We start from the raw sequence: 57,671 nt of genomic DNA, 5'->3' as shown, positions 1-57,671 counted from the left end.
GTGGCGTGTTGGTCAACACTACATGGCCTGTAGGCTTCGTGTGAATAACATTTTTATCGCTAGTCACATGACGATCTAACCAAGCTTGTATCGCAGGAGGAGGCGAAAATTCTTCGTCGTCTCTGCGCATAACCACTAAGTGACAGTAATCGAGCAGGTCTTCCCACTCGTACCATTTATCCAGATTATACAGTGAATCTGCGCCAATGAAAAAACAGATTGTATCATTGCTTTTTTCTCTCAACGCTCGCAGTGTTTTTACCGTGTAAGAGGGTGACGGAAGCGTCAGTTCAATTAACTCTGGAATAAGTCTGTCATTGTTTTGGGCACAAAGTTCAATCATTCTTACCCGGTGGGTTTCTGAAACGCCTACCGACTTATGGGGGGCTAATTTGCACGGCATTAGATAAACGCGCTCAATACCCACTTCATCAGCGGCCTTCAATGCAGCACCAATATGACCTTTATGTGGTGGGTTAAAAGTACCGCCTAGGATAGCTTTTACGTGTTGGTTTGATTGAGAAGAGCGTGATTGACTCACTAGTTTATTTACCTTGTCCGAACCTTGTCTATACCTTGTTCATACTTTATATGGCTTTTACGCTTGTAACAGCGGGATTTCACGGAGATCTATGCCCATGAACATCATGCAAAGGTGACACATTTCAACATAGGGCCGGGCAATTACATTTTGTTTAAATGCATGGTCAGCTCGCGTAAGTGCTTTTTGTATGTCTTCGAGCTGTGCAAGGCTCAAACGATTTAATGCACTTTGATAAAAGCCTTGCCTATTGCGCCATATACCAAACTTTTGCCACTGTATAGGCGTGCCGCTTTGCTGAGCTAGTTTTAGCTTCCATAGCTGCTCCCATTCACGCACAAGCGCCCAGATAATAATGTTTGGCTCTAGACCCTCGCTTTCTAATCGATAGAGCATTTTGATACAGCGAGTACTGTCACCGCTAAGCATTACGTCAACCAGTTGGAACACGTTAAAGCGCGATTGGTCCACCATAGCCTGCTCAATTTGCTCATCTGATATAGATTGCTGCGGATAGAGCAGCGCGAGCTTGTCAATTTCCTGCTTGGCGGCCAGCATGTTGCCTTCACAAAAATCGGCAATCATTTTGGCGCCTGACGCGGTCACGGAAAGCTGATGGGCGTTGAGCTGTTGATTCAACCACGCGTTTAGCTGCTTACCTTCCAACGGGTAGCAAAGTACCGATACGCCCAGTTCATCAAGAACCTTAAACCATTTGCCGCGCTGTACGTCTTTACCTATTTTTGGGCCGTGAACGAGCAACAGAATATCGGGGCTAAAAGACGCCGCGACTTCTTGCAGCATTTTGCTGCCTTCAGTGCCTGGCTTTCCTGTGGGTAGCTCTAATTCGATAAACTGTTGGCTAGAAAAAAGCGACATGCTTTGCGTAGCTTCAATTAACTGGTTCCAGTTAAAGCCTGTCTCAGCAACAAGCACAGTGCGCTCTTCAAAACCATTAGCCTTTGCTTTAGCGCGAATTTGCTCAATAACATCAAATTTTTGCTGTGGCTCGTCTCCAAAAACCAAATAGCATGGACGCAATGCCTTTGAAATATCTTGGCTAAATTGGTTTGGATAAATTTGCATGAAAAATTCTGATGTTATTTGATTTATAATGACGATACGTTAGGCGCAGCAACTGCCTGACTAGAAAGGCGTCTAATCATAATATCTGCTGCCTCGTTGCGCATTTCGCTTAACATTAGTTCAAGTTCACGAGACTTTGCCAACACTTGGTCCGGATCGTCTTGATAGTCACGTACCACTTCAAATTGGGCCATCACCGCTTCTTTACCGGGAAATTGGACACGATAACGAACTACGTAAATAAGCTCGTACTCAGCAACTTGTCCCGACGGATAAACAGATAGCAGCTGACGCTCTAATTTCTCTGGTAGCAAGTATATGCTTACGTGTTGATTAGAGCGGGTTGCTTTATCCACGTTAACACTGGATAAACCATAAACGTTAAGGCGTTTATCGAGCGCACGCGCAAGGGGCGCGTGTGCTCGAGCACTTTCAATGGCAACCGTGTTAATGTCGTCAGGTAGGCTAGGGCTGCTTCGCAAATGAAAACCACAGCCTGTAACCCAAACGGTAGCCAACACAGCGACTACAAATTGTAAGTGCTTTTTCATCACCATCTGACCTAGTTAGCTACAATATTGACAAGCTTGCCAGGAACAACAATCACTTTGCGAATGGTTTTACCTTCGATAAATTGCTGAACGTTAGGCTGCTCTTTCGCAGACGCTTCAATTGTCTCTTTGCTTGCATCAGCTGCGATGGTCATTTTCGCGCGAACCTTACCGTTAACCTGAACAATAATAAGTTTCTCGTCTTCAACCAATGCCGCTTTATCTGCCTGTGGCCATGGCGCTGAATCGATATCTTCACTGTGACCTAGTACTTTCCAAAGCTCGTGAGCGATGTGCGGGGTAATAGGGTTAAGTAGCAACAAGATTGACTCACAAGCTTCGCGCATAATAGCGATGTCTTGAGCGTTTTCTTGTGGCGCTTTTTGAAGGTGATTCAGTAGCTCCATTACTGCAGCAACCGCAGTATTGAAGGTTTGGCGACGACCCAAGTCATCAGACACTTTCTCAATCGTTTTGTGTACTTCACGGCGAAGTGCCTGCTGGTCTTTCGACAGTGACTTAACGTCAATAGCTTCTGGCGTGCCTTTTTCCACGTGCTCGGTAACAAGCTTCCAGATACGACGTAAGAAACGGTTTGCACCCTCTACGCCAGAATCAACCCACTCTAGGGTCTGCTCTGGTGGCGCTGCAAACATAGTAAATAGACGGACTGTATCGGCACCGTACAGGTCGATAACTTCTTGCGGGTCGATACCGTTATTCTTCGACTTAGACATTTTGGTCATGCCGCCATGAATAACTTCTTCGCCATCTGCTGTCAGCCACGCTTTAACAATGCGGCCTTTGTCGTCTTTCTCTGTGCTTACTTCGGTAGGCGAGAACCAGGTTTTCTTACCAGAGGCGTCTTCACGGTAGTAAGAGTCGGCTAATACCATGCCTTGGCACAATAGGCGCTTAAATGGCTCGTCAGTATTCACCAAGCCTTCGTCGCGTAGCAATTTGTGGAAGAAACGCGAGTAAAGTAAGTGCAAGATGGCGTGCTCGATACCACCGATATATTGATCTACTGGTAGCCAGTAGTTGGCTGAAGTTGGGTCAAGCATGGCATCGTTGTTGGTAGCACTTGCATAACGTGCGTAATACCAAGATGACTCCATAAAGGTATCAAAGGTGTCAGTTTCACGTAACGCAGCTTCACCATTGTATGTGGTCTTAGCCCACTCGGGGTCAGCTTTAATTGGCGAGGTTACGCCATTCATTTCTACGTCTTCCGGTAACACAACCGGTAGTTGGTCAGCAGGAACCGGAACCGATTCACCGTTTTCCAAGTTTAACATTGGAATAGGCGCGCCCCAGTAGCGCTGTCGGCTTACGCCCCAATCACGTAAACGGTAGTTTACTTTACGCTTACCGCAGCCTTTGTTTTCAAGCTCATCAGCGATACCGTTAAATGCCGCATCGAACTCAAGCCCGTCAAATTTTTCCGAATTAATTAAGCTGCCTTTTTCAGTAAATGCAGAAGCTGAAAGGTCGCATTTATCTTCATCGCCTGCATTTGGCTTAATAACTTGCTTAATAGGCAAATCGTACTTTGTGGCAAACTCCCAGTCGCGTTGGTCGTGACCTGGTACAGCCATAACTGCGCCTGAACCGTAGTCCATCAACACGAAGTTAGCGACCCAAATTGGAAGCTTTTCACCAGTTAAAGGGTGGATAACTTCAAAGCCAGTGGCGAAGCCTTTCTTCTCCATGGTTGCTAATTCAGCTTCAGCAACTTTGGTGTTTTTACATTCGTCGATAAAGGCCGCTAAATCTGAGTTCGATTTTGCTGCGAATTCGGCAAGAGGGTGCTGCGCAGCCACTGCAACGTAAGTAACGCCGTAGAAGGTATCCGGACGAGTGGTGTATACCGTTAAATCGGCAATATCATTAACCGCTGATGCTAGGTCAAACGTGATTTCCACACCTTCAGAGCGGCCAATCCAGTTTGCTTGCATGGCACGTACTTGATCCGGCCATTCTTCAAGCTGTTCTAAATCTTGTAAAAGCTCTTCAGCGTAGTCAGTAATTTTAATAAACCACTGTGGAATTTCTTTTTGTTCAACTAAGGCCCCTGAACGCCATCCGCGACCGTCAATTACCTGCTCGTTAGCCAGAACAGTTTGATCTACAGGGTCCCAGTTCACAGTAGAGTTTTTCTTGTAAACAAGACCTTTTTCGTAAAGGCGTGTGAAGAACCACTGTTCCCAGCGGTAGTAATCAGATTTACATGTTGTTACTTCGCGGTCCCAGTCGTAACCAAAACCCAACGAGCGAAGCTGATTTTTCATGTAATCAATGTTGGAGTATGTCCATTTCGCCGGCGCAGTGTTGTTGTTAATCGCTGCATTTTCCGCCGGTAGGCCGAAAGCATCCCAACCCATAGGCTGCAATACATTTTTACCCTGCATACGCTGGAAACGGCTAATTACGTCACCAATGGTGTAGTTGCGCACGTGACCCATGTGAAGTCGGCCACTAGGATATGGAAACATCGACAGGCAGTAGAATTTTTCTTTATCTACATCGTCGTTTGCTTTAAAAGATTGGTTATCTTCCCAGTATTGCTGAACACGCTGTTCAATGTCTTTCGGATTGTACTGATTATCGGCCATGAAACTTAGGCTTCCGCATTAAAAGTTAAAACGTTTATGGGGCGGCATAAGGCGAACGATCTACAAGAGAATTTGTAATCTCTCCTGTATTCTTGCCATTTAACCGCACGTGGGATCTTCCCACTTTACATACATATAGCCCAATAGAATAACCCAGCGCTAAGCCATGCCTCAATAGCTTAACACTGAACTAGGCAATATTTATTTCTGCTTGCATGAAAAGTGAGCATTAATGCAGCTATTTAGGCGCGTTAACGAAGATGATTTGCTTAAACTCTCGCGTAAAATTCACATAGCGATCTATTTCTGGTCATTTCTATTATCGTTTAGCGCTGTCTTTTTCAACTTCGTTAAATTGTTTATCGCTAAAGGCGGTTAATGCATTTAGCTGCTGCGCCTGAACTTTATCGACAACTTTAACCAAATTGGCAGCGTCCTCGTCAGATGCTCGTTGTCCATTGAAGTGAATATTGCCAGAGGCGTGATAGGTAAGGGTAACCTTTGTTTTAGGTGAAGGTTCGCGCTTTATATCATCGTTCGATAAGGCGTTTTCTTCTACGGTGCTGAATTCCCAAGTGAGCGCACCTGATACGCCCATTTCTTGAAGAGGTCCTAATCCGCCGGTCATCACTACCTTTTTATTAGGCTCAACATAGCTTATTTGCATGTGTGCCGCGCTTGCTGTTTGTGTAACTTCGCAAAAACAACCGCCGGCTTGTTTATCAATACTTAGCGTGCCCTTCCACCAAGTGTGATCTTTCGGCCACCACTTATCTACGTTTTGAATAAAGTGAGAATACACGGCTTCGATAGGGGCCGCACTTTCACTTTCGTTAGTTATAGAAAAACCAGAGTTATCTGCATAGTTTACGTCAGCGTGACTAGGTGAAGTGAATGTTAGGCTCAGTAGACCTGAAAGGAGCAGGGCTTGGCTTGCTTTCGTTATTATTGTCATCGTTTTAACCTTGCTTTTTATTATTCATGCTGGCTGCTTGGCGCGTAAAATTTTACTATTTATTACGTCATTGCGTTTACTGCTCATTAAAAGCTACACCTTGCTCCCCGAAGTATCAATATGAATAGAGGAGTTAAAGCCTGAGCAATATGCCTCAACGTGCCCATAAAGACACTGAGCTGGTTGTTTGTTGTGCAATTAACAACGTAAAGCTGCCTTATTAGAGTTAACCGTTTGACAGTGCTGTTAATTAGGGTTTCACTTAAGTAAAGAAACGAAAATAGAACAGGCATGTCTGTAGACACTAATATATATGCGTTAAATGTAGACGCGCTATCACCTACCATAAATCGCCGAGCGGTAAACAGTGCCTTAAAAGACGATGAAGCGCTAAACGCGACTTTTATTGGGCAAGAGCGTGCACGGGAAGCGCTCACTTTTGGATTAGGTATTAACACCAAAGGTTACAACCTTTACGTAATGGGTGAGCCTGCCACAGGGCGTTTCACTTTAGTAAAAGACTACATTGAACGCCAAGTCGCACAGCTTCGTGCACCCGACGATTGGTGTTATATCAACAACTTTGACGACGAACGCCAGCCAGTAGCGCTAAAATTCCCGCCAGGTGGCGGTAAGGCGTTTCAAAAAGATATGGCTGCACTTATCGATGATGTATTAGATTCACTGCCTATTGCATTTGATAACCCTGGTTATCAGCGCCGCCGTGCATCTATTTCCAGAGAGTTTGAACAAAAGTACGATGCAGCTATTGATGCTGTAGAGCGTTACGCACAAGCTAACGACGTTGCGCTTTATGAAGAGGGTGGCTCAATTACGTTTTCACCTATCATTAATGGCAAGCCAATAAGAGATACTGATTTTGCATCGCTTACAGACGAGCAGCGAGAAGGCTTTTACACGCTCATAGATGATTTAGAAAATAGACTGAGTGAAAGTCTGTTGAGTTTACCTACGTGGAAGCGCGAAAATTCAGAAAGGCTGCGTGAGCTTGATAAAAAGACCGCAGAGCATGTGATTAAGCCCCTTATCAAAGTGTTTGAGCACAAATACGCCTCTGAGCTTGGGGTTATGAAGTATCTAAAACAGCTTAAAACCGCTTTGGTTAACGCTATCTTAGTTATTCATAATGAAGAGCAAAAAGAGGAAAAGAGTGACGATTTCGATAAGAAGATATTTTTAGAAGAGCAGTTTCTTCCTAATGTATTGGTATCAAATAAATTAGACGATGCGGCACCTGTTATTTACGAGCCGAACCCTACCTACCAAAACCTGTTCGGTAAAATTGAATATACCAACATTCATGGTAGCGTATTTACCAATTACAGAATGATACAGTCAGGAGCACTGCACCGCGCAAATGGCGGCTACCTTTTACTGGATGTCGACCAACTAATCGAGCAGCCTTTTGTGTGGGATACCCTGAAACTTGCCATTAAGTCCCAGCGTTTGCGCATGGATTTACCGCAGCAAGACGTGGGTATGGTGAATAACATCACACTAAACCCACAGCCTATCGACTTAAATGTGAAAATCGTTTTGCTAGGCTCCCGCGATTTGTACTACACCCTGCAAGATTATGATGATGAGTTTGACGAGCTATTCAGAGTGTTAGTGGATTTTGATTTAGAAATCCCCGTTACTCGACAGGCGCTTTTCGACTTTGTGGGCAAGGTGCGAGCGCATCTTAATACATTAGGGCTTGAAGGTATAACGGCTAACGCCATGTGCAGGTTGGTTGAGTATTCGCTTAGAATGGCCGAACACAAAGAAAAGCTCTCAGCGCATTTTGCTGAAGTTATCGAGCTAGTTAATGAAGCTTACTATTTCTGCAAGAAGTCGAATGCCGACACGCTAGAGCTCGATCATTTAAAAACAGCATTAAGTGCCAAAAAACGTCGCACAGGCCGTGTTAGTCAAACGCTTTTAAACGATATTAAAGAAGGTCACGTGCTTATTGCTACTGAGGGCAAAGCGGTAGGAAAAGTAAACGGATTAACCGTATTGGATATTGGTGACACCGCATTTGGTACGCCTGCACGCATCACATCTACTGTGTTTGCTGGGGCAAGTGGCGTAGTTGATATCGAGCGTGAAGTAGAGCTTGGACAGCCCATACACTCTAAAGGGGTTATGTTACTTAACGGCTATTTAGGTAATAAATACGCTCAGCATTTCCCGTTAACGTTATCTGCCAACATCGCATTAGAGCAGTCATACGGTCATATAGACGGCGACAGCGCATCCCTTGGAGAACTGGTTGCGCTTATATCTGCTCTTACTGAAATCCCGTGCCTACAAACCTTGGCTATTACAGGTTCAATAAACCAATACGGTGAAGTGCAAGCGGTGGGCGGTGTGAACGAAAAGATAGAAGGCTTTTTCGACTTGTGTCAGCACCGCGGCCTAACCGGTACGCAGGGCGTTATTATCCCTAAATCGAATGCAATAAATTTGGTATTAGATGCCACCGTTATCGATGCCGTGAAAAAAGGGCTGTTTCATATTTACACCGTTGAAACCGTTGATGACGCGCTAACTATTCTAATGGAACAGGAAGCAGGCAAAATTAGCAGTAAAGGGCGTTACCCTAAAAATTCTATTAACTACCATGCTGTGAATCGTTTATACAATATCGCCCTTATTGTGAACGGTGGAGATGGCGAATAGCTTTAAGCGAGAGTAGTGAGCACAAGTCACGACTCAAAAAAAACCGCCTTCATTCGGGCGGTTTTTTGACTAAAGTGTTAGCGTAGTTATTTACTACTTTGGTGGCATGCGCAGCCCGCCGTCTAAGCGGATTGTCTCACCATTCAAGTAACTGTTGTTTGCCATATGAATAACCAGTTTTGCAAACTCTTCAGGTAGGCCAAGGCGCTTTGGAAACTGAACGTTAGCAGAAAGGGCGTCTTGCACCTTTTCTGGCATAGCAAGCAGCATTGGCGTGCCCATTACACCCGGCGCTATCGTATTAACGCGGATGCCTAGCGGCGCTAAATCTCGTGCCATTGGTAGAGTTAGACCAATAATGCCGCCTTTACTTGCGGCATAGGCAGTTTGGCCTATTTGACCCTCATAGCCAGCAACTGAAGCAGTATTTACAATAAGACCACGCTCGCCTTCTGCGTTAATTGGCGATTGCTTTGCCATCGTTGCAGCTACTAAGCGAGAAACATTAAAGCTTCCTACTAAGTTGATATCGATAGTTTTCTGAAAATCGCCAAGCGGGGCAGAGTTGCCTTCTTTATCAAGTAAACGTTTTGCAGGGGCGATACCTGCGCAGTTAACCACTAAAGAAATGGCCCCAAATCTTTCGGTTGTCGCATCTATAGCCGCTTGAACAGAAGCCTCATCACGAACATCGGTTTTGGTGAAAAGCGTGTTGTCCTTACCTAATTCTTCAACGCGTTGCGCGCCAAGTTCGTCATTTAGATCGAAAAGGCTGACGTTAGCACCCGCATCGCGTAGCGCGATAGCAGTTGCGTGACCAAGTCCTGAACAACCGCCAGTGACAACGGCGGTAAGATTATTTAGCGTCATAGTTTTCCCTTAAACCCTGTTTGTTCACTATTATTAACGTGATGTTAACGGGAAGTAAGAAGAAAAACTATGGTGCCGAAAGGGAACGGCACCTTTTATTCAGTTACTTTGCAGCTATTTTGGCAACTGAATTTTACAGTCTTCGCTTTGACGGTAGATAATTAGCGTGTGACCAATTACCTGAAGCTTAACTGAGTTGGTTTCACGTACAATGGCATCCATGATAAGCGCTTTTTCTTCGCGATCATCGGTTGGCACCTTAACTTTAATTAATTCATGGTGACTAAGTGCGTTGTCAATCTCCGCAACTACACCTTCTGTCAGGCCGTTCCCACCTAGCTGCACAACAGGTTTTAACGGGTGTGCAAGACCTTTTAGGAATTGTTTCTGTTTATTTGAAAGTTTCATCTAGTAATATTTCTTACAATTAATCTGTTAGTTTATGCTTGAAATAACGTATTCTAACGCCATCTTCTCTACAATCCTAATGACATTGTACTGGAATGACAAAAAAGAAACACTCCGCCAGCAGTAAACGCTGGTTACAAGAACACGTCAACGACCATTATGTGCAGAAAGCAAATAAGGAAGGTTGGCGCTCGCGAGCTATTTATAAACTGGAAGAAATCCAGAAAAAAGATAAGCTTATAAAGCCAGGAATGACACTTGTAGACCTTGGTGCTGCACCAGGAGGCTGGTCACAGTTAGCTGCACAGCTTGTTGGCGACAATGGTCAAGTTATCGCGTGCGATATTTTGCCAATGGACCCGATAGTCGGCGTAGACTTTTTACAAGGTGATTTCAGAGAGGACGCGGTTCTCGATGCACTATTGAACAGAATTGGTGGGAACACCGTAGATATTGTGTTGTCTGATATGGCACCGAACCTTGCAGGTAACGCTTCGGTTGATCAATCTCGCTCTATGTACCTTTGCGAATTAGCGCTAGATATGTGTCACCAAGTTTTAAAGCCTGGAGGTTCTTTTGTTATTAAGGTGTTCCAAGGTGAAGGTTTTGTTGAGTTCATGAACGCGCTTAAACAATCTTTCACAACCATAAAGACGCGTAAGCCTGACTCGTCCAGATCACGTTCTCGTGAGGTGTATTTGGTGGCTTGTGGGTATAAAGTGTAGTACGCTTTGGGTTAAGCGGTTTTCGTTGCGAGTTGTGCCGTTTATTCAATAAACAACTTGTTGAATATACAAGCAATTCGGGTTTATAGAGGTTAGTAGCATTGAGCGATATGGCAAAAAATTTAATCTTATGGTTAGTCATCGCCGTTGTTTTAATGTCGGTTTTTCAGAGCTTTTCACCGAGTGAATCGTCTCGTTCGCAAACTGACTACACAACGTTTTTGAGAGAAGCAGAACAGGGAAATATTCGTGAAGTTCGCATCAACAATAGTGGCGAAATTCGCGGTACAAAGCGTTCAGGCGAAACTTTCCAAACATTCGTACCTTACTTTGATGACAAGTTGGTATCTGACTTAGTCAAAAACGATGTAAGAGTTTACGGTGAACCACCGGAAGAGCAGTCTCTTCTAACGTCAATTTTCATTTCATGGTTCCCCATGTTATTGCTTATCGGTGTATGGATATTCTTCATGCGTCAAATGCAAGGTGGTGGCGGCCGTGGCGCTATGTCTTTCGGTAAAAGCAAAGCTCGCTTACTTGGTGAAGACCAAATTAAGACGACATTTGCTGACGTAGCAGGCTGTGATGAAGCTAAAGAAGACGTATCTGAGTTAGTTGACTTCCTTCGCGACCCGTCTAAGTTCCAGAAGCTTGGCGGTAAAATTCCGAAGGGCGTACTTATGGTAGGTCCTCCTGGTACGGGTAAAACTTTGCTTGCGAAAGCTATCGCGGGTGAAGCAAAAGTACCTTTCTTTACTATCTCGGGTTCTGATTTTGTTGAGATGTTCGTGGGTGTTGGTGCATCGCGTGTTCGTGATATGTTCGAACAAGCTAAGAAAGCAGCGCCTTGCATTATCTTCATTGACGAAATTGATGCGGTAGGCCGTCAACGTGGTGCAGGTTTAGGTGGTGGTCACGACGAGCGTGAACAAACACTTAACCAAATGCTTGTTGAAATGGACGGCTTTGAAGGTCATGAAGGTATCATCGTTATTGCGGCAACTAACCGCCCTGACGTACTAGACCCTGCGCTTCTTCGTCCTGGTCGTTTTGACCGTCAAGTAGTGGTTGGTCTTCCTGATATCCGCGGCCGTGAACAAATTCTTAAGGTTCACATTCGCAAAGTGCCAGTGGCTGATAACGTAGAACCGTCAGTTATTGCTCGCGGTACACCAGGTTTCTCAGGTGCTGACCTTGCTAACCTAGTAAACGAAGCTGCATTGTTCGCTGCTCGCGGCAACAAGCGCCTTGTTTCAATGGAAGAGTTTGAAAAAGCGAAAGACAAAATCATGATGGGCTCTGAGCGTAAGTCTATGGTGATGTCTGAGCCTGAAAAAGAAATGACAGCGTATCACGAAGCAGGTCACGCCATTGTTGGTCGCTTAGTGCCAGAGCACGATCCGGTTTATAAAGTATCGATCATTCCTCGCGGTCGCGCGTTGGGTGTGACCATGTACTTGCCAGAGCAAGACCGTGTAAGTCATTCTAAACAACACTTAGAAAGCATGATTTCTAGCTTGTTTGGTGGGCGTATTGCTGAAGCCATCATTTACGGCGACGACAAAGTAACAACGGGTGCGTCTAACGACATCGAGCGCGCAACTGAAATTGCTCGTAAGATGGTGACTCAGTGGGGCTTGTCGAGCAAAATGGGTCCAATGCTCTATGCTGAAGACGAAGGTGAAGTGTTCCTAGGTAAGTCTATGTCTAAGGCAACGAATATGTCTGACGACACAGCACGTGCTATTGATGCCGAAATCAAGTCATTGATCGACAGCAACTACGAACGCGCTCAAAAAATCCTTGAAGACAACATTGATATCTTACACTCAATGAAAGACGCACTGATGAAGTACGAAACTATTGATGCTAAGCAGATTGATGACCTGATGAACCGCACTGACGTTCGTCCTCCTGCAGACTGGGATGACAGCAAGCCGTCTGGTGGCGATAAGCCAAGCGGTGGTGCACCAGTTCGCGAAGGTGAAATTAAAAACGATGGTGTTGATAAACCATCTGTAGGCAAGCCGGGCGATATCCCAAGCTAAGCCGCTACACTAATTAAAAAACGCCAGTTCAGCTGGCGTTTTTTGTTAGAGCAGTTTGATTTTAATCTAATGCTTATCGCTATCTCTGTGGGTTAAAATCAGTTTGCTCTATAGCTTCATCTTTAAAGAACAATAATGCGAGTAATTCATGCAGTTTGGAAAGCACTTCGTCGATCTATCACAGTCTCATGTGATGGGCATATTAAATGTAACCCCTGACTCTTTCTCTGACGGTGGCAAGCACGCCAATGTGACACAAGCAGTTGAACATGCGCATTGCATGCTTGATGATGGCGCAACCTTCATTGACATTGGTGGTGAATCTACACGACCTGGCGCCCCTGATGTATCTTTGCAAGAAGAACTAGACCGCACAATACCTGTTATTGAAGCAGTCGCAAAAAATAGCGATGCTGTGATATCTATTGATACCAGTAAAGCAGAAGTAATGCGTGAAGCAGTCAACGCGGGTGCAGGGTTAATTAATGATGTACGTGCTTTACAAGAACCCGGCGCGCTAGAAGCCGCCGCGATCGCTGCCGTACCCGTATGCTTAATGCATATGAAGGGGCAACCGCGAACTATGCAAAATAACCCCGAATATAGCAATGTAATTGAGGAAGTAAGTCAGTTTTTAATAGCTCGCACAAAAGTGTGTGAGCAAGCTGGCATTGCGAAAGAGTCGATATTGTTCGACCCAGGTTACGGATTTGGTAAAACGCTAGAGCATAACTATGCCCTGGTTAAACATCTGCCTGATATTATGTCGTTGGGCTTTCCCGTCTTAGTTGGAATGTCACGCAAATCAATGATAGGCAATTTGCTTAATAGAAAAGTAGATGAGCGCTTGGCTGGAAGCGTAAGCCTCGCTACAATTGTCGCCCAAATGGGCGCACAGATTATTCGCGTTCACGACGTTAAAGAAACAGCGGACGCTGTCAATATCGTGAAAATGCTGAATACGATTAAATAAGGAATAATAATGACTCAGCGCAAATATTTTGGCACCGATGGTATACGTGGAAAAGTGGGTGAGAGCAATATCAACCCAGAGTTTGTGACCAAATTAGGATGGGCAGCGGGTAAAGTTCTAGCTGGCCGCGGCACAAATAAAGTACTTATCGGTAAAGACACACGTATATCTGGCTATATGCTAGAGTCCTCGCTAGAAGCTGGTCTATCAGCTGCAGGCATTAATATCGGCTTGCTAGGACCTATGCCCACACCGGCTATTGCGTATCTAACGAAAACATTCCGTTCTGAAGCGGGTATCGTAATCAGTGCCTCCCATAACCCTTTTTACGATAACGGCATCAAATTCTTCTCTGCTCAAGGCTTTAAGCTAGATGACGATATTGAGCTAGCTATTGAAGACATGTTAGAGCGCCCAATGACATGCGTAGCGTCTGACAAGTTAGGTAAAGCCACTCGAATTAATGACGCAGCAGGCCGCTACATTGAATTTTGTAAGGGTACATTCCCTTCTGAGCTATCGTTAACGGGCCTCAAAATAGTAGTGGATTGCGCGCATGGCGCTACATATCACATAGCGCCAAACGTTCTTCGTGAACTAGGCGCAACAGTAGTTGAACTAGGAACAGCGCCTGATGGCCTAAACATCAACGACGGCGTTGGCGCAACTTCAATGAATGCGATTGTAGAAAAGGTTAAAGAGACAGGCGCTGACCTTGGCTTTGCGTTAGATGGCGACGGCGATCGCATTATGATGGTAGACCACCTAGGAAACGTTTTAGACGGAGACCAGATTGTTTACATTATTGCCCGTGATGCGCTTAAAAATGGCAAGATGCAGGGCGGTGTAGTGGGCACTTTGATGAGTAACCTTGGTCTTGAAAACGCGCTTTCGAAGCTGGGTGTTCCATTTGTAAGAAGTAACGTAGGCGACAGATACGTGATGGAATTGCTGCAGCAGAAAGGCTGGTCTATTGGTGGTGAAAATTCAGGTCATGTTCTCAATCTAAATATGAGCTCTACGGGTGATGGTATTGTTGCCGGGCTTCAAGTGCTTGCTGCAATGTTGCGTTCTCATATGGATCTACACGACTTAGCGAGCGGTTTTGACATGTACCCGCAAACATTGGTTAACGTGCGTTACGCAAACCAAGAAGTGGATTACCTGTCACATCAAGATGTACAAAACGCTAAGAAAGAAGCGGAATCTGCATTAGGTAAGACGGGCAGGGTGTTACTGCGTAAAAGTGGTACTGAACCACTAATTCGAGTGATGGTAGAGTCGAACGACGATGCACAATCTCATAAATGGGCTGAGCATATTGCAGAAACTGTTCGTAATCTCGCCAATTAGTTGGCGTAGCAGGAAATTTTGCTTTTTGTGCTTGTATCTTTTCAATTAAATAGTTAATATCACGCCCGCTTTAAAGACAGGGCTAAGGTCTGCGTTGTGAGTGAAAATGTAAGAAAGCCATTCGTGGCTGGCAATTGGAAAATGAATGGAAATTTGGCATTAGTTGCTGAATTTAATCAGAAACTTGCTGATGTAAAAGCTGAATCGGAAATAGTGATTTGTGCTCCTTCTCTACTTTTACACGCATTTGAAACTCGTTCATTTGCTATCGGTACTCAAAACGTAAGTCATTTAGAAAATGGCGCACATACTGGTGAGTTATCAGTCCAAATGCTTAAAGAAGCAGGTTGTGAATACGCAATCGTTGGGCACTCTGAAAGACGCGAAGACCAAGGTGAGTCAAGCGAACTTGTAGCGCTGAAAGCTAAGCAGTGTGTCGCATCTGGCATAGTTCCTATCATTTGTGTGGGTGAACCCCTTGAAGTGAGAGAGGCTGACAACGTAGAGTCGTTTGTCGGTGAACAGCTAAACGCTCTTGTTAATGCAATGTCTGTTGATGAACTAAGCAAAACAGTTATAGCTTACGAGCCAATTTGGGCAATAGGTACAGGTAAAACTGCCAGCCCAGAACAAGCACAAGACGTTCACGAATTTATTCGTGGCTACTTTAATAAAGTAGACACAGAGCTGGCACAGGGCCTACGTATTTTATACGGCGGAAGTGTTAAGCCAGATAATGCCAACACCTTATTTGCGCAAAAAGACGTAGATGGCGGTTTGATTGGCGGGGCCAGTTTAAAGGCTGAAGATTTTATTTCAATTTGCCAAGCGGCAAACTGACGAGGTATTTATGATTTACGAAGTGCTATTAGTAGCATACCTAATTGTTGCACTTTTACTTATTGGATTTGTTTTAATTCAACAGGGTAAAGGCGCAGATATGGGCGCTTCATTTGGCTCAGGTGGTTCAAACACAGTATTTGGTTCGTCTGGTTCGGGCAACTTTATGACGCGTACCACTGGCATATTGGCAGGTTTGTTTTTCTTCATTAGCCTTACTTTAGGTGCGTTGACCGCCAACCGCGAAAGTGCTGAAGATGAATGGAACAACTTAGAAGTTCCAGCGGCTGTTGAAGAGCCGGTGCAGCTTCCGGCTGACCAGGATGTACCGGTTATTGATGATGCGGCGCAAAGCGACGTGCCAGCCGGTGAAGCAGACGCATCTGATGTGCCTGTAGCTGATGGTACTGATGTTCCTGTAGCTGATGGCTCTGAAGGTTCAAACTAAGCATATAAAAAGTTTCGCGGAAGTGGTGGAATTGGTAGACACGCCATCTTGAGGGGGTGGTGAGCATAGCTCGTGCGGGTTCAAGTCCCGCTTTCCGCACCAAATAGTAATAAAAGCCAGCGCTAAGCTGGCTTTTTGCTTTTCCTCGCTTTTTTCTTTAGTAGCCTAGCTTTAGCAAATATCGGTTAAGAGCGAAACATTTGTAACAAAGCGTTAAAATCTAAAATTTACAGGATGTTATACCTGTCCCTATTATTGTTATTCAGCTATTCTTAACGTCGATACCTATTTCGACTGCTTCAAAATTACAACAATCTTCACGGGGCATTATAGTGCAAAAGACACTAAGCCAGACTTTATTCCAAACCTTATTAATAGGGATTGTAATAGCATCACTTCTGATTATTGGCGCTGTTTGGCGCTCTGCAAACACACTTGTTGTTCAAAATATTGATCACGATATTCTATTAGCCGAAAAAGTTTTCGATAAAGTAGTCGCCGACAGGCAAGCCGTTATCAAAAGTGTATCGAAAGTCCTGGCGCGTTCCTTTGATTTCAGGCGCGCCGTTGGGACCGAGAATATTCCCTCTATTGAAGCTGCATTTACGAGTTATGCAGACCGCCTTAATACCAAAATCATTGCGTTAGTGAGCCTTGATCACAAGGTTGTTGCAACCCACACAGACTTATTCAAGGTTGGTCAGGACGTAGAGAGTAGTTTATCGCTTGTTGCAAAAGGTCGAGACAGCGGCTTCTTTGTTGTAAACGATAATTTAGTTGAGCTGAATCTTATTCGGGTAGAGATCCCGACACTCAGATACTACATGTTAATTGGTGTTGAATTTGACGATGATTTACTTGAACAGCTAAAGCAACTTGTTGATGCCGAAATTATCATTTCTAAGGCAGATTCCAACGAGATCATCAAGGCAACATTAGATAACGATGAAGCACAACGAATAATTGCATCACAACAAGATCCGTCTTGGGTGGATGTAACCTTTAAAGACGAATTAACTTACTTGGCGCGGCAGGTAAGTATAGGCTCTGAGCAAAATTTACCGGTTGCTATTACATTAGCTGTCGATACAACGTCTTATTTTAACGCGTTTACGCGTATTCAATTAACTATACTGGCATTCTGTCTACTAGCTGTTTTAGTAGCGCTCGGACTTTCCCTGTTTCTGGCTAGAAATGTGAGCGACTCTGTCTCTAAACTAGTTAAAGCCGTAAATAAAGTAGCATCGGGTAGTTATGGTTCAACCCTAGAATCACCGTCGAAACTAAAAGAAATTACAGAGCTTGCAGTTGCCGTAGACAGTATGCAAGAGAGTATTAAAAGTCGTGAAAAGCACATTCGCTACCAGGCTGAACACGATGTATTAACCGGCCTTTTTAATCGTAACTATGTTGAAGGCTATTTTGAGTCTGAACTTAAAGAGGGGCGAGCGGTTCAGGTTGTAGCTATTACCGTTATTGGGTTTAGAACCATAAATGACTTATATGGCTACTCGAATGGTGATAACACGCTTAAAGCACTTGCAATGCGCTTGCAGCGCTGGCCTGGCACGTCTGCACGGCTTGCTGGCGGCGAAATACTGTATATATCACACGAATCGTTAAACGACGATCAGCTAGAAACGCTTAAACATATTTTGGAACAGCCGGTTGAAAGTAACTTAATTGCCATCCCTGTTAAAGTTGCTATGGCAGTAATCGAGTGTCCTCAAGACGCCTCTTCTTCTGAAGAGCTATTTAGAAAGATGAATATAGTGACCGATGAGGCTATTCATAGTGATAGCTGGTGTGTACGGTATCGGACCGATTTAGAAGATAGGTATAATCGCAGGCTTGCTATAACAACGGAATTGAAGCGTTCGCTTGTGAGCCAGCAAGACGAACTGTCTATGGTTTACCAGCCCAAGGTTGATTTGCAAACGATGAAAGTTTGCAGCATGGAGGCGTTGATCCGCTGGAACAATAGCGCGCTTGGTTTTGTGCCGCCAGATGAATTCATCACTATTGCCGAGCAAGCAGGGTTGATAGAGCAAGTAACAACTTGGGTGATGCAGCAAACCATTACTGACTTATCTTACTTTAGGTCGAAGGGTTATCGGTTTACCGTTGCCATGAACCTGTCGACGCAAGACATTCAAAACAAAGTGCTACTCAGCAAGCTTGTGGCTCTGCTTACGAAAGAGGGGCTATCACCAGAATCGTTAGAGCTTGAAATAACCGAAAGTGATTTAGTTGCTGATGCATCACTTGCGATTGAAAACCTTAACGAATTAACTGCTAGAGGCTTTCACTTCGCGATTGACGATTTTGGTACTGGCTATTCGTCACTGGCCTATTTAAAGAACTTACCTGTTAAAACGATTAAAATAGACAAAAGCTTTATTCTTTCTCTGGCTAGCGATGAGAACGATCAACAAATTGTTCATACTGTGCTTAGTTTGGCGAATGTCTTTAATTTGAAAGTGGTTGCTGAGGGTGTAGAAGATTTAGCTTCCCTTGAAATTTTGAAGGAATGGGGCTGCGATATTGCGCAAGGTTATTACATTAGCCGCCCGCTAAATCGTTCAGATCTTGATGATTGGCTTCAAAATACGCCTTTCGGTGAATAGCTTTTTTATAAGGAAAAGTTTATTTTTTTAAGTATACGCAATGCAGTTTGCTCGGTATTTATATACACCAAGGTAACGTATGTACGTTCCAGTTACTCGGCATTGTTCATGCGACTTGGCATTGTTAATGCAAAAAATAACAACGAGACGTGTAAAAACGCTCTATAGGCCTAATTATATCGCTACGTGTGAGTATTTTGCCTACTGAGTTGTGAAATTACTTCAAAAACAAGGAATTTATTATGGACATCATTCGTATACTTTTATCAATTTTACTTCCACCGCTAGGCGTATTTTTACAAGTTGGCTTGGGTGCGCATTTTTGGATTAACATCCTACTGACCATCCTTGGTTATTTTCCCGGTGTTATCCACGCAATTTATATCATTGCCAAGAAGTAGGTGATGTCACTCGCTTTACTGCGCGAGTAACAATGTAATAAGTGTTGTAAAGCAGTAACGAAACAAACAAAAGCCAGCGTTTTAAGCTGGCTTTTTCATGTAACATTAACAAAAAAGAGAAGCGCCTAATGGCGCTTCAGTTATTTTAACTAAGCTGTCAGTTTTTCTTCATCGAGCTCTTGTTTCATTTCTTTTTTATATTCATCGGCTAGCTGAGTTTTCTGACGTTCATTTAGAACACTGCCCGCAACCTGAAAAAACTCCTGCTCTTCGTCGGCAAGGTGATGCTCTACTTTTTCTTGTAGATTCTTTAAATGACGTAGCCAGGCCGGTGAACTCATGTCAGTTTCGTCTAGTTTTTCAAGTAGCTCGTCAATTTCATGGTGTTCCGCGATACCGTGACGCGTTAAATCTACCGTCGAATCTTTCTCTAACAGGTGCGTATAAAAATGGCGCTCCTCTGCAATAGCATGACTTTCAAGCTGTGTTTTTAACTCTTCAAAGTATTCGCGACGTGCCGCAGTATTACCGCTGGTCTCAGCTAGGATCTTAAGCAGTAAACGTTGCTTTTCGTGATCTTGACGAAGTGCTTCAAAAATTTTCATGGGAAGTTCCTTTTGCAAATTTAAAAGTGAATGACACTTCTAGTAATGCGATTTTTATTCCATGAATCTTATGTATATAACTTTATGAATTTATTTATTTTATTAGTCTTGCTGATAAAAAGAAGGCCAGTTTTGTTAAAGGAAGAGAGCAAAATTTACACTGAGGTTGCCGATAAATTCACAGAGGCTTTACCCGTAAACTTATCGACAACTTTATTAAGAGGATGAGGTTATACGCCTTGCGCAACCATGGCATCAGCAAGTCGCCTGAACGCTGCAATGTTAGCGCCCTTCATGTAATTTACGTATTTGGAATCACCACTGTTTGCCTTTCCTTCATCTAGACAGCGTTGATGTATACTCTCCATAATAGAATAAAGTTGGTCATCTAGCGTACTAGCATCCCGTTGATTAAACATAGCGTTTTGGCTCATTTCTAAACCAGACAAAGCAACACCGCCCGCGTTTGATGCTTTGCCCGGAACATAAACGATTTTAGCGTCTAAAAAACGTGATTGTGCTTCGTTCGTACACGGCATATTCGCTCCTTCTAAAACCATTTGGCAACCATTATCCAGTAATGCTTTCGCGTCATCTTCAAGTAGCTCATTTTGAGTTGCACAAGGCAGGGCAACATCACACTTTAAATGCCATGGCTTTTTATCAGGTACCCACTTACCCATGCTTTCGTCAGCCATATCTGCAAGAATATTATTACGGTTAGCGTGATTCTCTATTGCCCATTTAAGTGCAGTATCAGTTAACCCATCTTCGTTATGTAAAAGCCCTCGGCTATTAGAAAGAGAAATGACCTTTCCGCCTTTTTCTACTGCTTTAAGCGCGCCATGGAGTGCTACATTGCCCGCGCCAGAGACTGCTATGGTCTGGCCTTCTATTTTTGAACCTTGGTGCTGGCAGACGGCTTCTAAAAAGTAGATTAAGCCAAAGCCTGTCGCTTCTGTGCGTACATAACTGCCGCCAAATTCAAGCCCTTTACCTGTTAATACACCTTCAAACTTATTGTTTAACCTGCGGTATTCGCCATAGAGATAACCTATTTCACGGCCCCCAACATTAATATCACCGGCTGGAACGTCCGTATTGGCGCCTATGTGGCGCTGTAGTTCACGCATAAATGCCTGGCAAAACAACATGATGTCTCGGTTTGAGCGACCTTTAGGGTTAAAGTCTGAACCGCCTTTACCGCCACCCATTGGAAGGCCGGTAAGTGCATTTTTGAAACATTGCTCGAATGCTAAAAACTTCAGCACCGATAAGTTAACGGTAGGGTGAAAACGCAGCCCGCCTTTATAAGGGCCCATTGCCGAATTGTGCTGCACACGCCACCCTTGATTAACTTCAATGTTTCCCTCGCTATTCATCCAAGAGACTGTGAAGTAAATAACTCGCTCTGGCATGCTGATACGTCTGACTATATCGAATGCTTTGTATTGTTCATTTGCATTGTATACAGGAACAATGTCTTCAAGTACTTCGTGTACCGCTTGAAGGTACTCTGTTTCATTAGAAAACTTGTCATTAAGGAAGCTAAAAATTTCTTCAAAATTACTTTTCTGAGCCATGTAACAATTAATCCTTATCTTCAAAGTTGGCAAGCACGGTGAGGCTTCTAGGGACGGTTTTTATAATAATTTTATCGCCTTCATAGATTTCACCATCAACTGCATAGGCAGTAGGCTTATCGAATGACAATGTTATTTGTGATGCGCGTTCATGGCGTATGGAGTCTGATTGCTTTTTAGATTCGGCTGGGCTTAAAACGAGTTCCGCTAGCGATGCAAACTGCCTGTCAGAGCTTGGCTGCGGTAATAACCAAGTGAGATCTAGCTTTCCGTCCGTTATATCCGGCTGCTCTGCGCCTTGTGCCAATGCTGTTGTCATAGGTGCAGCGTTGGCGATCACAAAGCTTGGCGTTTCCAATGTCTCTGCGGGTTTGTTATCTTTTGCTACTTCAAATGTCATATTTTCATTATTAGAAATAGCATTCCACAGCCCTTTTAAATAGGCGAACTGACCTCCCACGTTTTTTTCTTCTCTGTCAGCGGCCGAAATCATTTGTTCTTCAAAACCGACGGCTGCTACTAACAACATGACTTTATCGTTACAAGTTGCGGTATCAATCTTTAACGTGTCACCCTTTATAATGATGTCGCAGGCAGTGCTTATAGGCATAACTTTACTGATATACCCGTGCAGCACTTGGCTAAGCGCGTTAGCCGTTCCAAAAGGGATAATACCCATGGTGATGTCAGTATTAATTAGCGCTGACGCAACTTCGGTTAATGTACCGTCTCCGCCACAGGCAATGACAATATCCGCTTTTTCATCTTTGGCCTGTTGCGCTAATGCTTTTCCGTCTACTTCCGGTGTGGTTTCTTTTACCGTCACTTTAAACTTTTCATTAAGCCTAGAAAGTACTTCGCCTCGATACTGTTTCCACTTACCGCCGCCCGCTACTGGGTTAACAATTAACGTTAGTTCTTTTCGTAAAGATAAGAGCCCGCCATCTCTCACTTTTTGTAACGACGCTAATTGGCGTTTATTGAGCCTTGCTGTTTGGCGTATTTGATTAATCTGACGTAAGGCATCATCTACACTCAAACTAGGATTCTTTGCCAGAAGATAAGCCGCCACTACTAGCACCGAACGGCCTCGGCCAAGTGCGCAGTGAACAACCACATTTTTGTTATCAGATATCTGCTGATTGAGCCAGTTGATTGCAAGGACAAGTTGCTCAGCGGTGGGGCTTGTATGGTCTAAGACAGGAACGTTTAGGTACTTATAATCTTCCTGATACGCTGTCCAATCTAGACCGTCAAACTCTGCTGTAACATCAAGGATGGCATCGACATTATTTTCGTTAAGTAGGTCTACGTGTTGACTAGACATGCGGCATGCGAGAAAAAGATGGGGTTCGATTTTTTGCAGCGGAGGAACCTTGTCTGTTCTGCGTGCATATTCGTTATACAGCCCTGAGCCCAAAAGAAATGGAACAAAGATCCAACGAATATAGAAGGGGATTGAGCCATCTTCGCGTTTACGAAATAAACTTGGGTAGTTAAGCAAATAGGCACTGCTTACTGCAATAAGCGAAAAGGCTACCCATCCGAATGCAATTTTAAGCAATAGCACGGGTACAGTTACCGTTAGCACTAACGCCAACAATGCTCCGAGAATGTAGTACTTCACCATTTTCACGACTAACACATCCTTTGTAATTGGAAAAAGCAAATAGCTTAAGCGTTTATACTTACACTTATTTGATTTCGTTTACTTTTGAGATTTTTGATTTGAACTATCACAAGGCGGAAAGCGTATATTTTTGTATAGAACATATGAGCGTTCACAATGAATAAAACGGTAGTACTCAAGGTTGTCAATTTCGCGTGGTTTCAATCGATATGGTGGTTAGTAATCCTGTTTCAAAATAGCGCTGTACTTCCCGTACTGGGGCTACTTTTGATTTGGATTGTATTTTCCCCAAAACGAATCGAAGACATAAAGCTTATGAGTGCCGTTTTTCTGCTTGGTACTCTAGTTGACGCCTTACTGACGTTAAGTGGTCTATTTATTTTTAATCAGACAGAAGTGTTAGTGAGCTTTTGGCCAATTCCCATATGGCTTAGCCTTCTATGGGCCGCATTTGCGGGGACTGTCTACCACAGTTTAACCGCTTTTAATGGTCGAATGATTATCGCTGCAATTGCGGGGGCTGTCTTTGCGCCTCTTAGTTATATCGCAGGCGCTAAGTTTGGTGCCGTAGAGCTAGGTGCCAGCATGGTGCTCTCTTATATTTTCATCGCTTTGGTGTGGAGCGTAATTTTCCCGCTGTGTTTTTATTTATCCAATCGTTTTGAGGCAAAACAAGCCCAAGCGTAAATGCAAGGAGTGTATTGGCATGACGAAAAACGTATTAGTAACTGGTGGCAATAGAGGTATCGGCCTGGAAATAGTGAAGGGAATGCTGTCTAAAGGCTACAAAGTATTGATGGGATGTCGAGATGAAGAGTCAGGTCTTGAAGCCAAAAAGGAAATAGTAGGTGGGGATATACATGTTATTGAACTGCCTCTTGATAATGAAACAGCCATTGTAGACGCGTTTGTGCGTGCTGAAGCCGTGTATGGCCCCATCGATATTCTGATAAATAACGCGGGGATATTAGACGACACCGATTGGAAAGAAGTAAATTCTGAAAGTTTGGCGAAATCTATGCAGGTTAATGTAAGTGCGCCCCTAACGCTTATGCAGCAAACCTTACCGCAAATGATTGAACGAGGATTTGGTCGCATTATTAACGTAAGTTCCAGTTACGGTAGCTTTGCCGAAGGTTTAAAAGGGCCTTTATGCTACGCAGTAACGAAAGCCGCTATTAATGCCCTTACCGTAAAAATGGCTGCAGAGGTCGATAAAGCTGCTGATGGCAAAAAGATTGATGTCACGGTAAACAGCATGACCCCTGGCTGGGTACATACCCGAATGGGCGGCAGCGACGCGCCCAAGACACCGGAAGAAGGTGCAGATACCGCGATTTGGCTTGCAACTCAGGAAGAGGGCGGCCCTCACGGTCAATTCTTAAAAGACAGAGAGCCTATCGAATGGTAGCCCATGAACACGTGAACATAGTCTGGGCCACCATCAATACAATTCGACAATGGGCCCTTATTAAGCTGGGCCAATATAAAGTCTGGCTACATACAGGTGGGCTACGTTTTCACCTTATTCTGTAGCCTAAGCGCCAATAACGGCTAAAGTGAGAATCGCTCTCTTAAAAAGCGAGCGATTCCATCTTCATCGTGATGCCCAATAACAGAAGTGGCGGCATCTTTGATATAAGGTTTTGCGTTTGATGGCGCATAAGCTTCGTCAGCAAGTTTAAACATACTCAAGTCGTTGTCACTATCACCAAAAACAATAACATTGCTTGCATCTAATTGACCGCGTAATAACTCTACTGCGCTGCCTTTGTTGGCAAGATTGTGGTGAACGTCCATCCAACGATATTCATCGCCTTCAATGGCAGGGCCGGAATAGGCAATCAACTCGTCATGCATGTTTAGTTGTTTGTACATATCATAAACCAGCGCTGCATCGCCAATCATACTGATATTCGTAATGTGAGCATCCGCCGGTAAGGTTTCGATGGAGTCAAGCCGCGCTTTCGTTCGCGAAAAGTATTTGTCGATTAAATCGAATTCCACTTGATGTTTTGGCGCTGAATGATAAATCACGTGCTCGTGGTTAGGGCTATCCATATTAACCGTGTTAATGAAAGGCGTAATATTGTTTTTAACCGCATGTTCAATAATAAGGTTAACTTCACTAGGGGCGAGCAGGTTTTCCAGGGTTAAGGCATTTCCGCTTGGATCCCATATGGCTACGCCATTATTATAGATATGAGGTAGTACAAAAGATTGACCCTGCAGTACGAATTGTGCTGAGTGCATGGTGCGCCCTGTGGCTACCGTAAAGGCAATATCCTTTTCACTTAGTAAGCCCAATGTTTCTCTTGTGAAAGAAGAAATTTCTGAAGACTTATTTAACAAAGTCCCATCTAAATCAAAAAATATCAAATCCATACAATCGGTGCCTAGTCTTTCTTTCAAATTGCTACAAACCAAACGTTAAAGGGCAATATACGCGAAATTCGGTATATTGCCCTGTGGTATCTTTTGAGAAGCGAGTTTTAAGTAGCAAGCTCAATCAACAGTTTAACAATTTAACACTTTAACACATTCTGACGTTTAGCATGTTTTCATGTCATTAATTTCACTACCGAATAGATTCAACTACATTATCGCTATGCTGCTTCAACACCTGCGACACTTTTGATGATGATTGAGACTTTCTAAGATTGATGACTAACGCCACTTTGCCATAGCGAACTGCATGCCTTACTGTCTGTATTACTTCATTTCTGTCCGGACGCAAACCGATTAGCCCAGCTACGAATAGCCCAATGAAGAGGCCAGGGCTTATTAATGCAATATAAGTAAACAACGGGTTTTGCTGCGTAAGTGCAGGCCCAAATTGAGTTAATAGAAAAGCGGCAATTAATCCGGCTACAAGTCCGAGTGAACCAAGAAGAAGGTGAGAAGACCACATACTCTTTCCAATTGATTCGCTATTTCGCTCTAGCTTTTCACTTAACTTAGCATCACCTGCTTCAATAATCTCTATCTGTGATGATTCTACTGATGTTTTGTTTTGCACTATCTCAAGTACCTCACGAACTTTCTGCTTTGAACTAAATACGGCAGCTACTTGTAGTTCGTCGTTAGAGACGACATTAGCCCTTAAGTTTTCGTGCTCGCTACTTTTAGCGCTTTCTGAATCAACCTTGTTCGAATTTTGAATACTCATATTTAAATCCTCGACTTCTTTCTTGGACTCTCTAATTAAATCCACTTAATTAGTTCAAGAGTTACTCGCCGGTTATAGGTCTCACATAAACCTCGCAAGCAACTGTTTGCAGATGTCTCTTTTAAATGTCTGCAGCTAATTACTAGTTATAACTAACTATTCAATTTGTATTCCGCTGGAGTATGAGTAGAGCTAATACTTTAGTTTAAATTGTAGGGCGGTATGCTCTAACTGACTGTAAAGTAGTGATATTTCCTGTTCGTTACATATGGTTTAGTTAATAAAAGAGCGGGATGTCGATGACAAATATTGAAAATGAGGATGCCTCTATCAGCGTTAAGGGTGAAGATAAGAGTTGATACTGCGATTATTTTACACGGGATGTGAAAAATTGTTACAGCGTAGGTGAAAAGCCCCTGTTGGTAGATAAAGCTCTGGGTAGATAAATAAACTCGGCAAAAGGTTTAAAGGCAAGTGATCAATTACCTTATTTCAGCTGTAAATTCTTTTTATAGATAAGCGCTGTAGTTCGAGGGGAACTGACCTTTGCCCCAAAAATAACGCAACGGCATGTCAGTATTGAAGCAAAGCCGCCCTTAACGCGTGCTCTTACAGCTATTCAGTTATTATTGTTTTGGGGCAAGCAGGGGAAAGGAGTAACTAAAAATGAAAAGGACTAAAGGCTATTGCAATGTGTATTCAGACGATAGCCACCTGACGATAAAGCGTATTCCTTGCGGAAGTAAACGGTTTTACTATCGCTATAGCAGTGGCAAGAAAGTAACGGGCGAACGTGTGATTAAACGTATCAAGAAGCTTGTTATTCCCCCAAATTGGCAAAACACTTTTATCAGCCGTGATAGTAAGGCAAGTATTCAGGCTGTTGGCTTTGATGAGAAAGGACGCAAACAATACATTTACCATGACAAATGGCACGAACAGCAGCAAGTCGAAAAGTTCGAGCGTCTGCTTGCTTTCGGCAACGCCCTTTCTGAATTTCGAGAACACTGCCTTTCTTTGATTTCGCAACCAACGTGGACGCAAGAACGAGCATGTGCGCTGGTGTGCCTTCTGCTTGATTACACAGGTGCGAGGGTAGGCAATGCTCAATATAGCAAAGAAAATGAAACGTACGGGCTAACTACCCTGCGGCGTAAACACGTGCAGTTACAATGTGAGGATAGCGTTGAACTTGCTTACACAGGAAAGCATGGTAAACCAAGAACTTTAAAGGTTACTGATCCTGAACTTGCCTCGCTGATTTGCGATTGCGCTCAGCAGCAAGGTTATTGCCTTTTCCGCTATCAGGATAAGAGTAAACACTGGCACGATGTAACTAGTGAAGACGTGAATGCGTTTATTCACAAAGAGTTAAGCGAGCAGTTTAGTTGCAAAGACTTTAGAACTTGGGCCTCTAGTCGGTTCGCGTTAACCAACCTTCCTCGCGTCTATGACCAAGTAAATAATTCCAGAACCAAAAAATGGGAAAGTACCTTAAGCAAGGTTGTGGCCGCAGAACTTGGAAATACGCCCACAGTATGCCGAAAATATTATATTCATCCGAAGCTATTTACCGTTAAAAACGACAAGAAAGCGTGTGAGGTGCTTATAGAAAAGGTGCGTTCACTAAATAACGAAGATTGTACGCAACTAACCCAATTATTGCCTGTAGAAAAGCTTCTTTTGGATGTTATTTCAGCTGAGTGCGCGTAACAAAGCATTTTTAATGAAAATGTTTTAGCTGATAGTAAAGTTGTGCTTTTTCTATGCTTTAAGCGCTAAGTTAAATTGTTCCATGAAAGGCTGGTGTTTTTTTAAGGTGTTGAAAAGTATGGATTAATATTAATTGCGTTTCATTAAAGTGTCGTGAAACATGTTTGGTGGTAAATTAAACATCAATGCTGTTTAAACCAAGTTGTTTAAAAATTAAACTTGAAATTTTTTGTCAAATCCTTATATTGTTAGAGCTCTAATGATTATTGTTCGATTTAATTATTTGCATCGACGTGTGTTGTAGCAAGTGTTCAGAACGGTTAATCATTTACGAGTTTTCGAAGAGCAATAGAGGAAATAACTAACGTTATGCCAATGGAAAGTTACCTATCACTAGCCGTTTATTTTATAGCGATGTTGGGGATAGGGTTGTTTGCTTACCGACAATCTACCAGTGATATTTCTGGTTATATATTAGGAGGGCGACAAGTAAGCCCTCAAGTTACCGCACTGTCCGCGGGTGCATCCGACATGTCAGGTTGGATGTTAATGGGTCTTCCCGGCGCTATGTACTTAACCGGCTTTGACGCGGTATACATCGCGATAGGCTTGGTTGCAGGTGCGTTAGCTAACTATTTATTAGTAGCGCCTAAACTTCGTGTATATACCGAAGTGGCAAACGACTCACTTACTGTGCCTGAATTCTTTGCCAAGCGCTTCAATAAGCCAAATTCAAGCTTGCGAATCGTTTCGGCGGTAATCATTGTGCTGTTCTTTACACTTTATACATCTGCAGGGTTAGTAGCAGGCGGTAAGCTGTTTGAAAGTGCATTTTCGGTCGATTACCAACTAGGCTTGTTTATCACCCTAGGTGTTGTGGTGTCTTACACACTGTTGGGCGGGTTCTTAGCAGTCAGCCTTACAGACTTTGTGCAAGGTTGCATTATGTTTGTGGCTTTGGTCTTAGTTCCAATTGTTGCATTTACCGAGTTTGATAGCGTTTCGCAAATGACGAGCGCCGCTTATCAATCTGTTCCGAATTTTTCAGAATCGTTAGAGACACTAACGATAGTCGGTTTGCTTTCAAGTTTGGGTTGGGGCTTAGGTTATTTCGGTCAGCCGCACATTATTGTGCGATTTATGGCAATTCGCTCTGTTAAGGCTATTGGAACAGCACGAAATATTGGTATGTCTTGGATGACAGTGACAATTATTGGTGCATTAGCTACAGGCTTTGTAGGCATTGCTTATGCTAACCAGTTTGGCCTTGCAGTCGACGACCCAGAGACTATATTTATTATCTTCTCGCAATTGCTTTTCCATCCACTAATTAGTGGATTTTTGATGGCAGCAATTTTAGCGGCCATCATGAGTACAATTTCGTCGCAGTTATTAGTTAGCGCAAGTTCGTTAACAGAAGATATTTACCGTGTACTGGTAAATAAAAAGTCGCCAGAAAAATCGTTAAGTGAAAAGCAAACGGTAACAATTGGGCGATATGGTGTAGCAGGTGTGGCTGTAGTTGCATTACTGTTAGCCATGGATGCGTCGAATACAATTTTGTCTTTAGTAAGTAACGCTTGGGCTGGTTTTGGCGCCGCATTTGGTCCGTTAGTACTGTTTTGTCTGTATAAAAAGGACCTGACAGCGAAAGCGGCAATGGCGGGCATGATAAGTGGTGCGGTAACCGTACTGTTTTGGATTTATGCGCCCGTTTTAGCTGACGGTAAAACGTTAAGCAGCGTTATTTATGAAATTATTCCAGGGTTTGCGGTAAGTACGTTAACGCTATACATGGTAAGTCGCCTTAGCGAAAACCCATCGTCGAACGTACAAGAAACGTTCGTGCAAGCCAGTGAAGAATTAGCGAATCAACAATCTTAAGGTTAAAAAGTTTATTATGAGTCATCCTAATTGGAAACGCGTAGTCATCAAAGTAGGTAGTGCACTAATATCACCCAACCAGCAAGGTTGTAGCAGCCACTACTTACTGAGCATTGCGCAATTTATCGTACGTTGTAGAGCTAACGGTACACAGGTGGTGCTTGTGTCTTCGGGTTCTGTCGCGGCGGGTGCGCACCTGTTTCCAGAGCAAGAAAAATCAGATATAGCGGTAAAGAAAGCCATGGCAGCAGCGGGTCAAACCGAAATGATTGCCACATGGGACAGACTTTTTGATTTTCCGTCTGCCCAGATGCTTCTTACCCATGCTGACTTAAGAGACAGAGAGCGTTACGTAAGTATTCGTGAAACCATATTCAGTTTGTTAGACAACAACATTCTGCCTATCGTGAACGAAAACGATACGGTAACTACCGACAAATTGAAGGTTGGCGATAACGATAATTTATCGGCCATGGTGGCGTCGGCGGCTGAAGCTGATGCACTGATCATCTGTTCAGACATTGACGGGTTGTACGACAAAAACCCACATGAACATGACGACGCAAAACTGCTCAAATCGGTTGATACCATCGATCAGAGCGTTTACGACATGGCTGGTGGTGCGGTTAAAGGCGGTGTTGGCACCGGCGGTATGCGCACAAAAATTGAAGCGGCCGAGAAAGCTGTTTCGCATGGTATAGATACATATATTATTAACGGCTTTACTGAGCTGTCGTTTAATATGCTGCTAGCAGGTGAAAACCCGGGCACGCATTTCAAACCTCACGCTAAGCCAATGCAAGAGAATGTGCATTGGATGCGCCATACGTCAAATGCGCAAGGTGAGGTGATAGTAGAAGGGGACTTCGACGACTCTTTACATACTGATGCAGAGCAACTAACAAGTAGCGAAATTATAGATGTGAAAGGTGAGTTCTCGGTAGGCGATACCATATTGGTACGTAAAGAAGACGGCACTAAATTGGTGAAAGCCAAGTCGAACTACAGTAGCTGTTTATTGAATTTTATTGCGAATCAGGAAAGTGACGAATTTGCCCACGAGTTTGAAGAAAAAACAGGGCCAATTATTTCTGATCAGCACATAGCAAATCTGGAGAAAGAATGAGTATTATTACAGAGTTAGCACAACAGGCGAAAAAAGCTGCACGTACACTGGCAATTTTAAGTGAGAGCCAGAAAAACGCGGTGTTAACTGATATGGCCGCGGCAATTCGTGCCAATAAAAGCAAAATTATTGAAGTGAACGAAAAGGAAGTTGCGCGCGCTAAAGAAAATAATCTAGATGCAGCCATGATAGACCGCTTAATCCTTAACGATGAGCGCATCGAGTCAATGGCTGAAGGCATCGAGGTTATTGTTGAGCTTGACGATCCGGTAGGCAAAGAGCGTGTTATTGGTACGCGTCCTAACGGAATTGAAATTAAGAAAATGCGTATACCGCTTGGCGTTGTGTGCATGATTTATGAAGCACGACCTAATGTTACTGCCGACGCGGGCGCGCTGTGTTTTAAATCGGGCAATGCCGTAATTTTACGTGGTGGTAAAGAAGCCCTTGATACAAGTTTAGCGATTGCTGAACTTATGCAAGACGTGCTTGAGAAGCATGACTTGCCTAAAGCGCTAGTTACCGTTGTGCCAAACCCAGATCGCGCATTGATGCAAGAGCTGATGGAACAACGCGACTACATTGACGTTATTATTCCACGTGGTGGTGAAGGGCTTATCAACTACGTAACCGATAACGCTAAAGTACCGGTTATTCAGCACTTTAAAGGTGTGTGTCACCTTTATGTAGATAAAGATGCTGATTTAGATAAAGCCATGGCTATACTTCTAAACGGTAAAACCCAGCGTACTGGCGTGTGTAATGCGCTTGAAGGTTTGGTTGTACACCAAGCCGTGGCGGGTGACTTTCTACCTAAAGTGGCCGATGCCTTTAAAGAAAAAGGTGTAACGGTTCACGTAAACGAAAAAGGTAGCCAATATTTTGATGGCGCAGACGTAATTGCAGAAGACGCATACGGCGAAGAGTACCTTGGTTTAGAAATCGCAGTTCGCGTAGTTGATGACTTCGAAGGTGCAGTAGACCATATTGCTCAGTTCGGTAGTAACCACACAGAAGTTATTGTGACCGAAGATGCTGATAAAGGTAAGCTTTTCCAACGCGCAGTAGATGCAAGTGTGGTAATGGTTAATGCCTCTTCACGCTTCTCTGACGGCAGTCAGCTAGGTCTTGGCGCAGAAATTGGTATTGCTACAACTAAGCTACATGCTTACGGTCCAATGGGATTAGAGTCGTTGACTTCAGAGAAATACCTGGTGAACGGTGAAGGCCAAATTCGCGACTAAATAATAGTTGTTGCAACTGGTCGGCATTGTGCCGCAGGTTTACATGCTTCATAATGAAAAGCGCTGACATTCGTCGGCGCTTTTTTATTTTTATTCAAAGATTTACCCTCGCCAGTACAGACGGAGCATACATGGAGATTGTGATAGACCCCACGCAGTTATGGAATCAGCTTATTGCGTTTGCCAATGAGTATAAACTGCTGACATCACTACTACTTTTAATTGTATTGCACTTCTCTAAAAAAGGTGTGCTGTTGCTGATAAGGCGCATTAGTTCTCAGCGGGGGGAAGATAGAAGAAACCAGATTAATATTTTAGAGCAGTTAGGTAACGCTTTTATCATCATTGTGTTGATGATGGTGTGGAGCTCTGAAATACAAACACTCGCTATATCTATTGCCGCATTTATGGTTGCCATAGTGCTAGCCACCCGAGAATTTATTCAATGCTTTATGGGCTTCATTTACTACCTAGGCGCAAGGCCATTTAGGGTAGGGGATTGGATCCAAATGAATAATATTATTGGTGAAGTAGTGGAAATGGACTGGGCAAAAACTGCGCTTTTAGAAGTTGACCCAGAAAGCTTTAACTACACGGGTAAACACGTTTACGTACCTAACAGTCAGCTAGTTACCCAAACCGTACGTAACCTTAACTTTATGCGCCGCTACCGTTTGCACTCGTTTGAAATTGTTAACGAGCCTACGGTAAATGCCTATAGCTTGTTACCCGCTTTTCACGCCCGCGCTCAAGCCCATTGCGAATACTTTCGAGACGTTGCAGAACGCTATAAAGGTTTAATCGAACGTCATTTAGAGCAAGAGTTTATTCGTATAGACCCAGAAGTTGAGATTAAAACAAATGAACTTGCAAAGGTCGTAGTTAAGGTAAGTCTATTCTGCCCAACCATTGAGGCCCATGAGCTAGAACACAAAATGTGCTCTGACTGGTTAAGCCTATGGTTTAGAGCGCAAAAAGAAGAGCAAGCTATGCTAATGCAACAGCAAAGCGAGAATAACAACGCCAACCTTCAAGCGTCGGCTTCAACAGAACAGCAAACAACAACTAGCACTGGGCTGTAAAATTCTATCAACGGGCGACCTGATTTTTAACTTACTGGTCGCTCACTGCTTTTTGTTGCCATTTATTCGTTACACGTCCATTCCCGCTGGTGGGAAAAATGCCCTTCTAAAAATGCCATCTGATCTGCCAGTATGCGTCTGTTCATTAAATAAAAGCGCTCGTAAACATTGGGCCTAAACGGCACAGCGAGTAAAGGCATATTCGCTTCTTCAGGTGTTTTAGCGGCTTTAGCATGATTACATCGCTGACAAGCGGTGGCTACATTCGTCCAAATATCTTTTCCGCCGCGAGAACGGGGAATGATGTGGTCTCGGGTAAGTTGTTTAGGCGTAAACTTATTGCCGCAATACATGCACAAATAGCTGTCGCGCCTAAATAGATAGCGGTTGGTAAGGGCTACTTTGCCAGACAAATCTGTTACCTTGCCGTCGCAAGCGATGATACTTGATAGGGTAAGTTCGCTTTGCAGCCCTTCGTGATTCCAGCCACCTTTAAGGGTTATAGCATCACTGCCTAGCTCGTATAGTACCTTGTCCTGACTGTAAAGCTTTGCGGCTTGTTCAACATCTATCCACTCTTGTGGCATGCCTGCTTTATTAAGTCGAAGTACCAACATGGTTATCTCCTTAGCACACTAATATTAGACGTTCTTGTTATGAATAAACTTTATTGTCCGTATCTTTATTGCCAGTATATGGCTCATACCATTACCTACGGGTTGTTACTTTGTTCGCTTTTTGTTCTAGCATACGCTGTTTTGTGTCAGTATGATGAAAATATAGTCAATAATTGAAATTTCACAGATATTTCATATAGTCATGGTGCTATAGGTGATAGCGGGTAATGACCGAGTTGATAACAAAATAGTACGACAAATTCCGCGCGGGGCTGCATTTGACCATGGTATTAACGCCACTTCAAAGCTATACTATGCGCCGCGTTTAAAAGCGATAAAATAAAGATTGATATTAAAGGACAAATAGTGACTCCTATTACTAAATCATTTCAGTATGGACAGCATACTGTAACTCTAGAGACGGGTGTAATTGCTCGTCAGGCGACAGCTGCGGTTCTTGCGAGCATGGACGACACGTCTGTACTGGTAACAGTAGTTGGTAAAAAAGAAGCTAAGCCAGATCAAGACTTCTTCCCTCTAACAGTAAACTACCAAGAAAAAGCATATGCTGCGGGTAAAATCCCAGGTGGTTTCTTCAAGCGTGAAGGTCGTCCATCTGAAGGCGAAACATTGACTGCGCGTCTTATCGACCGCCCAATTCGCCCATTATTCCCAGAAGGCTTCAAGAACGAAGTACAAGTTGTTGTTACTGTAATGTCTGCTAACCCAGATATCCCTACAGACATCATCTCTATGATTGGTACTTCTGCAGCGCTTGCTATCTCAGGTATTCCTTTCAACGGCCCAATTGGTGCGGCTCGTGTTGGTTATAGCAACGGCGAATACATTCTAAATACACGCACAGAAGAGCAAGCTGACAGCCAGCTTGACCTTGTTGTTGCGGGTACTGAAGGTGCAGTACTTATGGTTGAATCAGAAGCTGACGTGCTTTCTGAAGATACTATGCTAGGTGCGGTAATGTTCGGTCACGAGCAACTACAAACTGTAGTTAACGCGGTTAACGAATTTGCTGCTGAAGTTGGCACTGAGAAGTGGAACTGGGCACCAGAAGCAGAAAACACTGCACTTAAAGACAAAGTTAAAGCACTAGCTGAAGCTGAAATGACAGCTGCTTACCAGATTTCTGACAAGTTAGAGCGTAAAGACGCAGTAACTGCAGCAACTGAAAAAGCACTAGAAGCTATCCTTGCTGAAGACGAAGAACAAGACAAGAAAGAAGTACTAGACCTTCTTCACGATCTTGAGTCTGACGTAGTACGTTCACGCATCCTTTCTGGCGCGCCACGTATCGACGGTCGTGAGCCTGCAATGATTCGTGCTCTAGACGTAGCAACAGGCATTCTTCCTCGTACTCACGGTTCTGCACTATTTACCCGTGGTGAAACGCAGGCAATTGTTGCTGCTACTTTAGGTACAGAGCGTGACGCACAGATGATTGACGAGCTTCAAGGTAAGCGCGACAGCCGTTTCATGCTTCACTACAACTTCCCTCCATACTGTGTTGGTGAAACCGGTATGATTGGTTCGCCTAAGCGTCGTGAAATTGGTCACGGTCGTCTAGCGAAGCGTGGTATTCAAGCAGTAATGCCAAGTGAAGAAGAATTCCCGTACGTAGTACGTGTGGTTTCTGAAATCACAGAATCAAACGGTTCATCTTCAATGGCGTCTGTATGTGGTACTTCACTAGCGCTTATGGATGCAGGTGTTCCAATTAAAGCGTCTGTTGCGGGTATCGCAATGGGCCTAGTTAAGAGTGACGACAACTTTGTTGTACTTTCAGATATCCTTGGTGACGAAGACCACCTTGGCGACATGGACTTTAAAGTAGCGGGTACTACCGACGGTATTACTGCACTTCAAATGGACATTAAGATTGAAGGTATTACTAAAGAAATCATGCAAATTGCGCTTAAACAAGCAAAAGAAGCACGTTTGCACATTCTTAACGTAATGGACGAAGCGATTGGCGGTCACCGTGAAGAGCTAAGTGAATTTGCTCCACGCATTTACACAATGAAGATTGACCAAGACAAGATTCGTGACGTTATCGGTAAAGGCGGCGCAATGATCCGTCAAATTACTGAAGAGTCTGATACTAACATCGAGATTGAAGACGACGGTACTATCAAAATCTTCGCGACAGAGCGTGCGAAAGCAGACATCGCTATTGGCAAGATTGAGCAAGTAACGGCTGAAATTGAAGTTGGTAAGACTTACAACGGTAAGATTACACGTATTGTAGACTTCGGTGCGTTCGTAGAAGTACTTCCAGGTAAAGAAGGTCTTGTTCACATTTCACAAATCGCTCACGAGCGTGTGAACAAAGTTACTGACTACCTTAAAGAAGGTGAAATGGTTGACGTTAAGGTTATGGAAATCGACCGCCAGAACCGTGTACGTTTAAGCATTAAAGAGCTTCTAGAAAAGCCTGCGCCTAAGTCTGACGACGCAGAGTAATGCCGATTAGGTTTTAAACCTAGTTAGCTGTATATAAGTAAGAAGGGAGCTTGGCTCCCTTTTTTCGTTTTAGGTTTTAAAAGTAACAATGGGTTGGGTTTTGTTCGTTAACCCACACGTTTAAGCCATACATTTAGGCCATAACGAAAAACGCTTTTTTAGAGGTATTAGATAATGGATAAGCAAACGCAAACCGAAGTAGAAGCAGCGGTATTCCGCCGCTTAGTAGAACACCTAGACGCGAACAAAGACGTTCAGAACATCGACCTGATGATTTTGGCGGATTTCTGCCGTAACTGCTTAGCAAAATGGTATTCAGCTGCTGCAAGCGAGCAGGGCGCTGATATCGACTACGAAGCCGCACGCGAAGTGGTATACAAAATGCCGTATTCAGAGTGGAAAAAGAAGTACCAGCTTCCTGCTACTGACGAGCAGTTGGAGAAGTTGGCTGCTAGGCAGGGGAAGTAGTTTTTAGTTCGAGTGACGTTGAATTATTTGTTTTAGAAGCCAGCGGAGGCTGGCTTTTTTGTGCTTGGCTTGCGTGAAATACACCAAAAGCACCTACATGCCGATTTGGTGTTTTTAATAAATGAGCGAAAAACGACATTACGGTTTTTTCTTTATTTCTCTTGTGGTTATGGTTTAGAGTAGAGAGAAGAAAAAAGGAGAAGTGCCCTAAAGTGGTGTGGAATAGCATGACGGTTTGGGGGCGAGTAAACTGTTAGAGTTTCAATGGAGTATGAAGATACAATGAAGTTTCTTTATGAATGGATTGGTGACACTAAAAAGACAATAGATATTCTTGGGGTTTCCACCTTTTTAGTTTATATATCCCTGTTACTAATCTCTTATTTTAAAGTCAATTTAAGCAATATTTCATGGACATTTTTAATGTCACTGTTGATTATTCTTCCATTTGGGATACTGGTTTCAATTATTACAAATAACAAGATTTTTAAAAAGGTAACCTCTACGCTGTGGTCAAAATCTTTAATTTCAATTGGCCTTGTAGTTTATACTGCAATGTCCAACGTTTGGGCTTCTACCTTAATTAATGAAATTTACGGTGTTGCTGCAAATCATTTTGGGATAACTCAAATATTTTTAACACTAGCTTACTTCGTTATTACAATAATGAAGTTAATATTTAGTGGACTCTTTATTTCAATAATAGCTTTGGGAGTATTACCTTTATGGTATGTGGTTGCTTTTAAAGACTCAATTAAATCAAAAGCTTACGGGGCTTTATATTTTTGTGTAATATTTATTTTAGTTGCCGTTACATATACAATTATTGGGCTTTTTGATAGAGACATCAAAATTTTCGCAGAAAGAGCTGCATTATGGGGGGATTTTTATCCCAATAACAAATGCACTAAAGATCTCGGAAAAAATAAAGGTGTTATTTTTTTATCTCCTAACAAAGTTTTAACTGCAACCCCTGTTGTTCAAAACAACAATAAAGTGCACTGGAATTACCCTATAAAACAGTGCCTGTAAAAACTCTAACAAGTTACTCAAAAGGACGCAAAACGCTTGGCTTGTGCTCCTTCGTCGCCAATTTTAGCCAAGCATTTGTGCGCCCATTAGTAAGGCGTTAAGTGCTATTACGTACAGGAAGCAAAAATGAGTAAATACTATCCACCTACATTCAAGGAAGAGCAGTTTCACTGTATTAAATGTGGTGTTTTTGCTAAGCAAAACTGGGGAAGTTTAATAACCCGTGGTCAAGGCAGCTTTACCAGCTTTACGTACTCTCGTTGTAACCACTGTTGGGAGGATTGTTATTGGTATGAAGGACGAATGATAGTCCCATCAGAAGCTCCAGTGCCTCCGCCACACCAAGATTTACCCGAACCCTGTATAGCTGATTATGAAGAGGCAAGGGATATAGTCGCTCGTTCACCTAAAGCGGGCGCAGCTCTTTTGAGGTTGGTTCTTCAAAAATTAATGGTGGAGCTTGGCGAAAAAGGGAAAAACATTAACGACGATATTGCTTCTTTGGTTAAAAAGGGGTTGCCCATCGAAGTCCAGCAAGCACTCGATTATTGTCGTGTAGTAGGGAATAACTCAGTTCACCCGGGGGAGATTATTATTGATGATGATCCCGCCATTGCCCACAGCTTATTTGAAATGATTAACTTCATAGTTGAAGTTAGAATTTCTCAACCTAAAAAAGTTGCAGAGCTTTATAGCATACTTCCAGAAGGTGCTCTCAAAGCGGTAGAGAAAAGAGATGCCCCTAAAGAAAGCACTTAACAAGCGCATGTTGTCGGACTGGCTTTCCGCTGCGCTCCAAACCAGCCGCAAATGCGAGCGTTATGCAGACTAAACAAGACAGGCATATTATTTAAAAAATTTATTGATTTTTGTTTGTTTTAGTCTTTATGGAATAAGTTTTAAACGCCAGCGAAAGCTAGCTTTTGTCGTCCGAGATGCGTGAAGTACCCTCAAAGTACCTACACGGCTTTAACACATGAGGGATTTGACATCACGGATTTCTCTCTATTCTTCTATCGTTTGTGGGTTAAGGTATTTAAAAATACTAGGATCAATTATCCCGAAGTGATGTGAAAAAGGATGACTGTGTGGGGACGAGTAAAATGTTTATAATTTAATCAGACTTCGGAGTGGTTTCATGAGAAAAATATTGGACTATAGTGACTTCATACGTTCGACTGGTCATCAAGATCGATTCAAAGCACCTGTCGGGGCAACACAACTATTTTTTGATGAAGTAAGCGATGATATTTGCCCATTTTGTAGCATTAAAACAAATGAAACACACTTCGATAGTTCATTCACTTATCCTGACTGGCTAGGTGGTGGATATTACGATGCTAAAGAGACTGTTAAAAAATGCCCTAAATGTGGTTGGTGGAGATTAAGGTGCAATAAAGTGACTACTGGAGATATTGACGCAAGATCAGTTGAGGTGACTAGCGGCATTTTGAAACAATATCAGATCGATGATAAAAATATCCCAATACGAAGCCTTCAAGAACATTTGGATAAACACAACAATGATGTTATTCATATTCATGATAAATCTATGGAAAAGTTAGTCCAATCTGTATTTAGAGAGCACTTTTCATGTGATGTTGAGTTGGTGGGCAAGTCTCATGATGGTGGTATTGATTTAATGTTTGTTGATTCTGATAGTCCTATCGTTGTTCAAGTCAAAAGGCGTAAGAAACTTGAACACATCGAGTCTGTTAGTTGCATTCGAGAGTTTTTGGGTGCAACTCTTTTGGCTGCTCCTGAAACAGTTTTAGGTGATGGAACATCTAGTAATGTGAAAAACTGTATTTACGTGTCAACGTGTTCAAAGTTTTCAAAACCAGCTAAAAAAGCGGCACAAACCGCCATAGAAAAAGGTCATGTAGAAAGTTACGAGCTGTACGATTTTCAAAGGTTTTGTGATGTTCTTAAGCTATATTCTGGCAATAACGAGCCGTGGAAAAGTTGCTTGAGAAATGGATGGTAAATACTAGGACTAAACAAAATACTTAACAAGACAGGTACTTAACAAGACAGGCATGTTTGTGTACTCCTGTACTAAACAAGACGGGCATGTTTATATAATGTCGTCAGACCACGGCAATTCCGATGGTGATGGTACGGGAGATATCGGGAGCGACGAGTACTTGCACTATTACTACATAACAAGACAGGCATGTTTACGCACGCTCCGGGTACATAACAAGACAGGCATGTTTACGCACGCTCCGAACCAGCCACAAATGTGGGCGTTACGTCTTTCAATAGAATACTAAAAAGTTAACCGAGTAATCGCATCGCACTGTGTCGTCCTTGAACCCGTTGCTGATGTTGATTCTGTGCGTATTCTAGGTGGGTTACTTTGCCGGCGGCGTGCTTAAAGCAGGTTTGATACTAAACAAGACAGGCATGTTTGTGTACCTCTAAGGCTTGCTAAAATAAGGCATTCTAGAGTAAAACTTCATCATGCAGGTATTTAGAATAATTAAACAAGACAGGCACCTTTACGTACCGCAGAAGTTATTGAAGCCAATGATGTGCATAAAACCAAACAGGGCACTAATATCGCTATACGAAAGCCCAAAAAGATTCACAGCGGGAACTATTTAGCTCAAAGGTTCTAATAGCGGGAACAGGCACATGTAGGCTTCTCTCGCGCTGCTCGATAATTAACTCTACGCATATTGTCCGTAAAGCGGGCCATTAGAGAAAAAGAAAATTATGACTGAAAATGAAAAAAAAGACGAACTTGAATTAAAGTTAGATGCTCTCCTCCGGAAATATCTTTCAGTTTGGCTTTAATACTAAACAAGACAGGCATCTTTCGTAGTTAAGTATAAAATTTTGTGCCTGTTTTCTTTCTTTAAACCAAACACAATGTATAACCTAAATTGGACTTTAAATCTCACGGAGGAACCAAATGAAGTTTTTTTATAGTATATTTTTTTTATTAATCGTAAGTAGTCCCTCATGTGCCAGCGAAGAGTTCTCCGATTTGCGCGCTGAGTTACTTGAAATGATGAAGCTGGACCAAGATACATTGCATGGTAAAACACAGTTTAGCTTTGAAGAGCTCAACGCAGAGCAATCGAAAAGACTCCAAAAGATAGTTGAGAAATTTGGTTGGCCAACTATAGAGATGGTAGGTAAAGATGCTTCTCAAGCGGCGTGGATTATTGTGCAACATGCAGATCACGATACTCAGTTTCAAAATAATATGCTGTCGATGATGCGTCCTTTGGCAATAAGCAAAGAGATTGACCCGGGTAACTACGTATACCTATATGACAGAACCCACACGCCTCAACTCTATGGGACACAAGGTAAATGTGAGGGAAGTACCTTTAAACCTTTTCCAATTAAAGACATAGAGCAAATAAATGCGCGAAGGGGCGAGATGGGGATGTCATCGGCGCAAGAGTACTGGGAAATGGCCTCAGAAAGAATGTGTGGCACAAGTAAGCGTTAAAAGTGCAAATCACGACATCAAAGCAGACATAAAAATAAGACAGGCATCTTTACGAAGAATACTAACAACTTCCAGCGACAAAAATCCATGGGCTCGTTTGGCTTTGCCCATTTTTAAACAACATATGTCGTTAGACATTTAGGAATTAGTCACTAAGGAACAGTCAGATGTTAAAAAGTATCAAGCTGCTAGGGAAGGTTTAGTAGTATTGAAGCGATCATCTGTGTGATTCATAGACATCATTTCACTTTTCGTAGTTGAAGATCACGCTGATAATTCGATAGCTGAATGCGCTCATTTTCAGTTTCGTAGTTAGCGTGAACGTCTTCCCAAAGCGGTGTTTTTTCAAGGCGTTCACATACGATATCCATTGGAGTTTTACCTTTAAATGAGCCGTGAGCGCGTTGCCAATTGTAGTAATTCTGCCACTCAGGTAACGTTTCATTTTTGAGTTCTTCCAAATCTAAATTAACGGTCGAATAAAACTCTTCTTTGTCAGTTCTTTGTGACCTTTCAACCTTGCCATTTAAGTGAGGTGAGCCTGGCTTATTAGGGCGAAATTTAATGCCATGCTCCATCAACTTGAGCTGTACTTTTTCTGCAAAAAAACTCCGTTCCGCGATCTGTTTGAATTCGCTGTATCGGGAATGGCATTTCTTCTATTACCTTATCGATGATAGTTAAACAAGACAGGCATCTTTACGAAGAATACTAACAATTTCCAGCGACAAAAATCCATCGGCTCGTTTGGCTTTGCCCATTTTTAAACAACATATGTCGTTAGACATTTAGGAATTAGTCACTATGGAACAGTCAGATGTTAAAAAGTATCAAGCTGCTAGGGAAGGTTTAGTAGTATTGAAGCGATCATCACTTGCAATGCTTTTAATCAGTATCCTTTTACCGTTTTCTCATGCTCTTGGTTTTTCGCAGTATTTGATTTATATTTTTCTTGGGCTCGCTGTTTTCGTTTTCGTAAATATTTGGGTTTGATATAAGGGCGTTTCATACAAAGATCTCTTAAGCATTATAGAGCGACAAATATCTGAAGACCCTAAAGCAATTCAAAAATTGTTACAGCGCGACGCATAAGAAGCCAAATCGACTCAAACTGTGTCATTAGAAGTTCCTGTACTCATCACCTATACAGCCGTTCTCAGCAACAAACTCGTTGTACGCAGCTATGGCAGCTTTGTTTTCTTTTTTCCACCTTTCTTCTTCAAGACTTTTCAACTTGTCTCTAAGTGCCTGCTATAAGGTCGCAGATAGGTTAACTTTTAAGTCTCTAGCTTTTTGTGATAAGTCGCTGTTTAAGCTTAAATTCGTCCCTTTTTTGGGGCATGGATGTCATATAAATCTTGCATGCTATCACTCCTAATTGTTCTAGATATTAAGTATGCGCATAGGGATGCGCATTACAAAAAATAGGTTCTTAACAAGCCCGGAATTGTTATGTAGAGATGTATACATATAATGCCTGTCTTACTCTTTATTAAACTGCAAAGTTAACCGAGTAATCGTATCGCACTGTGTCGTCCTTGAACCCGTTGCAGATGTTGATTCTGTGCGTATTGCTCTAGGTGAGTTACTTTGCCGGCGGCGTGCTTAAAGCAGGTTTCAAACTGCGTAGTTAAAGTTAGCCAATGTTCATGTTCAATATTGAGGCGCTCTAATATAGAAGGAAGGTTATGCTCAACCTTGCCGCGCTTGTTTGGGTGAATATATCGGCTGGTTATATCTACAAGCTGTAAGTAGTCTGGAAGAGGAAAAGGTAAACCGTGTGGCATCTCTTGACTTCGATTGCCTGCGAAAGGCATAAGTCGTTTAGGTGTTTTTCCTACCTTTGCTGCGTTAATTCGGTATTTAATGCTGGTATACTCTGATGTTTCAGGTGTTTTTGCCATCTTTGCTCGTACTGGGTTTAAATCAACATAAGCCATACAGGCGGCAAGGGCTGACTCATCCAATAGCGCTTGAGATTTAAACCGTCCTTCCCAAAAATGGCCCGTGCAGTCGTCTTCTTTATTAGCTGCCCTAGCAATATATTCATTCAGTGCACGCATAAACCAGCTGATATCAAATAGCCTTTTACGCCATACTTCTGCCGTTAACTCCACCGCTTTAATTTGAATTTCATGTAAATCTTTACGCGAATCTGGTGACATGTAGCGCTGCGACAGTAATGTGCCTTTGTACAGTTTATGCCAACGTTGAATCACATCTTCTGTACTCAGTGCGTCTGCCTTCTCTTTGTTTAAGTGTAATACCAGGTGCGTATGATTGCTCATTACTGCATAAGCACATACATCAATGGCGAACACCTCACTTAAAACATGAATACGGTCTTCTACCCATTGGCGACGATGTTCAAAGCTTTTACCGTTTTCCACGCCGCATAAGAAAGCACGACGAACACAGCGGGAAATACAGTGATAATAGGGCGTATCCGATAAACTAATTTGTGACTTTCGGGATTTAGGCATAGTGTCCTGTCTCTAATTAAATCGCTTACTAGTTTGGATAGGAATTTAGATTGAGGAAAGTGTACGAGGGGACAGTTTGAGATTTTTCTAGTTATGCCTGTCTTGTTTATTCCGTTGTTTATTCGTTTTATTTTTTTAACAACGCAAATTTTAAAAATGAGTTATATAAAATTTTATAATTTAGTTTTTTAATCCTCGAGTGAGTTTAAACTTTTATATTATGTTATCTGTCCAACTCCGCATGTTAAGTATTGGTAAAATAACCATTAAGTTTTACTTGCTCATTTTTAATATGCATTAATGAAAGAAAATCTTGACTTATTTGTTTTTTAACGTACTTTAAAATTTCAACTAATAAAGGGAATTTGAAATGAAAAAATTAATAGCGTTAATATCATGCTCATTAATTTTCAATGTTTTCGCAGGTGATTTGAGCACAGGATTAGTAGGAAAACATGAAGGCAAAGGAATAAGTGAAGCGAGAATTATTTATGAGCATCAAAAACGTATTGATAGTGCTCTAGCTCCAGTTAAAACAACTCAAGATCTTTTTGAAATAGCATCGCAAGGTAGTCCTTTGGATGCATTATCGCCAGATGCAAAGCAAAGATTTATTGATAGTGTTGTTTTTACCAGCAAAGGAGTTGGAAGTTATCACTACCAAGACTTAGAAGCGGAGTTAACTCCGACTCAAATTTATAAAATACTGAGCATGATAGGAGCTCAACACAATATATCATTATTTAGCAACGCAAGAATCGAGTCTGATGCAGACATTCTACTTTTACTATCCCCTAAACCTCCTAAAGATGATCATTCAAACGATGATTTTACAACACAAGATGGAAGCGCTATAGGGATTGGTGACGAGGGGGGCCACAAAGGTTATTGGTGCTCCAGTAGAGCGACATGTAGCGAAAGACAAGGTTCTATTTGTACTCCTAACTGCTAAGACTTTTTACTTATATTTAACGGGCAGGGGAAACCCTACTCATCCCTTTATGAAAACTTTATTCTTCAAAACTTTGATCGTTCTTTTCTTTTTAATGCTTAAAGTAGACAGCGTTAAGGGGGAAGTGCATCAATACTGTCCTGAAAATGCGTCAATCACTAACTACTATAATGCCGTTGAGAATATAATTAACTTTAATTATGAAAAAGAGCGGATTTATGATATCGACGGAGTTACAGTAACAGGAAAGTTGATATACCCATTACTAGAATCATTTAATGAATCCTGCTTTACTAGCTTTATAAATAATATAGATTATAAAAGCTTATCTACTAAAGATCTTCACACAATATATCTTACAGCTGTGAAAGTTACCTTCTACATTCCAGACGACTTTCTAATTCAAGCTATTGAAAGAATTTTAATTACTAAAAAAGAAAAGGGCGAATTTATAGGAGGGTTTCTTTCTGAATTACATGGTATCTACATCAAAGCAAGGCTTTTTGACAAAGCATATGATTTACAGTCGCACAGCCAAATACTAACGTATAATGCTTTACCTGACTTCATTCAGATCATAGATTCTCCTCTCGCAATAAGTGAGTATACAATATACGATGGCAGCTATAAGAGAAATGTCATTACTGATAATAATTTATTGGATAAAAATCAGATAGTAGTAATTGCCTCTCCGAGCTGTTCTCCCTCACAACGATTTTTAAACTGGCTCAAAAGTTCGTCGGACATATCAGTTTTAGAATTATTCAGGAATAAATCTTTATTTTTAATACCGCCTTCATATAATCTTCATGATAATATTTATTTTGATAGTGAGATAGATTCAAATTTTATTAATGTAAGAAATAAAAAAGACTGGAAAGACATTAAGAATTGGGATACTCCGACTTTCTATCTTTTTAAAAATGGGAAACTAGTAAAGCAAATTGTAGGTTGGTCAAAAGAATCACCTGAAAAAGAATTGATTACAGCTTTAATTGAGTTTGGCTATATTGAATAAATTATGTCAAGCGCACTTTCTTCAGTCTATAAGTTGTCTCTTTAAAACTATCGTCTGTTTATTGGTTGTTGAAATATACATTCATGGTAGAGAAAAGAGAGCAATTGAAATTTAGTACAATGCCTCTTTAAATTAGATCGGTTTCCCAAAAGTCTTAGAAACACCGCTCCGGAAAGCTATAAACCGTTTTTGTGCTAGTGTCCATCTCTTAAGCATTATTGAGCGACAAATATCTGAAGATCCTAAAGCAATTCAAAGGTTGTCACAGCGCGACACATAAGAAGCCAAATCGACTCAAACTGTGTCATTAGAAGTTCCTGTACTCATTGCCTATACAGCCGTTCTCAGCAACAAACTCGTTGTACGCAGCTATGGCAGCTTTGTTTTCTTTTTTCCACCTTTCTTCTTCAAGACTTTTCAACTTGTCTTTAAGTGCCTGCTCTAAGGTCGCAGATAGGTTGACTTTTAAGTCTCTAGCTTTGTGCAATAAGTCACTGTTTAAGCTTAAATTAGTCGCTTTTTTTGGGGCATGGATGTCATATAGATCTTGCATGCTATCTCTCCAAATGGCCTTAGATATCAAGTATATGCATTGCGATAAGTTAAACCTTAATAAGCCAGATAGCTATGTATACAGATGTATATATTTTGTGCCCGACTTGCTCTCTATTAAACTGCAAAGCTAACCGACTGATCACTAAAGACATCATGTTACAAATTGGTTAAAGCTTTTAGCTTAAAAGTTGACTAAACTAAATTAAGTAAGACAGGCATCTTTATTTTAGGCATTTAAAAGGAGAGTTTAAATGAATGGTGTTTATCGAATTCTTATCGCTCTGGTTCTTCTAGTCGCAGCTATCGCATCTTACAGTATGGGTATTCAGTCAGGTGTGGTTCTATTCATCATTTTGGGGCTTGTTTTAGAAGGGGCATTTTGGTTTGGCTTGTTTTCAACCAAAAGGCGAAATGAGGTTTAGCGATATGTACAAGCATTTTAATAGCTGTAAGCAACAACTGGTGGCCTTATGCCTTACGTGAACGTACAGATTACTAAAGGTGCAAGTCGCGAGCAGAAGGCTGAAATAGTGAAAGATATCACCGGCTCATTAGAACGAGTTTTAGGTAAAAAGCCGGAATATACGCACGTTGTAATTCAGGAAATTGAAGAAGAGGACTGGGGCTTCGCGGGCAAACTTACAGACGACTGGAAAAAGAGCGAATCTTAAAGTTATTAATGCCTGTAGCTATATTCACGTTTAAAGTCTTTATGATACAGAACTAGGGAAGACAGGCATTTTATGCTCCGTTATGCCTTATATAACTAATAACGATATTTAAAAATAACTCTCTAGGAAAAATGTTCCATTATGAATGTAGAGATAGTAAAAGCTGATTATAAAAATAAACAACACGCTCAGGATATCCCGTTTCTTCTAAATGAATACGCTTGTGACCCTATGGGGGGAGGGGAGCCGCTAGCAGAATCAACTATGAAAAACCTTACTGCTAAGCTTTCTAATATTCCGCACGCTTTTAGTGTTTTAGTATACGTTGATGACAGCCCGGCGGCATTAGCTAATTGCTTTGAAGGGTTTTCAACTTTTGCTTGCCAACCTCTTATCAACATCCATGATATCTGCGTTCATAAAAACTATAGAGGGCTAGGGCTTAGTCAAAAATTATTGGAAAAAGTGGAGTCGATAGCTAAGGCACGTGGTTGCTGTAAAATTACCCTTGAGGTACTGAGCAATAATGATGTTGCTAAAGCGGCGTATAAAAAATTTGGATTTAGTAGTTACGAACTAGACCCAGAGGCTGGCAGCGCTGTTTTTTGGCAAAAAGCCTTGGATGCATAATTACTCCACACACACGGAACACAAAACTAGACAGGCATTTTTACGTAATGCTTTACATATATAGGATTGTTCTTGAAAAGTCAGAACGCTAAAAGGAATTTATGAAATTTAGAAGCAGAGTTTTATTGAAGTATCTTGGGCTTCTTCCCATCGTTTTGTTGCTTATAATGGTAAGTATCTTAGGTGAAAATCACAGAGCTAAAGAGCTTGTTGAAAATTATCTAGAAACCGTGAAGGTGGGCTTTGAAGCTGAAAAATGCATACCTTTAAACTTAAAGAGTTCAGGTGGCGTCGACCAAAGACTATCCTGTGAAGACCAAAGTTTTTTATTTTTGCTTTCCCTAATGAAAACGCTTGAATTAAAAGACTTTGGTAGTGTTGTATATACGGCAAACTTAAATAAATACTGGACTCCTTTTAGCTCAAACAACTTTGTTTCTGTTCACGTTACCTTTGAAAAATTCAGCGAAAATACTCTTAGTAACATTATATTCGTTGTTGAACGAGATGGACTATCTTGGACGATTGATAAAATCGATATTAACAATAAAGAACTAGTCAGTGTTTATGAAGAGTTCAAGGCTTTAGACTTATCACGTTATATAGAAGTTGCTGACGATACTTTAGTGATAAAGAGTAACCATCTGAAAAAAGGCAGTCTGTCTTACATTGACAAGATGGTTATAAAATACAATCTACAGAAGTTGAATGAGTTTCTCGAAGATAACTGATGGTAAGCAAAACTAGACAGGCATCTTTGCGAGAGAACGTACGGGCAGGTTAGTTTGCCTTTTAGAGCACTAATGCATCGCTTCTTATTGTCTCGCTAGGTGTAACGTACTTCTTAGAATCATTGTATGCTTAGCAACACGCAGTCGGACATACATGGAGAGTGAAATGTGGTTTGAAGATATTGAATTAGAATCTGAGAACATAAAACTTGTTCCGTTAACAATGGAACATGCAGACGCTTTAGTGAACGCAGCAAAGGACGGTGAATTGTGGAAGCTATGGTTCACCTTTGTACCAAACGCTGAAATTATAGATGACTATATTACGACAGCGTTAGAGCAGAAAGCCAAAGGACTATCGTTACCGTTCGTGGTCATAGACAAAGCGAGTGGAGAGGTTATTGGCTCAACACGCTTTTGTAATGCTGACCTTTTAAATCAAAGGGTGGAAATTGGTTACACTTGGTACAGCAAAAGCTATCAGAAAACATCATGCAATACCGAATGTAAGCTACTTCTTCTTACACACGCTTTTGAAAGCCTCGAAGCAATCGCTGTAGAGTTCAGAACGAATTGGCATAACCAGGCTTCACGAGCCGCTATTGCTCGTTTGGGCGCAAAACAAGACGGTGTGCTTAGGAATCATCAGAAAATGCCTAATGGTGGCTATAGAGATACGGTTGTGTTCTCAATCATAAATACAGAGTGGCCCTCTGTGAAAGAGAACTTAACTTTTAAACTTTCAATGTATAGCTAATGAAGAGTAAAGTGCTGGTATTGTTTCGTTTGTTTAAGGCCATTTAAAAGGAAAAGCTATGGAGCCCATCAATAAGTTCTGCCCTAGATCTGGTAAACCCGTAGAGCCCGATTCGCTTGCCGAATACAGGGGCTATACTGTTGGATTCTGCAACCCAGGGTGCAGTAGCGATTTCGCCAAAAACAGCGAAGAATGCCCAAACGATACTCAATACTTTAATGTGTTAATAAAAGAAAAGTATGGAAAATGAACGCTTAAAAGCTTTCTTGTCGCAAGTACCAAATGGCTTCAAGATGGGACAGAGATTTGACTAAAATTTTAATATTCGGAAATTCCGGTTCTGGTAAATCTACGCTAGCGCGCCGTTTGTGTGAAACTCACGGTTTAGCACATTTAGATCTCGATACCCTTGCGTGGAAACCCATTAGCCCGCCAGAAAGAAAACCGATTAAAGAGTCGGACCAAGAGATACGGGCTTTTACCGCTTCTAATGATACTTGGGTAATTGAAGGGTGTTACACAGACCTGCTTAAGCTTGTAGAGGGGCAGTCTTCAGAAATTATATTTATGAATTTACCCATTGAGTTGTGTATTGCTAACGCGAAAGCAAGACCTTGGGAGCCCCATAAATACGATACCAAACAAGCTCAAGATGATAATTTACCCATGTTGATAGACTGGATTGGCCAATACACAAAAAGAGACGATACGTTTTCTTATACTGCACACCAGCAGTTTTATGAAAACTATAGCGGCAATAAAAAAATGATAACGCAAAATATCCCGCACCAAGCCAGTTAAAACGTTTTTCGGCTTATGAATAGGGACTTCGCTTAATTACTGTAAGCGCAATAAAATCAAGGAGGACATAAGTTTGGATAGCTTTTTATCTTTTACAGGGGTAGCAGCATCGATTTGGATAGTATTAGGTATTTATATCGCTTCTTGTTTCTATCCAAACTACAGCCACTCGAAGCAGTTTTGTAGTGAACTTGGTGCATTTGGAAGCCCAACACAGAAACTCTCTCCTGCAATCAATAATTACCCATTGAGCTTATTATTCGCTTTGTTTGGGTATTACCTTATTAACTCACATTTAGACCATATGCCAACTATGGTTATCGGTGCAATGACAATAATACATGGCATCTGTACTTGGGTTTGTGGCTACTTCCCAATGGACGCCGACCCATATACAACAACACCTTCGAAAAGTTGTAAAATCCATACATGGACAGGGCTAATAATGTTAATTTCGTTTATCTTGGCGCCGCTGATTGTTACCTTCTCTAGCTACTATTCTTGGCCGCTGAGGCTTCTGTCTGTATTGAGCGTTGTAGGCTGCGTTTTCTTTTCTTATAAACTAGCCAAATCCCTTGAACGAAAAACTGTACCTGGGCTTTATCAACGCCTAAGTTACGGCTGCCAGATTCTTTGGCTGTTAATCTACTCGATTTTCATGATTTTATAGAGCCGAGCAATGAACACTCGCTTTAAAAGCTCTATCCCTCTAGCTTTCTTATGTTTAGCATCTCTTTGGTGGCGGTTTTACTATTCCTCCTCGAACTTTATCAACGGCTATGGTGATGAAAAGCACGAGTGGTTGTTCATGTGTTTACAGACAAAAGATATTGAATGGTAGGTCGTTTGGGCGCGGCTATTTAGGCGGCTAAACAAGGCGGGCATTTTTGTGTAGTCACATTTTTGTATTCGGGGACAGTTTTGATTTTTCAAGTTATGCCTGGCATGTTAAGTAAAGTTGTTTAAAGTATGGCTGGCGCTCATTCTTCGCTAAGTATAGCCATGCATTGTCCTTTCTTTATGGAGAATTAGGGTTACAGGGAAAGTATGTACAAATCTGGTCAATATGTCCTAAACAAAGGGTTAAGTCCTTTATCTAGAATATTACTCGGTAGTATTACAGGGTTGTTTGGTGTTGTTATGATTTTAATTGCGCCAGAAATGAGTAAGCCAATCGGAATTTATGTGTTTGGTGCTTTCTGCTTAACCATTTTTGTAATGTGTACCACTACTGGAAAGTTACGTAATTACTTAGGTCGAGTAATTGGGTTAACTGTATTTGGGTTATCTATTTGGTATTTACTAGGGCAACTAGGAAATGGTGAGTTAATATCAGGCAAGAGATCTGAACCATCTTTATTCAATGCGATATTATTCTTTTTCGCTTTTGGCTTTCCAGGTATTTGGTTTGCAATTAAAGGTAAATTTCCAATTAAAAATAATAGGTAACTACCGAGTGAGCGTAACGCTAACAAACATCTTTTAGCACCATTGCGTTAGCTAAACAAATGAGTAAACAAGACAGGCTTGTCTCGCTACAAAGTTATAAATTTTATACCTGTCTTATTCGCACTGAACATAAGGATTTAAATGGCACTGCACTTACTTTGGAATGAGTTTAGATCTTCCTTCGTTAAAAGTTTAGAAGCTTTACCTGTTTCCCAATTCAATGAGTCTTGGAAGACATCGAGGAATCGTACTCGCCTTTATGAGGATACTATTTTAGAGCCGCTTTCTCGTAAAATGGGCTTAAATTACAAAAAAGAGCTCTTCAAAATCGACTATACATTTTGTCGAAAATCTAGAAATGGAACAGATGTTCCACTGATTTTCATTGAGTCGGAAAATGTTGCGCTCGACGCTGAGCACGAAATGAGAAAGTTATGTTGCCTTTCAGCCCCGCTAAAAGTGCTAATTACTTGTGCAGAATGGAGTGATATACCGGGTGAATGGAAAAATGGTGGTTATAAAGAGCTTTTAACCAGAAGGTGGTCCGAAATGATTTCTGCACACAATTCAATTTGGCCGCAACCTGCATTAACTGGAGTGCTAATAGCAGAGGCGTTAAATGAACGTGTGCGTTACTACAGCATACTTTTTGGTCCAAATGGTTCTATAGAAAAAGAAAGTGAAATCATATTTGAGGTTAACTTGCGTTAAAGTGGAAAAATAAAATACTCGATGTAGAACGGGTATGAAAAATAACTAAAACTCCGTTAGCAATACAATAAACGCAAAGGACGGCAACGTGATCGTAATCTATGGCATAGACGAACAATTAAACCCAATAAAACGCAAGCTATCAGATGTTATTCATTCATGTATGCAATCAGTCTTAGGCTTACCTGAAAATAAAAGAGCGCATCGCTTTGTGCCGCTGTCAAAAGACGACTTCTTTTACCCTGACGGTAGAACCGAGGCATACACAGTTATCGAAATAAACATGATGAAAGGGCGAGAAATACACACGCAAAAGTCACTGATAAAAACATTGTTTAAACAAATTGAACTAGAGTTAGAAATTTCGCCTGTAGATATCGAGATCACGATCAAAGAACAAGAAAAGTATCAGTGGGGTTTCCGCGGAATGACAGGTGATGAAGCCCTTGATTTGAAATATAAAGTGGACGTGTAGCTCATTAATATGTCCAGCTTAATACTTCCGCTATTTACGCATTTACTTCTTTGTACTGTACTTTACGCATTACTCACCATAGCTCGCGCACCGGTTGTGTGGGGGGTGGGGCAGACCAAAGATGGTTCAAACCCTTTTAGCAATATTTTGCCTAAAATCAGCGCTAACCTAAGCAATCAATTTGAGTGGCCATTATTTTTTTACATTGCCATTGTATTGCTTATCGCAATGGATGAGCCAATAGACAGTGTGCAAATCTACTTGGCTTGGGTATTTGTAATTGGCAGAGTGTTGCACAGCATTGTTCAAATATTTACCAATAATATTAGATTGCGTGGTATGGTGTTTACCATCAATTTTGTCGCTGTGTTGGCTATGTGGGCCTTAATTTTTATTGGTGAAATTGGCTTATAGTCTTGCCGTTAGAAGAACGAGAAGGCTGATTAAAGTGCTTCGTTAGCGACAACATTAAAAGACAGCGACTGTTTAATAAAAGCGCTATTTAATAAAAGCAATTAAGAGCATTAAAGTTATGGAAGACGTTTTAGAACCGCTGGGCCGCTTTATACTTCGAATACTAAAGTGGATAGTCGTAGACGCAATTATTGACTTCGTGATAACTGGTACAGGCCATGTGGTGCTTAAGCTTCTAACCTTTGGCAAATATCCGCGAGCGGGTAGAGACGAAGGAAGAACTTTCGCTGTTGGTTTTGTTAGCTTAGCCGTTGTCTTGGTCTGCCTTGCGCTGATTGCTTAATTTTACAAAAGGGTATAACGATGAACATGGAAAAGTGGGCAAAAACGCGAGAGAAAGGAAAGCAGCGCTTTGTTTTAGTAAACGGTGTTTTGGGGTGGGGTGTCACAACGGCTATCCTCTGGTCCGTATTGATTGAACTTATTGAACCATCACAGAATATTTGGGTACGCCCAATCATTGCTTTGATCATTTTTCCCATTGCAGGTATCGCTTTTGGCCACTTAACGTGGAACAAATCTGAGAAGGCTTACGAAAAAGCAACGAGTAATACTCTGTAACTTCTCTAGGCTGGCTTTTTACTTATAACCCAGTAAAGTAAAAGTTCTAATTTCTACAAGCTAATTCAGAGAAGTACATGGAAGTAACGAAAGCAAATATTCAAAAAGCAGTAGCGAAGAAGATCATCTCTGAACAGCAAGGCGTTGACCTCTACAGCTTCTTTCAGGCAGAAAGCCAGCATACTCCCGCTTTCACCTTTACCCACATTCTCTATTACCTAGGCGGCCTTATCGCTATTGGCGCCATGACTTTGTTTATGAATTTAGGGTGGGAACAGTTTGGGGGGCTGGGGATAATCTTCATATCATTGCTCTACGCTGGTGTAGGGATAAAACTTACTAACTCTTTAGCAAATAAAAACCTTATTATTCCTGCCGGTATTTGCGCAACCTTTGTAGTGTGTTTAACACCGCTTGCTATCTACGGTTTTCAACAGTGGCTTGGCCTTTGGCCCGAGGACGATGCAGTCTATCGTCAGTTTCATACACGCGTTAAATGGCTGTGGTTGTACATGGAACTTGGCACATTGGTGACCGGCATGATAGTAGCTTGGCGGTACAAGTATCCATTTTTGATAATGCCTATAGCAGTAACACTGTGGTACATCAGTATGGATGCTGTCATGCTTCTCATCGACCAAGACAACATGTGGAATTCATACACATGGGAATTCCGCGCACAAGTATCCATGTACTTCGGCATGTTTATGACCTTACTGGCTTTTTGGGTTGACTTACGGTCAAGGCACACTGCCGACTACGCATTTTGGTTATATTTATTCGGCGTTATTGCGTTTTGGGGCGGGCTCACTAGCCAAAACTCAGACAGCGAACTTTCAAAGTTTTTCTATCTTTGTATAAACCTTGTCATGGTTGGGCTAGGCGCATTATTGGTTCGAAAAGTATTTGTGATATTTGGCGCGTTAGGCAGCTGTTTCTATTTAGGGCACTTGGCCTCGAATGTGTTTAGAGACAGTTGGCTTTTTCCTGTTGCTTTAACGGCTATTGGTTTAGGCGTGGTGTATATAGGAATATTGTGGCAAAAAAATGAAGTTAAGATCACACGTAAAGCCCGTGATGTCTTGCCAAAGCCGTTGCAGGAGCTTCTAGAAAATAAGCTTAGGTAAAAAGCTAAACTAAAAGGTGCTTTAAAATACTCATTATTGATTATCTTTAAACATTCTGGCTTACTAGTGCGTTATTTTCTAATGAATTTTTAAGTATGTCGTTTAAAAAGAAAGCGTTAGCCGGTGTTCTTGTTTCCCTAGGTTCCGCGTTAAGCCTTAATGCTAACGCAAATGAACCTTATGAATTGATGGGCGTGACCACACAAACGGGTGAAAAAGCGTCCTACCTTGCTACTGAAAAGCATATTACCCTGCCAGTAACCGTTATTAACGGAAAAAGCGACGGTCCAGTTCTGCTACTTACCGCCGGTATTCATGGTGATGAGTTCCCGTCTATGTACGCCTTACAACAACTTCAGCAAAACCTTAATCCTAATGAGATGAGCGGTGTGTTGGTTGTACTGCACTTGGCAAACTTAGATGGGTTCCATGCAAATAGAATTGCGTTAAACCCTAAAGATGAGAAAAACCTGAATAGGGAGTTTCCAGGGAGCGCAGATGGCACACCGACAGAACAAATTGCTGAGTTGCTAACCAGAGAGTTTATTGGCAAAGCTGACTTTTTAATAGACATGCATTCTGGCAGTGCAAACCAAACGTTATTGAATCATGTGTATTCTCCTTTTGTGGGCGACGAGGAACTTGACGCTTTAACATTTGAGTTCGCGAAAGCAACTGGCATGCAGCATATTGTTATGTATGGCGACCGCCCAAGAGATCCTAACAATTCAATTTCTTACCCTAACACAGCTATGACAAGGGGAAAACCTGGTCTTACTACCGAAATAGGGCATTTAGCGCAAACAGATGAAGAGTCTGTAGAAAAAGCGCTAGAGGTGGCTAAGAACGCTATGTATTTTTTAAAGATGTTGCCAGAACAGTCAAAACCGCACCCTGAGCCAATTATCTACGAAACCATTAAATACCCTAAAAGCTCAAAAACCGGTTTTTTCAAGGCCTCGGTGGAGATAGGCGAAAAAGTGTCAACTGGGCAAGACATAGGTAAGGTCACCGACTATTTTGGTAATTTAGTTGAATCCCTCAAATCGCCTGTTGATGGCACGGTTATGATGGTTAATCAAATGCCAGCCATTAAAGACGGTCAGTCTGTAATGGCTATTGGTATAGAAAAATCTCAATAACATAGTTTATGAAGTAAATAGGCTGGATGATCTAATTCGCCTACTCAGTCAAATAAATGTTAAAGTTAAATCATAAAACTGTGATTAGGAAATGACATGGACTTTCTTTTTAACGTATTGATTTGGGTAGGCGTGGTTATCTTCGCCATTTTTATTATTGGTTTTATGGCAGCAGCGAAGCTGAATAAGCGCCAAGATGAAAATAATGATTAGAAGGTTGCCAAGCTTGCTATAAAAACTGCAAAAGCAATTGTAGAAAAACAATAAATATTTTCACCCCTTTTATTAAGTTCCTCCGTTTAGTGAAAAAAGGGGGAACAACATGCAAACAACAATTCTACCATGCGCTAATTCTCAAGTTCTGGTACAACACAGTGTACTACCTTTTGCAAAAGCGCCTTTTCACAAACGGGCTATAAACCTGCCATCACTGCTTTATAAGATATCAAAAACGAGGCTGGTAGAAGTGAAAACTGCCTGAGCCTCGTTTATTGCAAGGTATGGTTGATAAACCTATTTGTCTAAATCGTGCGCCCTAAAGGCATTGGGGAGTAATTCACCAATTGTGGTTTCAAACTTTTCTCCGCTTTGACTAACCATGGTTATCGGGGTTTCATCTGGCGCAAATTCAGCAATTTTTTGTCTACAGCCGCCACACGGGAAACAAAATTCATCGTTCGGGCTGGCAATAACAATGTGTGAAATGCGTTTTTCACCTTGCGTAACCATATTGCCGATGGCCGTGGCCTCAGCACATTGGCCTAAAGGGAAGGCCGCGCTTTCTACGTTACACCCTGCAAAGGTCTCTCCACTAGGGGTAAGTACAGCCGCGCCAACTTTAAAATTGGAATAGGGTGAATGAGAATTTTTTTGTGCGTTAAAAGCAAGTTGTGATAGTTGTTCTAAATTATTTTTCTTCATAGCTACCTGTGTTAACCACCCAATACGCTTTACTTTTATCATCAAATGCGAGAAGGTTGGCGGCATTAGCGCCGCGGACAAGCGTATATTATATGCTCAGGCGGTTTTTTCTTTTTTTATAGAATGCTTTTTTACCATGTGCAGAAACGTTAGTCTCATCTTTTTTTCTCTATTCGCTGCTATTTTAACCGGTTGTGCGCAAACACCCCCTGTTTCAGAAAGACCACAAATGGGAAATTTGCTTCTAGCCGAGCCTGCACCTATTAATCCTCGTTCTGAGATGGCGATTGCGCGTTATAATCAAGTGCTAACTAGCCCGGCGCTTTCAGATGAAGATAAAGCTGAACTTCATTTTCAACGAGGCATGCTTTACGACAGTGTGGGCCTTGCCGGTTTAGCGCAGTTCGATTACACCCAGGCCATTAATTTAAAGCCTGATCTAGCAGAAGCCTATAACTCTATGGGTATTCATTATATCCAGCAGAGTGACTTCATTCAGGCTTACGACGCATTTGACTCTACGTTGGAAATTAACCCTGAGTACGATTTCGCGTTCTTAAACCGTGGCATCGCGCTTTACTACGGTGGCCGTGCAGAACTTGCAACTAGCGACCTTAATCGCTTTTTTGAAAAAGATAACAGCGATCCGTTTCGTGCGCTGTGGTCTTACTTCGCTCATTACGATGTGTCAGAAATGGAAGGCCAAACTTACTTAGCGTCTATTCGTCCTACGCTAGACAACGAACATTGGGCAACTTCGCTGGTGGATTTGTTTTTAGGTACTGTTGATGAAAACGATGTACTTAACTCATTGCTTAACGGTGTTAAAAGCCAAAAAGCGCTAACTGACCGTCTATGTGAAGCGTATTTTTACTTAGGTAAATTTCATTCTTTACGCGGAAATAGCGGCATCGCATCTAATTACTTCAAGCTTGCGCTAAGTACAAACGTGTTCGACTACGTAGAACATCGTTACGCAAGAAT

58 protein-coding genes, 1 tRNA gene and 2 pseudogenes (2 of these 61 cut by a window edge) are annotated in these 57,671 nt (G+C 42.0%); 43 read left to right on the top strand and 18 right to left on the bottom strand.

The annotated features are described in order from the left end of the window. The 5 genes from nadD to ACYTPF_RS00725 all read right to left on the bottom strand — a co-directional run. Positions 1-541: the 5' portion of a nicotinate (nicotinamide) nucleotide adenylyltransferase gene (gene nadD, locus ACYTPF_RS00745; protein ID WP_461850852.1), read on the bottom strand. Its footprint begins 161 nt before the window's first position; only the first 541 of its 702 coding nucleotides appear in the window; its start codon is at positions 539-541; the stop codon falls past the left edge of the window. A 57-nt stretch (positions 542-598) separates the two neighbouring features. After that, positions 599-1,627 (bottom strand): DNA polymerase III subunit delta, encoded by a 1,029-nt coding sequence (gene holA / locus ACYTPF_RS00740; protein WP_461850851.1) that lies wholly within the window; start codon positions 1,625-1,627, stop codon positions 599-601. A 23-nt stretch (positions 1,628-1,650) separates the two neighbouring features. After that, positions 1,651-2,178 (bottom strand): LPS-assembly lipoprotein LptE, encoded by a 528-nt coding sequence (locus ACYTPF_RS00735; RefSeq protein ID WP_179983322.1) that lies wholly within the window; start codon positions 2,176-2,178, stop codon positions 1,651-1,653. An 11-nt stretch (positions 2,179-2,189) separates the two neighbouring features. Then, positions 2,190-4,793: a leucine--tRNA ligase gene (gene leuS, locus ACYTPF_RS00730; RefSeq protein WP_461850850.1), complete on the bottom strand. Its 2,604-nt coding sequence runs from the start codon at positions 4,791-4,793 to the stop codon at positions 2,190-2,192. A 319-nt stretch (positions 4,794-5,112) separates the two neighbouring features. Continuing rightward, positions 5,113-5,748: an SRPBCC family protein gene (locus ACYTPF_RS00725; protein WP_461850849.1), complete on the bottom strand. Its 636-nt coding sequence runs from the start codon at positions 5,746-5,748 to the stop codon at positions 5,113-5,115. A gap of 291 nt (positions 5,749-6,039) precedes the next feature. Between ACYTPF_RS00725 and ACYTPF_RS00720 the strand changes: the two genes are divergently transcribed. Further along, positions 6,040-8,436: a Lon protease family protein gene (locus ACYTPF_RS00720; protein WP_461850848.1), complete on the top strand. Its 2,397-nt coding sequence runs from the start codon at positions 6,040-6,042 to the stop codon at positions 8,434-8,436. 93 nt (positions 8,437-8,529) lie between these two features. Here ACYTPF_RS00720 and ACYTPF_RS00715 read toward each other — a convergent pair whose 3' ends face one another. Beyond that, on the bottom strand, positions 8,530-9,306 hold the full coding sequence (locus ACYTPF_RS00715) for a 3-hydroxyacyl-CoA dehydrogenase (RefSeq protein ID WP_461850847.1): 777 nt from the start codon (positions 9,304-9,306) through the stop codon (positions 8,530-8,532). Between the two features lie 114 nt (positions 9,307-9,420). Then, positions 9,421-9,714 carry a ribosome assembly RNA-binding protein YhbY gene (gene yhbY, locus ACYTPF_RS00710; protein WP_014949363.1) on the bottom strand — a complete coding sequence of 98 codons (294 nt, stop codon included), beginning with the start codon at positions 9,712-9,714 and terminating at the stop codon, positions 9,421-9,423. A gap of 95 nt (positions 9,715-9,809) precedes the next feature. On the opposite strand from yhbY, the gene rlmE reads away from it, so the two are divergent. The 9 genes from rlmE (at position 9,810) to ACYTPF_RS00665 (ending at position 19,129) form a co-directional block, all read left to right on the top strand. Continuing rightward, complete coding sequence (gene rlmE, locus ACYTPF_RS00705; RefSeq protein ID WP_014949364.1) at positions 9,810-10,439, top strand: 23S rRNA (uridine(2552)-2'-O)-methyltransferase RlmE; 630 nt, start codon at positions 9,810-9,812, stop codon at positions 10,437-10,439. Between the two features lie 101 nt (positions 10,440-10,540). Beyond that, positions 10,541-12,487, top strand: a complete 1,947-nt coding sequence (gene ftsH / locus ACYTPF_RS00700; RefSeq protein WP_179983328.1) for an ATP-dependent zinc metalloprotease FtsH — start codon at positions 10,541-10,543, stop codon at positions 12,485-12,487. Positions 12,488-12,635: 148 nt separating this feature from the next. Beyond that, the gene (gene folP / locus ACYTPF_RS00695) at positions 12,636-13,460 is read left to right on the top strand and encodes a dihydropteroate synthase (RefSeq protein ID WP_461850846.1); all 825 of its coding nucleotides are present in this window, start codon (positions 12,636-12,638) and stop codon (positions 13,458-13,460) included. Between the two features lie 9 nt (positions 13,461-13,469). After that, positions 13,470-14,813 (top strand): phosphoglucosamine mutase, encoded by a 1,344-nt coding sequence (glmM, locus tag ACYTPF_RS00690; RefSeq protein ID WP_461850845.1) that lies wholly within the window; start codon positions 13,470-13,472, stop codon positions 14,811-14,813. 96 nt (positions 14,814-14,909) lie between these two features. Next, on the top strand, positions 14,910-15,653 hold the full coding sequence (tpiA, locus tag ACYTPF_RS00685) for a triose-phosphate isomerase (protein ID WP_461850844.1): 744 nt from the start codon (positions 14,910-14,912) through the stop codon (positions 15,651-15,653). 10 nt (positions 15,654-15,663) lie between these two features. Further along, positions 15,664-16,101, top strand: coding sequence for a preprotein translocase subunit SecG (gene secG, locus ACYTPF_RS00680; protein ID WP_461850843.1), 438 nt, complete (start codon positions 15,664-15,666; stop codon positions 16,099-16,101). A 16-nt stretch (positions 16,102-16,117) separates the two neighbouring features. After that, positions 16,118-16,203 (top strand) — tRNA-Leu (locus ACYTPF_RS00675). Positions 16,204-16,433: 230 nt separating this feature from the next. After that, complete coding sequence (locus ACYTPF_RS00670) at positions 16,434-18,728, top strand: bifunctional diguanylate cyclase/phosphodiesterase (protein WP_461850842.1); 2,295 nt, start codon at positions 16,434-16,436, stop codon at positions 18,726-18,728. 242 nt (positions 18,729-18,970) lie between these two features. Beyond that, positions 18,971-19,129: a YqaE/Pmp3 family membrane protein gene (locus ACYTPF_RS00665; protein ID WP_015067141.1), complete on the top strand. Its 159-nt coding sequence runs from the start codon at positions 18,971-18,973 to the stop codon at positions 19,127-19,129. A gap of 149 nt (positions 19,130-19,278) precedes the next feature. On the opposite strand, the gene ACYTPF_RS00660 is transcribed toward ACYTPF_RS00665, so the two are convergent. The 3 genes from ACYTPF_RS00660 to ACYTPF_RS00650 all read right to left on the bottom strand — a co-directional run bounded on the left by ACYTPF_RS00660 (position 19,279) and on the right by ACYTPF_RS00650 (position 22,953). After that, the gene (locus ACYTPF_RS00660) at positions 19,279-19,734 is read right to left on the bottom strand and encodes a hemerythrin domain-containing protein (RefSeq protein ID WP_269916539.1); all 456 of its coding nucleotides are present in this window, start codon (positions 19,732-19,734) and stop codon (positions 19,279-19,281) included. 230 nt (positions 19,735-19,964) lie between these two features. Continuing rightward, a complete protein-coding gene (gdhA, locus tag ACYTPF_RS00655; protein ID WP_461850841.1) occupies positions 19,965-21,317 on the bottom strand; it encodes an NADP-specific glutamate dehydrogenase in 1,353 nt (450 codons plus the stop codon). Between the two features lie 7 nt (positions 21,318-21,324). Then, positions 21,325-22,953, bottom strand: a complete 1,629-nt coding sequence (locus ACYTPF_RS00650; protein ID WP_461850840.1) for a diacylglycerol kinase family protein — start codon at positions 22,951-22,953, stop codon at positions 21,325-21,327. A gap of 150 nt (positions 22,954-23,103) precedes the next feature. Here ACYTPF_RS00650 and ACYTPF_RS00645 point away from each other — a divergent pair, with 150 nt between their 5' ends. After that, the gene (locus tag ACYTPF_RS00645; protein WP_179983337.1) at positions 23,104-23,634 is read left to right on the top strand and encodes a DUF2878 domain-containing protein; all 531 of its coding nucleotides are present in this window, start codon (positions 23,104-23,106) and stop codon (positions 23,632-23,634) included. 19 nt (positions 23,635-23,653) lie between these two features. After that, positions 23,654-24,358 (top strand): SDR family NAD(P)-dependent oxidoreductase, encoded by a 705-nt coding sequence (locus ACYTPF_RS00640; protein ID WP_179983338.1) that lies wholly within the window; start codon positions 23,654-23,656, stop codon positions 24,356-24,358. A 143-nt stretch (positions 24,359-24,501) separates the two neighbouring features. Here the strand turns inward: ACYTPF_RS00640 and ACYTPF_RS00635 are convergent, their stop codons facing one another. Then, complete coding sequence (locus ACYTPF_RS00635) at positions 24,502-25,332, bottom strand: HAD family hydrolase (RefSeq protein ID WP_179983339.1); 831 nt, start codon at positions 25,330-25,332, stop codon at positions 24,502-24,504. A 193-nt stretch (positions 25,333-25,525) separates the two neighbouring features. After that, positions 25,526-26,116, bottom strand: coding sequence for a hypothetical protein (locus ACYTPF_RS00630; RefSeq protein WP_179983340.1), 591 nt, complete (start codon positions 26,114-26,116; stop codon positions 25,526-25,528). Positions 26,117-26,782: 666 nt separating this feature from the next. Here ACYTPF_RS00630 and ACYTPF_RS00625 point away from each other — a divergent pair. The 5 genes from ACYTPF_RS00625 (at position 26,783) to ACYTPF_RS00605 (ending at position 33,165) form a co-directional block, all read left to right on the top strand. Then, a complete protein-coding gene (locus tag ACYTPF_RS00625) occupies positions 26,783-27,829 on the top strand; it encodes a DNA topoisomerase IB (protein ID WP_461850839.1) in 1,047 nt (348 codons plus the stop codon). A 369-nt stretch (positions 27,830-28,198) separates the two neighbouring features. Continuing rightward, positions 28,199-29,713, top strand: coding sequence for a sodium/proline symporter PutP (gene putP / locus ACYTPF_RS00620; RefSeq protein ID WP_461850838.1), 1,515 nt, complete (start codon positions 28,199-28,201; stop codon positions 29,711-29,713). Positions 29,714-29,729: 16 nt separating this feature from the next. Continuing rightward, positions 29,730-30,839, top strand: a complete 1,110-nt coding sequence (gene proB, locus ACYTPF_RS00615; RefSeq protein ID WP_179983343.1) for a glutamate 5-kinase — start codon at positions 29,730-29,732, stop codon at positions 30,837-30,839. Continuing rightward, the gene (locus ACYTPF_RS00610; RefSeq protein WP_461850837.1) at positions 30,836-32,083 is read left to right on the top strand and encodes a glutamate-5-semialdehyde dehydrogenase; all 1,248 of its coding nucleotides are present in this window, start codon (positions 30,836-30,838) and stop codon (positions 32,081-32,083) included. Before proB ends, ACYTPF_RS00610 begins: the two co-directional genes overlap by 4 nt. A 131-nt stretch (positions 32,084-32,214) precedes the next feature. Then, complete coding sequence (locus tag ACYTPF_RS00605) at positions 32,215-33,165, top strand: mechanosensitive ion channel family protein (RefSeq protein ID WP_461850836.1); 951 nt, start codon at positions 32,215-32,217, stop codon at positions 33,163-33,165. Between the two features lie 62 nt (positions 33,166-33,227). Here ACYTPF_RS00605 and ACYTPF_RS00600 read toward each other — a convergent pair whose 3' ends face one another. Further along, a complete protein-coding gene (locus tag ACYTPF_RS00600) occupies positions 33,228-33,782 on the bottom strand; it encodes an HNH endonuclease (RefSeq protein WP_461850835.1) in 555 nt (184 codons plus the stop codon). Between the two features lie 366 nt (positions 33,783-34,148). On the opposite strand from ACYTPF_RS00600, the gene pnp reads away from it, so the two are divergent. The 6 genes from pnp (at position 34,149) to ACYTPF_RS00570 (ending at position 41,229) form a co-directional block, all read left to right on the top strand. Further along, positions 34,149-36,260 carry a polyribonucleotide nucleotidyltransferase gene (pnp, locus tag ACYTPF_RS00595; protein WP_461850834.1) on the top strand — a complete coding sequence of 704 codons (2,112 nt, stop codon included), beginning with the start codon at positions 34,149-34,151 and terminating at the stop codon, positions 36,258-36,260. A gap of 174 nt (positions 36,261-36,434) precedes the next feature. Then, positions 36,435-36,728: a DUF1244 domain-containing protein gene (locus ACYTPF_RS00590; RefSeq protein WP_461850833.1), complete on the top strand. Its 294-nt coding sequence runs from the start codon at positions 36,435-36,437 to the stop codon at positions 36,726-36,728. Between the two features lie 264 nt (positions 36,729-36,992). Continuing rightward, on the top strand, positions 36,993-37,760 hold the full coding sequence (locus ACYTPF_RS00585) for a hypothetical protein (protein WP_461850832.1): 768 nt from the start codon (positions 36,993-36,995) through the stop codon (positions 37,758-37,760). A gap of 126 nt (positions 37,761-37,886) precedes the next feature. Next, positions 37,887-38,519, top strand: a complete 633-nt coding sequence (locus tag ACYTPF_RS00580) for a DUF4145 domain-containing protein (RefSeq protein ID WP_461850831.1) — start codon at positions 37,887-37,889, stop codon at positions 38,517-38,519. A 379-nt stretch (positions 38,520-38,898) separates the two neighbouring features. After that, the gene (locus tag ACYTPF_RS00575) at positions 38,899-39,747 is read left to right on the top strand and encodes a restriction endonuclease (RefSeq protein ID WP_179983350.1); all 849 of its coding nucleotides are present in this window, start codon (positions 38,899-38,901) and stop codon (positions 39,745-39,747) included. Positions 39,748-40,680: 933 nt separating this feature from the next. Next, positions 40,681-41,229: a DUF6624 domain-containing protein gene (locus tag ACYTPF_RS00570; RefSeq protein WP_461850830.1), complete on the top strand. Its 549-nt coding sequence runs from the start codon at positions 40,681-40,683 to the stop codon at positions 41,227-41,229. A gap of 239 nt (positions 41,230-41,468) precedes the next feature. Here ACYTPF_RS00570 and ACYTPF_RS00565 read toward each other — a convergent pair. Beyond that, positions 41,469-41,904, bottom strand: a pseudogene (locus ACYTPF_RS00565) (integrase core domain-containing protein); the annotation flags it as partial. Between the two features lie 129 nt (positions 41,905-42,033). On the opposite strand from ACYTPF_RS00565, the gene ACYTPF_RS00560 reads away from it, so the two are divergent. Continuing rightward, entirely contained in the window at positions 42,034-42,222 is a 189-nt protein-coding gene (locus tag ACYTPF_RS00560; protein WP_461850829.1) for a hypothetical protein, read from the top strand. Positions 42,223-42,348: 126 nt separating this feature from the next. Here ACYTPF_RS00560 and ACYTPF_RS00555 read toward each other — a convergent pair. Continuing rightward, a pseudogene (locus ACYTPF_RS00555) lies at positions 42,349-42,504 on the bottom strand (type II toxin-antitoxin system CcdA family antitoxin); the annotation flags it as partial. Positions 42,505-42,734: 230 nt separating this feature from the next. Next, a complete protein-coding gene (locus ACYTPF_RS00550) occupies positions 42,735-43,712 on the bottom strand; it encodes a transposase (protein WP_461850828.1) in 978 nt (325 codons plus the stop codon). Between the two features lie 370 nt (positions 43,713-44,082). Between ACYTPF_RS00550 and ACYTPF_RS00545 the strand changes: the two genes are divergently transcribed. Both ACYTPF_RS00545 and ACYTPF_RS00540 read left to right on the top strand, forming a co-directional pair. Next, positions 44,083-44,664 carry a hypothetical protein gene (locus ACYTPF_RS00545; RefSeq protein ID WP_461850827.1) on the top strand — a complete coding sequence of 194 codons (582 nt, stop codon included), beginning with the start codon at positions 44,083-44,085 and terminating at the stop codon, positions 44,662-44,664. Positions 44,665-44,713: 49 nt separating this feature from the next. Next, complete coding sequence (locus ACYTPF_RS00540) at positions 44,714-45,682, top strand: hypothetical protein (protein WP_461850826.1); 969 nt, start codon at positions 44,714-44,716, stop codon at positions 45,680-45,682. Positions 45,683-45,989: 307 nt separating this feature from the next. Here ACYTPF_RS00540 and ACYTPF_RS00535 read toward each other — a convergent pair whose 3' ends face one another. After that, complete coding sequence (locus ACYTPF_RS00535) at positions 45,990-46,235, bottom strand: type II toxin-antitoxin system CcdA family antitoxin (protein WP_461850825.1); 246 nt, start codon at positions 46,233-46,235, stop codon at positions 45,990-45,992. A gap of 253 nt (positions 46,236-46,488) precedes the next feature. On the opposite strand from ACYTPF_RS00535, the gene ACYTPF_RS00530 reads away from it, so the two are divergent. The 16 genes from ACYTPF_RS00530 to ACYTPF_RS00455 all read left to right on the top strand — a co-directional run bounded on the left by ACYTPF_RS00530 (position 46,489) and on the right by ACYTPF_RS00455 (position 55,766). Continuing rightward, a complete protein-coding gene (locus tag ACYTPF_RS00530) occupies positions 46,489-46,659 on the top strand; it encodes a hypothetical protein (protein WP_461850824.1) in 171 nt (56 codons plus the stop codon). Positions 46,660-46,707: 48 nt separating this feature from the next. Further along, a complete protein-coding gene (locus tag ACYTPF_RS00525; protein ID WP_179983356.1) occupies positions 46,708-46,908 on the top strand; it encodes a tautomerase family protein in 201 nt (66 codons plus the stop codon). A 141-nt stretch (positions 46,909-47,049) separates the two neighbouring features. Further along, positions 47,050-47,538: a GNAT family N-acetyltransferase gene (locus tag ACYTPF_RS00520; protein WP_179983357.1), complete on the top strand. Its 489-nt coding sequence runs from the start codon at positions 47,050-47,052 to the stop codon at positions 47,536-47,538. Between the two features lie 101 nt (positions 47,539-47,639). Beyond that, complete coding sequence (locus ACYTPF_RS00515) at positions 47,640-48,269, top strand: hypothetical protein (RefSeq protein WP_461850823.1); 630 nt, start codon at positions 47,640-47,642, stop codon at positions 48,267-48,269. A gap of 166 nt (positions 48,270-48,435) precedes the next feature. Further along, positions 48,436-49,026 carry a GNAT family N-acetyltransferase gene (locus ACYTPF_RS00510; protein ID WP_461850822.1) on the top strand — a complete coding sequence of 197 codons (591 nt, stop codon included), beginning with the start codon at positions 48,436-48,438 and terminating at the stop codon, positions 49,024-49,026. 58 nt (positions 49,027-49,084) lie between these two features. Next, a complete protein-coding gene (locus ACYTPF_RS00505) occupies positions 49,085-49,276 on the top strand; it encodes a YHS domain-containing protein (RefSeq protein ID WP_461850821.1) in 192 nt (63 codons plus the stop codon). A gap of 56 nt (positions 49,277-49,332) precedes the next feature. Further along, positions 49,333-49,827, top strand: a complete 495-nt coding sequence (locus ACYTPF_RS00500; protein WP_461850820.1) for an AAA family ATPase — start codon at positions 49,333-49,335, stop codon at positions 49,825-49,827. Positions 49,828-49,900: 73 nt separating this feature from the next. Beyond that, complete coding sequence (locus tag ACYTPF_RS00495) at positions 49,901-50,497, top strand: DUF998 domain-containing protein (protein WP_461850819.1); 597 nt, start codon at positions 49,901-49,903, stop codon at positions 50,495-50,497. Positions 50,498-50,874: 377 nt separating this feature from the next. Continuing rightward, complete coding sequence (locus ACYTPF_RS00490; protein WP_461850818.1) at positions 50,875-51,276, top strand: hypothetical protein; 402 nt, start codon at positions 50,875-50,877, stop codon at positions 51,274-51,276. Between the two features lie 141 nt (positions 51,277-51,417). Beyond that, entirely contained in the window at positions 51,418-51,987 is a 570-nt protein-coding gene (locus tag ACYTPF_RS00485; protein ID WP_461850817.1) for a hypothetical protein, read from the top strand. An 88-nt stretch (positions 51,988-52,075) separates the two neighbouring features. Next, positions 52,076-52,462, top strand: a complete 387-nt coding sequence (locus ACYTPF_RS00480) for a tautomerase family protein (protein WP_461850816.1) — start codon at positions 52,076-52,078, stop codon at positions 52,460-52,462. A gap of 9 nt (positions 52,463-52,471) precedes the next feature. Then, positions 52,472-52,876: an MAPEG family protein gene (locus tag ACYTPF_RS00475; RefSeq protein ID WP_461850815.1), complete on the top strand. Its 405-nt coding sequence runs from the start codon at positions 52,472-52,474 to the stop codon at positions 52,874-52,876. 118 nt (positions 52,877-52,994) lie between these two features. Further along, positions 52,995-53,219, top strand: coding sequence for a hypothetical protein (locus tag ACYTPF_RS00470; protein ID WP_179983367.1), 225 nt, complete (start codon positions 52,995-52,997; stop codon positions 53,217-53,219). A 20-nt stretch (positions 53,220-53,239) separates the two neighbouring features. Then, the gene (locus ACYTPF_RS00465) at positions 53,240-53,497 is read left to right on the top strand and encodes a hypothetical protein (protein ID WP_461850814.1); all 258 of its coding nucleotides are present in this window, start codon (positions 53,240-53,242) and stop codon (positions 53,495-53,497) included. 77 nt (positions 53,498-53,574) lie between these two features. Next, positions 53,575-54,624, top strand: coding sequence for a DUF2157 domain-containing protein (locus tag ACYTPF_RS00460; protein WP_461850813.1), 1,050 nt, complete (start codon positions 53,575-53,577; stop codon positions 54,622-54,624). A gap of 95 nt (positions 54,625-54,719) precedes the next feature. Continuing rightward, a complete protein-coding gene (locus tag ACYTPF_RS00455; RefSeq protein ID WP_461850812.1) occupies positions 54,720-55,766 on the top strand; it encodes a succinylglutamate desuccinylase/aspartoacylase family protein in 1,047 nt (348 codons plus the stop codon). Between the two features lie 513 nt (positions 55,767-56,279). Here ACYTPF_RS00455 and cdd read toward each other — a convergent pair. Further along, positions 56,280-56,687, bottom strand: a complete 408-nt coding sequence (gene cdd, locus ACYTPF_RS00450; protein ID WP_461850811.1) for a cytidine deaminase — start codon at positions 56,685-56,687, stop codon at positions 56,280-56,282. A gap of 136 nt (positions 56,688-56,823) precedes the next feature. Here cdd and nlpI point away from each other — a divergent pair, with 136 nt between their 5' ends. After that, positions 56,824-57,671, top strand: the 5' portion of a protein-coding gene (gene nlpI / locus ACYTPF_RS00445; RefSeq protein WP_461850810.1) for a lipoprotein NlpI. The gene runs 55 nt beyond the window's last position; the window shows 848 of its 903 coding nt (coding positions 1-848); its start codon is at positions 56,824-56,826; the stop codon falls past the right edge of the window.

It is taken from the genome of Alteromonas sp. HB246098, assembly GCF_054890645.1.
Note: the sequence above shows the minus strand (reverse complement) of the source record. Positions and strands in the feature narration are given on the sequence as shown.

Coding starts and splice junctions, on each gene's coding strand:
- putP (WP_461850838.1), top strand. CDS start 28,199: ATGCCAATGGAAAGTTACCTATCACTAGCCGTTTATTTTATAGCGATG.
- ACYTPF_RS00580 (WP_461850831.1), top strand. CDS start 37,887: ATGAGTAAATACTATCCACCTACATTCAAGGAAGAGCAGTTTCACTGT.
- ACYTPF_RS00590 (WP_461850833.1), top strand. CDS start 36,435: ATGGATAAGCAAACGCAAACCGAAGTAGAAGCAGCGGTATTCCGCCGC.
- ACYTPF_RS00530 (WP_461850824.1), top strand. CDS start 46,489: ATGAATGGTGTTTATCGAATTCTTATCGCTCTGGTTCTTCTAGTCGCA.
- ACYTPF_RS00715 (WP_461850847.1), bottom strand. CDS start 9,306: ATGACGCTAAATAATCTTACCGCCGTTGTCACTGGCGGTTGTTCAGGA.
- ACYTPF_RS00520 (WP_179983357.1), top strand. CDS start 47,050: ATGAATGTAGAGATAGTAAAAGCTGATTATAAAAATAAACAACACGCT.
- ACYTPF_RS00470 (WP_179983367.1), top strand. CDS start 52,995: ATGGAAGACGTTTTAGAACCGCTGGGCCGCTTTATACTTCGAATACTA.
- ACYTPF_RS00560 (WP_461850829.1), top strand. CDS start 42,034: ATGGAACAGTCAGATGTTAAAAAGTATCAAGCTGCTAGGGAAGGTTTA.
- ACYTPF_RS00660 (WP_269916539.1), bottom strand. CDS start 19,734: ATGAAAATTTTTGAAGCACTTCGTCAAGATCACGAAAAGCAACGTTTA.
- ACYTPF_RS00460 (WP_461850813.1), top strand. CDS start 53,575: ATGGAAGTAACGAAAGCAAATATTCAAAAAGCAGTAGCGAAGAAGATC.
- ACYTPF_RS00540 (WP_461850826.1), top strand. CDS start 44,714: ATGAAAACTTTATTCTTCAAAACTTTGATCGTTCTTTTCTTTTTAATG.
- ACYTPF_RS00550 (WP_461850828.1), bottom strand. CDS start 43,712: ATGCCTAAATCCCGAAAGTCACAAATTAGTTTATCGGATACGCCCTAT.
- ACYTPF_RS00735 (WP_179983322.1), bottom strand. CDS start 2,178: ATGAAAAAGCACTTACAATTTGTAGTCGCTGTGTTGGCTACCGTTTGG.
- ACYTPF_RS00720 (WP_461850848.1), top strand. CDS start 6,040: ATGTCTGTAGACACTAATATATATGCGTTAAATGTAGACGCGCTATCA.
- ACYTPF_RS00485 (WP_461850817.1), top strand. CDS start 51,418: ATGGCACTGCACTTACTTTGGAATGAGTTTAGATCTTCCTTCGTTAAA.
- ACYTPF_RS00640 (WP_179983338.1), top strand. CDS start 23,654: ATGACGAAAAACGTATTAGTAACTGGTGGCAATAGAGGTATCGGCCTG.
- ACYTPF_RS00545 (WP_461850827.1), top strand. CDS start 44,083: ATGAAAAAATTAATAGCGTTAATATCATGCTCATTAATTTTCAATGTT.
- ACYTPF_RS00605 (WP_461850836.1), top strand. CDS start 32,215: ATGGAGATTGTGATAGACCCCACGCAGTTATGGAATCAGCTTATTGCG.
- ACYTPF_RS00635 (WP_179983339.1), bottom strand. CDS start 25,332: ATGGATTTGATATTTTTTGATTTAGATGGGACTTTGTTAAATAAGTCT.
- ACYTPF_RS00585 (WP_461850832.1), top strand. CDS start 36,993: ATGGAGTATGAAGATACAATGAAGTTTCTTTATGAATGGATTGGTGAC.
- rlmE (WP_014949364.1), top strand. CDS start 9,810: ATGACAAAAAAGAAACACTCCGCCAGCAGTAAACGCTGGTTACAAGAA.
- secG (WP_461850843.1), top strand. CDS start 15,664: ATGATTTACGAAGTGCTATTAGTAGCATACCTAATTGTTGCACTTTTA.
- ACYTPF_RS00505 (WP_461850821.1), top strand. CDS start 49,085: ATGGAGCCCATCAATAAGTTCTGCCCTAGATCTGGTAAACCCGTAGAG.
- ACYTPF_RS00475 (WP_461850815.1), top strand. CDS start 52,472: ATGTCCAGCTTAATACTTCCGCTATTTACGCATTTACTTCTTTGTACT.
- leuS (WP_461850850.1), bottom strand. CDS start 4,793: ATGGCCGATAATCAGTACAATCCGAAAGACATTGAACAGCGTGTTCAG.
- ACYTPF_RS00490 (WP_461850818.1), top strand. CDS start 50,875: ATGTACAAATCTGGTCAATATGTCCTAAACAAAGGGTTAAGTCCTTTA.
- ACYTPF_RS00575 (WP_179983350.1), top strand. CDS start 38,899: ATGAGAAAAATATTGGACTATAGTGACTTCATACGTTCGACTGGTCAT.
- gdhA (WP_461850841.1), bottom strand. CDS start 21,317: ATGGCTCAGAAAAGTAATTTTGAAGAAATTTTTAGCTTCCTTAATGAC.
- ACYTPF_RS00570 (WP_461850830.1), top strand. CDS start 40,681: ATGAAGTTTTTTTATAGTATATTTTTTTTATTAATCGTAAGTAGTCCC.
- ACYTPF_RS00455 (WP_461850812.1), top strand. CDS start 54,720: ATGTCGTTTAAAAAGAAAGCGTTAGCCGGTGTTCTTGTTTCCCTAGGT.
- yhbY (WP_014949363.1), bottom strand. CDS start 9,714: ATGAAACTTTCAAATAAACAGAAACAATTCCTAAAAGGTCTTGCACAC.
- ACYTPF_RS00510 (WP_461850822.1), top strand. CDS start 48,436: ATGTGGTTTGAAGATATTGAATTAGAATCTGAGAACATAAAACTTGTT.
- ACYTPF_RS00535 (WP_461850825.1), bottom strand. CDS start 46,235: ATGCAAGATCTATATGACATCCATGCCCCAAAAAAAGCGACTAATTTA.
- ACYTPF_RS00610 (WP_461850837.1), top strand. CDS start 30,836: ATGAGTATTATTACAGAGTTAGCACAACAGGCGAAAAAAGCTGCACGT.
- folP (WP_461850846.1), top strand. CDS start 12,636: ATGCAGTTTGGAAAGCACTTCGTCGATCTATCACAGTCTCATGTGATG.
- cdd (WP_461850811.1), bottom strand. CDS start 56,687: ATGAAGAAAAATAATTTAGAACAACTATCACAACTTGCTTTTAACGCA.
- ACYTPF_RS00665 (WP_015067141.1), top strand. CDS start 18,971: ATGGACATCATTCGTATACTTTTATCAATTTTACTTCCACCGCTAGGC.
- ACYTPF_RS00645 (WP_179983337.1), top strand. CDS start 23,104: ATGAATAAAACGGTAGTACTCAAGGTTGTCAATTTCGCGTGGTTTCAA.
- proB (WP_179983343.1), top strand. CDS start 29,730: ATGAGTCATCCTAATTGGAAACGCGTAGTCATCAAAGTAGGTAGTGCA.
- ACYTPF_RS00625 (WP_461850839.1), top strand. CDS start 26,783: ATGAAAAGGACTAAAGGCTATTGCAATGTGTATTCAGACGATAGCCAC.
- glmM (WP_461850845.1), top strand. CDS start 13,470: ATGACTCAGCGCAAATATTTTGGCACCGATGGTATACGTGGAAAAGTG.
- holA (WP_461850851.1), bottom strand. CDS start 1,627: ATGCAAATTTATCCAAACCAATTTAGCCAAGATATTTCAAAGGCATTG.
- ACYTPF_RS00525 (WP_179983356.1), top strand. CDS start 46,708: ATGCCTTACGTGAACGTACAGATTACTAAAGGTGCAAGTCGCGAGCAG.
- ACYTPF_RS00465 (WP_461850814.1), top strand. CDS start 53,240: ATGAACATGGAAAAGTGGGCAAAAACGCGAGAGAAAGGAAAGCAGCGC.
- ACYTPF_RS00515 (WP_461850823.1), top strand. CDS start 47,640: ATGAAATTTAGAAGCAGAGTTTTATTGAAGTATCTTGGGCTTCTTCCC.
- ACYTPF_RS00630 (WP_179983340.1), bottom strand. CDS start 26,116: ATGAGTATTCAAAATTCGAACAAGGTTGATTCAGAAAGCGCTAAAAGT.
- ACYTPF_RS00725 (WP_461850849.1), bottom strand. CDS start 5,748: ATGACAATAATAACGAAAGCAAGCCAAGCCCTGCTCCTTTCAGGTCTA.
- ACYTPF_RS00600 (WP_461850835.1), bottom strand. CDS start 33,782: ATGTTGGTACTTCGACTTAATAAAGCAGGCATGCCACAAGAGTGGATA.